We start from the raw sequence: 57,671 nt of genomic DNA, 5'->3' as shown, positions 1-57,671 counted from the left end.
GCGCACCACAACACCGACCGCTGGTTCCTGGCCACGCCCGTGCAGGGCGACCCGGCGTGGGCGAACTGGCCGATGTCGGGCGCGTGGCTGTGCCTGCACCTGTGGGAGCGCTACGAGTTCGGCGGGGACGCGGTGTGGCTGCGCGAGCGCGCCTGGCCGCTGCTGCTGGGCGCGGCCGAGTTCTGCCTGGCGTGGCTGGTGGAGGACCGGGGCGCGCTGACCACCGCGCCGTCCACCTCGCCGGAGAACCACTACCTGACGGCGGACGGGCGCGAGGTCGCCGTCGGGGTCGGGGCGACCATGGACCTGGCGCTGACCTGGGAGCTGTTCGACCGGGTCGTGCGTGCGGGCGCGGTGCTGGGCGAGGACGTCGGGCACGTCGCCGAGGTCCTGGCCCGCCTCCCCGAGCCGCCGGTCGGGGAGGACGGGCGGGTGCTGGAGTGGCGCGACGAGTGGGCCGAGCCCGAGCCCGAGCACCGGCACCTCTCGCACCTGGTCGGGCTGTACCCCGGTGTGCGGATCGAGCGCGGGAGCGCTCTCGCGCGGGCGGCGCGGCGGTCGCTGGAGGCGCGCGGTCCGGGTGGGCCGGGGTGGTCGCACGCGTGGAAGGCCGCGCTGTGGGCCAGGCTGGGGGAGGGGGAGCGGGCGGCGGGCTCGCTGGCCGGGATGCCGCTGTACCCGAACCTCACCTGCGCCAACCCGTTCCAGGTCGACGGCAGCCTCGGGTACACGGCTGCGGTCGCGGAGCTGCTGCTGCAGAGCCACCGGGGCGTGCTGGAGCTGCTGCCCGCGCTGCCGCCGTCCTGGCCGACCGGTCGGGTGACCGGGTTGCGGGCGCGCGGCGGGATCGCGGTCGACCTGGAGTGGCGGGACGGCGAGCTGCGGTCGGTGGCGCTGACCGCAGACCGGGCGTGCGAGGTCGAGCTGGTCAGCGGTTCGCGGCGGTTGGCGCAGCGGCTCGCGGCGGGCGGCAGGGTCGTCGTGCCGTGGCTACGCTCGGTCGGGTGAGCGAGGAACACGTGGTCGTGCTGACCACCACCGACAGCGAGGACGTGGCGGCGGAGCTGGCCTCGGGGCTGGTCGCGGCCGGGTTGGCGGCGTGCGTGCAGATCGGCGGGCCGGTGCGCAGCCTGTACCGGTGGGAGGGGGAGGTCAAGGACGAGCGGGAGTGGCAGCTCTGGATCAAGACCACCTACGAGCGGCTGCCCGAGGTGAACCGGCACATCGAGCGGGAGCACCCGTACGAGGTGCCGGAGGTGCTGGCACTGCCCGTGCTCGCCGGGAGCGAGGCCTATCTCGACTGGGTGAGCGAGCAGACCGCGAGGTGAGGTCCCGGTGAGCGCGTGGCGGAGTTCACCACCGGAGGAGTGGCCACCACGGGGTTAACCTGGTGGGAACACCCCCGTGGAGGTTCAGGTGCGCATCGGAGAGCTCGCGGACAAGGCGGGCGTCAGCGTCCGCGCGCTGCGCTACTACGAGGAACAGGGGCTGCTCGCGTCGGTGCGCAGCGCCAGCGGGCAGCGGCACTACCAGGAGCAGGCCGTGGAGCGGGTGCTGCTGATCCAGCAGTTCTACGCGGCGGGGCTGTCGAGCAAGGCCATCCAGAAGCTGCTGCCGTGCATCCTGACCGGGCACATCACGCCGCAGCTGATGACGTTCCTCGCGACGGAGCGGGACCGGATCACCGGGCAGATCGACTCGCTGGTGCAGACCAGGGACCGGCTGGACTCGATGATCGACTACACCAAGGGCGCGAAGATGTGCGAGCGGCCGGTGAGCCGGACGGCGGGCTAGGCCGGGGGCGGTGGGGGACCGGTGGCGCGACCGGTCACCGCCCCGCCAGCACCTCGCGCGTCGACGCCAGCACGCGCGCCGCGTCCGTGGTCGACCCGCACGTCAGCTCCACCTCGCGCCCGTCCGCGCCGCGCACGGTCAGCGACACCTGCCGCGCGGTCCGGCAGTGCTTGAGCCAGTCGAACAGCCAGCGCACCAGCGCGGGGGCCGTCGCGCTGGTCAGCACCACCAGCGCCGCGTCCTGCGCCGCGCCGCCCTGCGGACCGGCCGCGCCCGCCAGGCTCACCCGGCCGCGCAAGCCGTCCCCGTCGCGCAACCAGCGCGCCAGCGCCCGCACGTCCTCGGTCGCGCCGTCGGTTCTCAGTGTCGCTGTCGCGCTGGGCATCGGGCCGTCCCGTCGTCGTGGCCGGACCACTCGGTCCGGCGCTCTCACCGACCCGGATCGCTGCCGCGCCAACCGGTGTTAACACCTCCAGCGGCCACCGATGCACCACCGCCAAGGGCCGTTCGGAGCGCGGCCGTCCGGACCAGCGCGTTCGGCTCAACCGGGCAACCCGCCCGGCCGGGGTCCGCCCGGCCGCAGTCCGCTCGACGGCAGCCCGCCCGGCGACGATTCGCCCAGCCGCAGTCCGCTCGGTGACAGCCCGCTCAGTCGCAACCCTTCCGGCGGCAACCTGTCCGGCGGCAACCCCTCCGGTGGCAGCCCGCCCGGTGGCAGCCCGCCCGGTGGCGCCCGCCCGGTGGCAGCCCGCCCGGTGGCAGCCCGCCCGGCGGCGATCCGCTCGGCGGCGATCCCCTGGCGGCGACCGCGCCCCAGCCTCACCCCACCCCCAGCGCCCCCAGCGCCACCCGCGCCGCGTCGCCCAGCAGCGCCACGTCGCCGCGCGCGTCCCGCTCCGCCCTGGTCGACATCAGCACCACCACCAGCGGGTCGCGGTCAGGTGGCCAGGCGATCGCCGCGTCGCACAGCGTGCCGTGCTCGGCCGCGCCCGGCTTCCCGCCGACCGCCCAGCCGCGCGGCACGACCGAGCGCAGCACCGTCCCGCCGCCCTCCAGCCACCCGCGCAGCTCCGCCCGCTCGGTCGCGCCCTCCAGCGCCGTCCCCAGCACCAGGTTCCGGTACCCGGCGGCCAGCGCGCCCGGCGTCGAGGTGTCCCGCTCGTCCCCCGGCTCGGCCGCGTTCAGGTCCGGCTCCCAGCGGTCCAGCCTGGTCTGCTCGTCGCCCAGCGCGAACGCGAACGCCGTGATCGCCTCCGGCCCGCCCACCAGCGACAGCAGCTCGTTCAGCGCCGTGCTGTCGTCGTGCGCGATCGCCGCGTCGCACAGCTCGGCCACGGTCATGCCGCCGTCCACCCGCGCCCCGGTCACCGGCGAGTTCCCGATCAGCTCCGCCCGCTCGTAGGTGATCACCTGCCGGAAGAACCCGTCCCGCCAGTCGTTGGCCACCAGCAGCGCCCCCGCCGCGTACGGGCTGACCAGCGAGCACACCGGGAACCGCTCGTCCGCCCGGTGCCCCACCGCCACCCCGGAGCCGGTGTCGATCACCCGCACGCCCAGCCGCGCCCCGTACCGCTCCTCCAGCGCGGCCAGCTCCGGCAGGTCGGTGGTCGCGGCCTCGCCCCCGCCGCCCGGCCCCGAGGGCGTGGTCCCGGTCGGCGCGGCCCCCGACGACGCGGGCGGCGCGGCGGGACCGGGCGCGCCGCAGGCGCCCAGGACCGGGAAGCCCAGCAGCGCCGCGAGCAGCGTCCTGCGCCGCGCCACCCCTGGCGAAGTGTCAGCCATCGTCGTACCCCTCCGTGTTCAGTGCGTCACGCGGAGTACTCTAGGGGGCCGTTCGGGCTAGTCGCGCCCACCCCCGCGCAACCCCAGCCGCCTGGCCAGCAGCGTCGCCACGTGCACCGGCTCGGCCCCGGTGACCTCCCTGACCTGCGTGCGGCAGCTGAACCCGTCCGCCACCACCGCCGTCCCCGCGCCCGCCGCCCGCACCGCCGGGGCCAGGTTCTGCTCCGCCACCGCCACCGACACCCCGTGGTGCCCCTTCTCGAACCCGAAGTTCCCGGCCAGCCCGCAGCACCCCGGCACCAGCTCCGCCGACACCCCGGCCCGCGCCAGCAGCGCCTCGTCCGCGCCCGTCCCGCCCTCCGCGTACAGGTGGCAGTGCGGTTGCACCACCGCGCTCGCGGGCCCGGCGACCGGGGGCTCCAGCACCGGCCCGACCTGCTCGGCGAACGTGCGCACCGCCCCGGCCAGCGCCACCACGTCCGCGTCGTCCCCGGCCAGCTCCACCGCCTCCGACCGCAGGAACGCCGCGCAGCTCGGCTCCACCCCGACCACCGGCACCCCCTCCCGCACCCACGGCCGCAGCGCCCGCGCCGTCCGCCGCAGCACCCGCCGCGCCACCCCCAGCTGCCCGGTCGAGTACCAGGTCAACCCGCAGCACACCGCCCCGGACGGCACCTCCACCGAGTGCCCGGTCTCCGCGAGCACCGCCGCCGCGTCCAGCCCGACCTCCGGCTCGAACCGGTTGGTGAACGTGTCCGGGAACAGCAGCACCGGCTCCCCGGACCCCACCGGCTCGAACCGCTCCTGCAGCGACCGCCGTGCCGGGACCGGCAGCTCCCGCCCCGGATCGACCCCGCCGAACCGGGCCAGCCGCCGCGTCACCCGGTTCACCAGCCCGGCCCGCAACCACAGCGGCAACCACCCCATCGAGTAGTGCGCCAGGGGCCGCAGCCGCCCCCGGTAGTGCCGGTGCAGGAACTCGGCCTTGTACGCCGCCATGTCCACGTCCACCGGGCAGTCCCGCTTGCACCCCTTGCACCCCAGGCACAGGTCCAGCGCCTCGCGCACCTCGGTGGACCGCCAGCCGCCGCGCACCACGTCCCCGGCGAGCATCTCGAACAGCAGCCGCGCCCGCCCGCGCGTGGAGTGCTTCTCCTCGCGGGTGGCCCGGTAGCTCGGGCACATCACCCCGCCGGAGGTGTTCAGGCACTTCCCGACGCCCACGCACCGCCGCGTCGCCGCCGCCAGGTCCCCGCCGTCCGCGCGCAGCCCCAGCGCCGCCCTGGTCGGGATCACGGCGGGCGCCACCACCACCCGCAGGTCCGCGTCCAGCGGCAGCGGGTCGACGACCCGGCCGGGGTTGAGCAGCCCGCGCGGGTCGAACGCCGACTTGAACGCCCGGAACGCCGCGATCGCCTCCGGCGGGTACATCCTGGTCAGCAGCTCGGAGCGGGCCTGCCCGTCGCCGTGCTCCCCGGACACCGACCCGCCGTGCGCGACCACCAGGTCCGCCGCCGCCTCCAGGAACGCCCGGTACCCGCGCGCCCCGCGCCGCCCGCCCGCCAGGTCGAAGTCGATCCGCACGTGCACGCAGCCCTCGCCGAAGTGCCCGTAGGTCACCCCGCGCCGCCCGTGCCCGGCCAGCAGGTCGTCGAACTCGCGCAGGTACGCGCCCAGCCGCTCCGGCGGCACCGCCGCGTCCTCCCAGCCCGACCACGCCTCGCCGCCGTCGGCCATCCGGGTCGCCAGCCCGGCCCCGTCCTCCCGCACCCGCCACAGCGCCCGCTGCCGCGCCGGGTCCAGCACCACCGCCGAGTGCGGGGCCAGCGACGCCGCCTCGTGCGCCACGGCCTCCTCGGTGGTCTCCACGAACAGCCAGCTCGACCCGCGCGGCAGCAGCCTGCGCACGTCCCGCCCGGCCGCCGCGACCAGCGACTCCTCCAGCCCCTCCACCGCCAGCACGTCGCCGAGCGCGGCCACGTGCGGCGCGGTGTCGGCCGCGTCGTACCGGCCGTCGAACCCCAGCACCGCCAGCACCCGCCTCGGCGGCACGGGCACCAGCCGCACGGTCGCGCCCAGCAGCACCGCGCAGGTGCCCTCGGTGCCCACCAGCGCCCGCGTCAGGTCCGGCAGCGCGTCCAGCCGGTACCCGGACACCCGCCGCTCCAGCGCCGGGTACCACGCGGGGTCCGCGCGCGGCAGGTCCAGCGGCGGGGGAGCGGTGGTGTCGAACCGCCGCCCGTCCGGCAGCAGCACGTCCAGCGCGGCCACGTTGTCGCTGGTCTTGCCCCACGCCACCGACCGCGAACCGCACGCGTCGTTGCCGATCATCCCGCCGAGCGTGCACCGCGAGTGCGTGGACGGGTCCGGCCCGAACAGCAGCCCGTGCGGGCGCGCCGCGTCGTTGAGCCGGTCCAGCACCACCCCCGGCTGCACCACCGCGAGCCCGCGCGCCGGGTCGACGTCCAGCACCCGGTCCAGGTGCCGGGAGAAGTCCAGGACCAGCCCGTCACCGGCCGAGTTGCCCGCGATGCTGGTGCCCGCCCCGCGCGAGGTCACCGGCACGCCCAGCTCCGCCGCGACCCCCACGGCGGCCACGACCGCGTCCAGCGACCTCGGCCGCACCACCGCTGTCGGCACGTGCCGGTAGTTGGACGCGTCGGTGGAGTACAGGGCGCGGCTGGCGGCGTCGGCGAGCACGTCGCCGTCCACCTCGGCGCGGAGCCGGTTCAGGAGATCCACCCCGCCGATTGTGGTCCGCGCCTCGCCGATGCGGGACCTTCGGGGGCGAGCCGATAGCCTTCGGCGGCATCAACCAGCGCAGATGAACCGGCGCAGATGGGAGCTGAGGGCGTGGCGAGGTCCGTACTGGTGACCGGCGGCAACCGCGGGATCGGTCTGGCGATCGCTCGGGCGTTCGCCGAGCAGGGCGACAAGGTCGCGGTGACCCACCGGGGCTCGGGCGCGCCCGAGGGACTGCTGGGCGTCAAGTGCGACGTGACCTCCGCCGAGGAGGTCGACGCGGCGTTCGCCGAGGTCGAGGCGGCGCACGGGCCGGTGGAGGTGCTCATCGCGAACGCGGGCATCACCGACGACACCCTGCTGCTGCGGATGGGCGACGAGCAGTTCAGCCGGGTGGTCGAGGCCAACCTGACCGGGTCGTTCCGGGTGGCCCAGCGCGCCTCCAAGGGGATGCTGCGCAAGCGCTACGGCCGGATCGTGTTCATCTCCTCGGTCGTGGGCCTGATGGGCAGCCCCGGCCAGGTCAACTACGCGGCGAGCAAGGCCGGTCTGGTGGGCGTGGCCCGCTCGATCGCCCGCGAGCTGGGCAGCCGCAACATCACCGCGAACGTGGTGGCCCCCGGTTTCATCAGCACCGAGATGACCGAGGTGCTGTCCGAGGAGCGGCGCAAGCAGATCCTGGGCCAGGTGCCCTCGGGCCGGTACGGCAGCACCGACGAGGTCGCCGCCGCCGTCACCTTCCTGGCCTCGGACAGCGCGGCCTACATCAACGGCGCGGTGATCCCCGTCGACGGCGGCCTCGGCATGGGGCACTGACCCCGTCCCGGCCCGCCCGACCCCACCGAACGACCAGAACAACCCCGAACGACGGAGGAACATCTCGTGTCCGGACTGCTTGAGGGCAAGCGCCTGCTGATCACCGGTGTGATCACCGACGCCTCGATCGCCTTCCACGTGGCGAGGGTCGCCCAGGAGCAGGGCGCCCAGGTCGTGCTCACCGGCTTCGGCCGGATGAGCCTGGTCGAGCGCATCGCCAAGCGCCTGCCCACCCCCGCCCCCGTGGTCGAGCTGGACGTGCAGAACCAGGAGCACCTGGACACGCTGGCCGACCGGGTCCGCGAGCACGTCGACGGCCTCGACGGCGTCGTCCACGCCATCGGCTTCGCCCCCCAGTCCTGCCTCGGCGCGCCCTTCATGGACGCCCCGTGGGAGGACGTGTCGACCGCGATGCACGTGTCGGCGTACTCGTACAAGGCGCTGGCCGCCGCCACCCTGCCGCTGCTCGGGCCGGGCTCGTCGATCGTCGGCCTCGACTTCGACGCCCGCCAGGCGTGGCCCGCCTACAACTGGATGGGCGCGGCGAAGGCCGCCTTCGAGTCGATCAACCGCTACATGGCGCGCGACCTCGGCCCGAAGGGCATCCGGGTCAACCTGGTCTCCGCCGGTCCGGTCCGCACGATGGCCGCCAAGTCGATCCCCGGCTTCGGCGAGCTGGAGAGCATGTGGGCGGACCGGGCGCCGCTCGGCTGGGACGTGGACGACCCGACGCCGGTCGCCAAGTCGGTCTGCGGCCTGCTGTCCGACTGGTTCCCCGCGACCACCGGCTCGATGGTGTTCGTCGACGGCGGCGTGCACTTCCTCGGCCTGTGACGCTGTCCGCCGTGGCCGCGCACTCGCTGTAGCGCTCCTCACAACCGGGTCGGACACACCGACCCGGTTGTGCGGGCGATCAGGGGTGGCGCGAGGATGGGCCGGTGAGCTATGACGCGCTGCTGTGGCTGTCCTTCGGCGGCCCGGAGGGACCGGCCGACGTCCGCCCGTTCCTGGAGAACGTGACCCGAGGCCGGGGCGTGCCGCCCGAGCGGCTGGACGAGGTCGAGAAGCACTACCTGCACTTCGGCGGCGTGTCCCCGATCAACGAGCTGAACCGGTCCGCGATCGCCGCCGTCGAGCCGCTGCTGGAGATGCCGGTCTACTTCGGCAACCGCAACTGGCACCCCATGGTCGAGGACACCCTCGCGGAGATGAAGGCCGCAGGCGTCAAGCGCGCCCTGGTGTTCCCCACCAGCGCGTACGGCGGTTACTCCGCGTGCAGGCAGTACGACGAGGACATCCTGCGGGCCCGCACCGCCGTCGGCGAGGACGCCCCCGAGCTGGTGAAGCTCCGCCAGTTCTTCGACCACCCGCTGTTCGTCGACTGCTTCGCGGACGCGGTCCGCGCCGCCGCCGAGGGCCTGGCCGAGTACCGGCTGGTGTTCACCGCCCACTCGATCCCGATCTCCGCCGACAAGGCCGCCGGTCCGCCCGAGGAGGGCGGTGGCCGGTACTCGCGGCAGATCGCCGAGGCCGCCCGCCTGGTCGCGGCGCGGCTCGGCGTGGCCGACTACGACGTGGTGTGGCAGTCCCGCTCCGGGCCGCCGCAGATCCCGTGGCTCGAGCCGGACATCGTGGACCACGTCGAGGAGCTGTCGGGCAAGGGCGTTCCGGCCGTCGTGGTGTGCCCGATCGGGTTCGTCAGCGACCACCTGGAGGTGGTCTGGGACCTGGACACCGAGGCCCGCGAGAAGGCCGAGGAGCTGGGCATGGGCTTCGCCCGCGCCGCCACGCCCAACGGGGACCCGCGCTTCGCGCAGCTGGTGGCCGAGCTGGTCGCCGAGCACACGTCCGGGGCCGAGCCGCGCAAGCTGTCGGACTTCACCTCCGCCGGGTGCACGGTGAACGGCGAGCTGTGCGCGCCGATGTGCTGCGAGCCGGCCAGGCGCCCGCAGCGACCGCAGACGGCGTCGTGACGGGGGAGAGGGCCGAGGACGTGCCCGTCGGGGGCGGGGCCGCCGCTGAGCCGACCGGGGCCGGGACCGCCGAGGGCGTCGCGGCCGATGACCCGACCGCCATGCCCGCCGCCGCGGGCGCGACGGGGAGCGTCGACTTCGCCTGGACCCCGCACCCGTCGGACTGGCGGGCCGCGCTGCGCACCGCCGTGCCCCTGTACCGGTGGGTGCCGTGGTTCGCGGCGGCGTTCGCGGTGTTCGGGGTCGTGGTGCTGGTGATCGGCCCGACTGTGCCCGGCGTCGTGGCGCTCGTGCTGGCGGCGCTGATGGCCGCGATGGTGCCGGTGACCACGTGGGTGAGCTTCCACAACCACCCGATCGCGGCCAAGGCGGTCACCGGCAGCGCGGACGGCCACTCGCTGCGGATGGCCGTGAGCGGGGCCGCGCGCAGCGAGGTGGACTGGGCGCGGCTGCCCGGTTGGTCGGAGACCGGGCGCACGTTCGTGCTGCGCACGCCGGAGTCCGGGATGTACGCGGTCCCGCACCGGGCGTTCGGCTCCGGTGACGGCGTGGAGAAGTTCCGGGCACTGCTGGCCGAACACGTCGGCCCGGCTGCCTGAAACCGGGCGGGCACCCGCGTATCTTTGGCGGTCGTGTCCTGTGCGAGTGCGACGCTGGTGGTCTGGACGTCCGGGTGGCTGCACGGAGCGGCTGCGGCCGACGACGTCCTCGACGCCCTGGGCAGGTGGGGCGGGCTGCACGAGGTCGCGGCCCACGACGACGGCACCGCCACGGCCCTGGACCTGCCCGGTCCGGGTGAGCCGCCGGTGGGGCCCGCCCTGCTGCTCGCGGCGCTGAGGCGGGCGTCGGCGACGTCGGTCCGGCTGGTGCTGCCCGTCCCCGGTGACGCGCGCGGCCTCGGCGGGCGCGGCCCGCTCAGCCAGGCGGCGCTCGGGGTCGGCGAGGCGGCGGTGCTGCCCGAGCTGGGGGTCGGCCTGGTGCCCGAGCGGGTGGCGGACGGGGTGGTCCGGTGGACGGCGTACGACCTGCCGACCACCACCCCGCCCGAGCACGTGCCGCTCGGCGAGGCCGACCACGGCCTGGCCGACGCGCTGCGGCGCGCGACGACCTCCCTGGTGACCCTGGACGTGGCGCGGAACCGGCAGAACGTGCGCGAGGAGATCGCCGCGCTGGTCGCCGAGAGCAGCGCCCAGGAGTGGCCCACCGGGATGCCGCCGAGGTCGCTGCGGGTGCTCCAGCGGGCGGCTGAGGTGGCGGCGATCCTGGCGGTGGCGTCGGCGGACGCGCCGGGCGGTGCGGTGTCGGCGTCGGCGACGCGGGGGCGCGACGACGCGCTGCGGCCGGTGTCGGAGGCGGTGCGGCGGGCGCGGTTGGCGGCGGTGCAGGAGGCGGTGCGGGTGCTGACCGACCAGGAGGCCGGGCGGCACTGAGGTCGGCGTCCCCTCCCGTCGTCAGTCGGGAGGGGACGCCGGACCCCGGTCAGCTGGGGCGCACGATCAGCTCGGCGACGCCGACGGTCGCGGGCTGGTCGATCGCGTACGCGATCGCGTCGCCGATGGCCGACGCGGGCAGCGCGACCTGGCGGTAGCTGCGCATCATCTCGGCGGCCTCCGGCGAGGTGATGGTGTCGGCCAGCTCCGACTCGACCACGCCGGGCGAGACGGTCGTGACCCGGACGCCCTTCGGGGACAGCTCCTGGCGCAGGCCGTCGGACAGGGCGCGCACGGCGAACTTCGTCGCCGAGTACACGGCGGCGGTCGGGACGACCTCGTGGGCGGCGATCGAGGCGACGTTGACCAGGTGGCCGGAGTTCGCGGCGAGCATGGTCGGGAGCACGGCGCCCAGGCCGTTGAGCACGCCCTTGAGGTTGACGTCGACCATGCGGTCCCACTCGTCGGTGCGCAGCTCGGCCATCGGGGACAGCGGCATCACGCCCGCGTTGTTGACCAGCACGTCGATGCGGCCGTGCTCGGCGAGCGCGGCGTCGGCGAAGGCCTGGAAGCCTGCCTTCGAGGTGACGTCGAGCTGGTGGGCGGAGCCGGAGCCGAGCTCGGCGACGAGCGCGTCGAGCAGGTCGGTGCGGCGGGCGCCGAGCACGACGTGGTGGCCCGCGGCGGCGAGGGCCTTGGCGGTGGCGGCGCCGATGCCGGAGGAGGCGCCGGTGATCAGGACGACCTTCGGGGTGCTGTTCATGTGATCGAGCGTGGCGCGGGTGGTGGGGCGGAAGAAGGGTGCGCCGCACCCACCCTGCGCGCGTGTCCACTGTGGTCGACGCCCGTCCACTCCGGTCTGCCCGCTTTCTCCGGTGGCTCAAGGTGATCGCGGGGTGACCCGGCGAAGTGCCCGCTGACCTGATCATGGATTTCCCGGACGCCGGGCTCGGCGCTCTGACATCATCCGCTCCGGGCGCGGCCCGCCCCGCCGGTCCCCGCGACCGCCGGCCCGCTGGCCGCGCCCCGACCTTCCCCGCCCCGGTCGGACCGGACCTGGGCGCTGCGGCATCGGGTTGACCCCTCGTCGGGGCGCCTGTGACAGGAGTTGAACGTGAGAGTGGGTTTTTGGGCGATCGCAGCGGCTGCCGCGGTGGTCGCGGTGAGCGGCTGCTCGACCGCGTCGACGGGCAAGGCCCTGCCGGAGAGCGCGCCTGTCGAGGCACCCTCGGGCATTCCGGAGTTCGAGTCGAAGACCAGCGCGGCGCCGAGCTCCTCGGCGAAGGGAGGCGCGGGGCTGGACCTGTCGAAGTACGAGGCGAACCCGTGCGGGCTGCTGACCTCGGCGCAGGTGGCGGGGCTGGCCGCGCTGGACGACCCGGAGCCGGGGAACACGGGCGGGAGCCCTTCGTGCGTCTGGAACCCGGTGGACCTGACCAAGGGGGCCCGGTACACGGTGGTCCTGCCGGAGGAGACGTTCGCGAAGGCGGTGCGGTTCGCGGAGTCGTCCTCGGTGAAGGAGGAGGCGGTGGTGGGCGGCCTGGAGGCGTTCACCCACTCGCCGGTCGCGGGCGGGAAGGGGCGTTGCACGACGATCGTGGCGGCGTCGGCGGAGACGACGTTCCAGGTGATGGTGAGCGTGACGAACGGGTCGCTGCCGGAGGCGGCTGCGGCTTGTGAGGTGTCGCGGAAGGTGGCGGCGTTGGTGGTGGAGACGGTGAAGGGCTGATCCGCTCGGCGTTCGTGGGGCCGGGCACCTCGTTCTTCGAGGGCCCGGCCCTTCTGCGTGTCGTGCGTATCGGTCGCTGTTCGTGCTTCACCGCTCCGGTTCGTGACCCTGGGCATTCTTTCGGGTGCATTTCGTGCACAGAGCGGGTGAAGTTTCTCTTGGGTCGTGAAAAGCGCCTCGGTTCGCGCGGGCGTGCATTATCGTGTGCTTGCCGAACGGGGCCGAGCCCTGAGGCAAGATCATTGTTCTGCGGAGTCCGGGGGGACTTGGTGGCTGACGACAGCGCTGGCGGGATCGTCGCGGGGAAGATCAGTTTCTGGGCGGACACCGCCGGTGGGGCGGGCGGCGCCTCCTCGGCCGGGGGTCACCAGAGCGGTCAGACCGAGTTCACGGTCTCCTTGGAAGGGGCGAAGGCGCTGCGCGCGTCCCTGGAGAAGGTGGTCGAGACCTTCTACGGGTCCTACAGCGACCTGAACGCCCTCAAGGGTAAAAAATCTTTTGGCGTCGACCCTCACAGCGCTTCCCTGGGGGAGGCGAACGAAAGATCCCTGTCCGGTCAGGGCGTTGGCTACCTCTGGGCCAACAAAAAAGCCGGTGAAGTGGCCGTCCGCACCATCGCGAAACTTGATGAAGCGATCAAGCAGTACGAAGAAGTCGATGGTGCGGCTTCCGACGCTCTCAAAAACTCGGGTACCGGGCTGTGAATTCTCTCATGCGCTTCGCGGCGATCCTGCCTCTCATCGCTGCTCTTGCTGCTTGTTCCTCCACTGCGGAGCAGGGGAGGGCGGTAGCCGTCCAGGGTGCCGGGGCGCCCTCTGGTGAGACTGCGCCTTCCAGTTCTGATCCGGGGCGACCTGCCGAGTTGAGCCTCAGGTCCCGCGCCGACGACCCCTGTGCTCTCGTCGGCGTGGCCCAGTTGGCTGAATTCGGTTCCTTCAAGCCTTCTAGCGTCAAGGTCGACGAAAGCGGTCTGGGAAAGTCCGTCTCCTGCTCTTGGCAGCCCGCTAGCGTCGTTGTCGGGGCGCACTACAGCGTTGTCGTCTATGACTTCCATTTTCCTTACGAAGTTGCGGAGAGGAATCTGGGGAGCGAGTGGGACAACGTCGAGAAGACCGCTGTCGACGGTTATCCGGCCATAACCGGTTTTAATTCCTACGGGATTGTGGGCTGTTCCACGGCTGTCAGCGTGGCGGATGGCCAGATTTTCATGTCGGGCCTGCTGACCTCTGTGGAGTCGTCGCCTGAGCACGCTAATCCCTGTGACTACTCCAGGCGGTTCGCTTCTGTCATCGTCAAGAACTTGAAGGGGTGAGCTGTGGCTGGTGAAGCTGTGCTCATCGGCGGTCCTCTCGGGCAAGCGGTGTACGCCAAGAGCATCCCCAAGTGGTTCCAGGACGGCGGGGTCGTGCAGAACGCCCAGAGTGTCCGGGAGGGCTGGGCCGCGGTCTCTGACAGCCAGGAGGAAGCCGCCCGGTTGATCGATCAGGCGATCAAGGACTCCGGGGCCACCTGGCAGGGCGCTGCGGCGGACACCATGCGCGCGGCGACCACCCCGCTCTCCTCGTGGGCGCTCGCCGCCTCGGACGGCGCCCGGACCGCTGCCGGCGCGATGACGGATGCTGCGGACGCCTACAGCCGGGCCAAGAACTCCGTGCAGCCGTCGGTCGCGCTTCCTGATCAGCCCTGGTACCAGGACTTCGTCCCCTGGGACACCGACTACGACAAGGCCGTCGAGAAGAGCGCCGCCGTGGACGCGCAGAACATGCGGGTCTACGAGGAGTACGGAAATCGGATCAGCCAGATCACCGCCTCGATGCCGCAGTTCGACAGTCCCGAGGAGACCAACGGCAGCGTCGAGGACCCCGCGTCCTCCAAGATCGACTCCGCCCAGGAGCATAGCGGGTACGACGGGCGGGTTGGCAGCAGTGGGTTCGGGCAGGGGTCTTACACGCCCAGCGCTTACCAGCCGGGGGTGTCCACGGCCGGGTACGCGGTTCCGCCCGGTGGGGGTGGGGGGTCGACCACCCTGCCCTCGTGGTCCGCCAGCCCCGCCGTCGCCAACCCTGGGAGCACCTACCCCGGTGGGGTGGGGAGCACTTACCCCTCCGGTGGTGGCGGGCAGAGCGGGACCGGTGGGACCGGGAGCGGTGGGTACGCCGGCGGCGGGTACGTCGGAGGTGGTGGGTACACCGGTGGTGGTTACCCCGGTGGGAGCGGTGGTGTCGGGGGTGGTGGGTACAGGCCCGGTGGTGGCTCCGGTGGGAGTTCTTCCTACGCCGGTGGGCGTGGCGGCGCCGGTGGTGTCGGTGGGGCCTCCGGTGGAATCGGCAGGACCGGTGGATTCGGTGCTGGTGGCGCCGGGAGCGGTGGCGCCGGTGGGTTTGGCAAGAGCGGCGGGGTTGGTGGTGCTGGCGGGTTTGGTGGTTCCGGTGCTGGCTCGCTCGGGGGTGGAGGCTCCGCCGCCGCGCTCGGCGCTGGTGGCAGCTCCGGGATCGGCGGCAGTTCCGGGACCGGTGGTGGCGGCGTGACGGGTGCCGCCGGGGCGCGCGGCGCCGCCGGCGGGATGGGCGCCGGAGGTGGGCGTGGGCAGGGGAGTGAGGACGTGGAGCACTCGGCCAAGTACCTCGAAGCCACCGACGCCTACTACGAGGACGACCGGCTCGTCGCGCCCCCCGTCATCGGCGGGTAACGGGTAGCGGGTAACAGGTACGGGTGGCGAACAGCGACCAGCAGGACCACAAAAGCCAAGGAAGGCAACAGGAGCACGAGGGTCAGGCCGTCCACAACGGACGGTCCGGCCGCACGGGGGTTGGCAAGTGCTGCACGGCAGGGTTGTGCTGCCCGCCGCGGCGGTCTACGTCGCCTGGCAGGCCGTCGGGCTCGGCGAACTGCACCGCGCGCTGATCGTCGAGCTCGACTTCGACGACGCCGCCCTCGCCGAGGGCGACCTGGCGAGCGGGCTCGCCGCCTTCCGGGACGGGTGGGCCGCGCTGGAGGCGGCGGGGTTCGCGCGGGGGCGCGAGGTTCGCCAGGACCTGGCCCGCGCGCTCCAACTGGTCGCCGACCCCGGTCGGGACTACTACGCGTTCTTCAACGCCGCCGACGAGCGCACCCGCTCCGCCGTGGTCTCCGTGTCCGGGCAGGACGCGCTGCGCGTCGTCGTCCGCCCCGACAAGCACCTCGTCCTCGAACCCGTCCGCCCCGAGGACGCCGTCGCCTCCCTCGTCTCCGCGCTCCCCCAGGCCCGGCCCGGTCGGGGGCGCGCGCTGACCCTGCCGCTCGACGCCCTCGAACCGGCCGCGCCCGCTCAGGAGAACGGCTCGTTCCTCCAGCGGAACCTGCCCTCGGCGAACGCCCACGAGCAGCAGGTCCGCGAGTTGCGCAAGCTGCTCGCCGAACCCCGCGCCGGTGGCGGCCAGCTGTTCTCCACCACGCGCGACCGCACCGGCAGGCGCGTCCGCTCGCCCCGCCCGCTCACCTTCTTCGACACCCCCACCGGCCGCTACCTCCAGTTCGAGGTCGACCAGCGCGGCACGCCGTGGATGACCGTCCAGCCCGCCGACTTCGGCGCCGTGGTCACCCGGCTCGGCGCGCTCCCCACCGGCTGACCGGCCCCGCCCGCGCCCGCCCCGCGCGTGGGCCCGCGCCTACGCGCACGCCGTCTAGCACCGCCGCTCCACCGGTCACGAGCGGCTGAACAGGTGGACCGCCCACCCGCCGTCTGCCACGCACAGTGACCACGCATCGGCCGAACCTCCGAAACCGCACCGACAAAACCGCAGGTCAGAGCGATGGAAACGATTGCGGTAAGTCGAGAAGTCGACTTTTCTGCCAAATCGAGCCTGGTAAACGTCACGTGTCGTGCGTTACGGTCCTTTCTGGGAACGCTCCCAATCCCGACACCCCGGTCTTGCGTCGACGGCGGCATCGGCGAGAAGGGCTGGGAGCGCTCCCAGACGGCAAATTGCTCGCAAGGAGGCGATGCATGAGTCTGCGCACTTTTGCCCGGTCACGGCGTTTCGCCGGGACCGCGGCAGCGCTCTCGGTGACCGCTCTGGCCGCGACCGCGGTCGTGGTGGGCGGCCCGAGCGCCAACGCCGCACCGGGGTGCCGGGTGAACTACAGCGTCACGAACCAGTGGGCCGACGGCTTCGGCGCCACGGTCACGGTCACCAACCTCGGGGACGCCATCACCGGTGGCTGGACCCTGGAGTGGGACTTCGCCGCTGGTCAGCGTGTCGGGTCCGGCTGGAACGGCACCTTCGCCCAGTCGGGCGCCAAGGTGACCGTCACCAACCCGACCTGGAGCCCCGGCCTCGGCACCAACGCGTCGGTGTCCCCCGGCTTCAACGGCACCTGGACCGGCAGCAACCCCGTGCCGACCCAGTTCAAGCTGAACGGCACCGTCTGCACCGGCTCGGTCGGCCCGACGTCCACCACGACGACGACCACGACCACCGGTGGCAACACGACGACCACGACCTCCGGGAACAACCAGCCCGGCACCAGGGTCGACAACCCGTACGTCGGTGCGGGCGTCTACGTCAACCCGCAGTGGTCGGCCCGCGCCGCCGCCGAGCCGGGCGGGTCGCGCATCGCGAACCAGCCCACCGGCGTGTGGATGGACCGCATCAGCGCGATCGACGGCAACGGCTCGCCCACCACGGGCAGCATGGGCCTGGTCGACCACCTGGACGAGGCGGTCAAGCAGGCCCGCACCGCTCCCGGCGGCAACCTGGTCTTCCAGGTCGTCATCTACAACCTGCCCGGCCGCGACTGCGCCGCGCTCGCCTCCAACGGCGAGCTCGGGCCGAACGACCTGCCGCGCTACAAGACCGAGTACATCGACAAGATCGCGGGCATCCTCGCCCGACCGGCCTACGCGAACCTGCGCATCGTGGCCGTGATCGAGATCGACTCGCTGCCGAACCTGGTCACCAACGTGTCGCCGCGGCCGACCCAGACGCCGAACTGCGACACGATGAAGGCCAACCAGAACTACCAGAACGGCGTCGCGTACGCGGTGTCCAAGCTCGGCGACATCGGCAACGTCTACAACTACCTCGACTCCGGCCACCACGGCTGGATCGGGTGGGGCGACCCGATCCCCGAGTACGACAACTTCCACGCCTCGGCGAAGATGATGGCCTCGATCCTGGGCCGCGAGGGCGCCACCAAGGCCGACGTGCACGGCTTCATCACCAACACGGCGAACTACTCCGCGCTGGAGGAGCCGTTCTGGTCGGTGGACGACGTGGTCGGCGGTCAGGCGGTCAAGGAGAAGTCGAAGTGGGTCGACTGGAACGACTTCAACGGTGAGCTCGGCTTCGCCACCGCGTTCCGCCAGGAGCTGGTCGCCAACGGCTTCGACGCGGGCGTCGGCATGCTGATCGACACCTCGCGCAACGGCTGGGGCGGCGCAGGCAGGCCCACCGCCAAGTCGACCTCGTCCGACCCGTCGGTCTACGTCGACCAGTCGCGCATCGACAAGCGCATCCAGAAGGGCAACTGGTGCAACCAGTCCGGCGCCGGTCTCGGTGAGCGGCCCAAGGCCGCGCCCAAGCCGAACATCGACGCCTACGTCTGGATCAAGCCGCCGGGCGAGTCCGACGGCTCCAGCACCCAGATCCCGAACAACGAGGGCAAGGGCTTCGACCGGATGTGCGACCCGACCTACGGCGGCAACCCGCGCAACGGCAACAACCCCTCCGGCGCGCTGGCCAACGCCCCCATCTCGGGCCACTGGTTCTCCGCGCAGTTCCAGGAGCTCCTGCGCAATGCCTACCCGTCGCTCTGACGGACCGGCAGCGCTGAGCACCTGAGCACTGAGCACGACACCTGATCGGGAGCCGGGAACCGGGAGACCGGGGCCGGTCGGCCGGAACCGGGCCGGAGCGCGGAACCTGGCTCCCCATCGGGGAAACCACCCCACCGAGTGATCGGCGAGGCGGCAGCGAACACCCGCCGACGGCGGCGTCCACACCGGGACGCCGCCGTCGGTGCTTTTCCCGGCAGGCCCTCACTGCAGGCCCTCATGGCGGGCTTTCCCGGCGGCGCGAACCCGGAAGGGGATGCGGTCGACCCGCGCTCCCGGACAGCACATCGTTCCAGGGCCCCGTTTTATTCCCCGTTCTCCCCGACGCGAACGGGTGACCACACCACCAGGCGAAACCCACCGGAACCCCCGCCCCGCCACCGCTTCCGGCATCGACCGCGCACCCCGTCCTGCGTAACGTCGAGGGGTGACCTCTCGACTTCCCTCCACCGCCGGCGAACTGCGCGCCTCGGGATACCAGCCGCGCGGGGTCAAGGCCGAGATCAGGGAGAACCTGCTCGCCGCCCTGCGCTCCGGCCGCGACCCGTGGCCCGGCATCGTCGGCTTCGACCGCACCGTCCTGCCCCAGCTGGAGCGGGCCCTGCTCGCCGGGCACGACGTCGTCCTGCTCGGTGAGCGCGGGCAGGGCAAGACCCGCCTGCTGCGCACGATCGTCGGGCTGCTCGACGAGTGGACGCCCGTCATCGAGGGCGCCGAGCTGGGCGAGGACCCGCTCGACCCGATCACCCCCGAGTCCCGGCGCCGCGCCGCCGAGCTCGGTGACGACCTGCCCGTGGTGTGGCGGCACCGGGACGACCGGTTCGCCGAGAAGCTCGCCACCCCCGACACCTCCGTCGGCGACCTGGTCGGCGACGTCGACCCGGTCAAGGTCGCCCAGGGCCGCAGCCTCGGCGACCCCGAGACCATCCACTACGGACTCCTCCCGCGCTCGCACCGGGGTGTCATCGCGGTCAACGAGCTGCCCGACCTCGCCGAGCGCATCCAGGTGTCGCTGCTCAACGTGATGGAGGAGCGCGACATCCAGATCCGCGGCTACACCCTGCGGCTGCCGCTGGACGTGCTGCTCGTCGCCACCGCCAACCCCGAGGACTACACGAACCGGGGACGCATCATCACCCCGCTCAAGGACCGGTTCGGCGCCGAGATCCGCACCCACTACCCGCTCGAGGTCGCCGCCGAGGTCGACCTGGTCCGCCAGGAGGCCGAGCTCGTCGCCGAGGTGGGCGACCACCTGCTGGAGGTCGTCGCCCGGTTCGTGCGGCACCTGCGCGAGTCGTCCGCGATCGACCAGCGCTCCGGCGTCTCCGCCCGGTTCGCGGTCGCCGCCGCCGAGACCGTGGCCGCCGCCGCGCTGCGCCGCTCCGCCCTCACCGGCGAGGCCCCGGCCGTCGCCCGGCCCGTCGACCTGGAGTCGGTGCCCGAGGTGCTGCGCGGCAAGCTGGAGTTCGAGGCCGGTGAGGAGGGCCGCGAGCAGGAGGTGCTCACCCACCTGCTGCGCCGCTCCGTCGCCGACACCGCCCGCGCCGCGCTCGCGGGCATCGACCTGCGCCAGCTCGCCGACGCGGTCTCGGACGGGCACCCGGTGGCCACCGGCGAGCGGGTCACCGCCGCCGAGCTGCTCGGCGCCCTGCCGGAGCTGCCCGTGCTGCACGAGGTCGCCACCCGGCTCGGCGCCGACCCCAAGGGCCCGGCCGGGCACCTCGCGTCCGCCGTCGAGCTGGCGCTGGAGTCGCTGTACCTGACCAGGCGGCTGGCCAAGGACGAGGACGACGACCGAGCGGTGTACGGGTGAGCGGCTACCGGTACGGCCGGTACGCCGACGGCCCCGACCCGCTCGCCCCGCCCGCCGACCTGCGCGCCGCCGTGGACGAGCTGGGGCGCGAGGTCATGGAGGGCGCCTCGCCCGAGTCGGCGCTGCGCGAGCTGCTGCGGCGCGGCCTGCCCGGTGGGCGCGGGCTGGACGACCTGACCGCCCGGTTGTGGCAGAAGCGGGCCGCGCTCGCCCGCCGCAACCGGCTCGACGGCACCCTGCAGGAGGTCCGGCGGCTGCTCGACCGGGCGCTGGAGGCCGAGCGGGCGGCGCTGTTCCCCGACCCGGACGACGACGCCCGGTTCCGCGAGGCCCAGCTCGACGCGCTGCCCACCGGCACCGCCGCCGCCGTGCGCGAGCTGTCCTCGTACGAGTGGCGCTCGCCGCAGGCCCGCGAGTCCTACGAGCAGATCTCGCAGCTGCTCGGCCGGGAGCTGATGGACCAGCGGTTCCAGGGCATGAAGCAGGCCATGGGCGGGGTCGGGCAGGCGGACGTCGAGCGCATCCAGGAGATGCTCGGCGACCTCAACGCGCTGCTCGCCGCGCACGCCTCCGGGCAGGACGTGCGGGAGCGGTTCGCCGAGTTCATGCGGCGGCACGGCGAGTTCTTCCCGGAGAACCCGAAGGACGTGGACGAGCTGGTCGACGTGCTGGCCGCCCGGTCCGCCGCCGCGCAGCGCGTCATGAACTCGATGACCGAGGAGCAGCGGGCCGAGCTGTCGGCGCTGAGCCAGCAGGCCTTCGGCGGGTCGCAGGTCGGCTCGCAGCTGTCCGCGCTGGACTCGCTGCTGCGCGGGCTGCGGCCCGGCGAGGACTGGGACTCCTCGGCCAGGTTCCGGGGGAACAACCCGCTGGGGCTGGGCGAGGCCGCGCAGGCCATGGCGGACCTCGCCGAGCTGGACCAGCTCGCCGAGCAGCTCTCCCAGTCCTACCCGGGGGCCCGGCTGGAGGACATCGACCTGGACGCGCTCGTGCGCCAGCTCGGGCCGGAGGCCGGGGTCGACGCGCGGGCGCTCGCCGAGCTGGAGCGGCTGCTGCGGCAGCAGAACCTCGTGGAGCGCGCCCCCGACGGCTCGCTGCGGCTCACGCCGAAGGCGCTGCGGCAGCTCGGGGAGAGCGCGCTGCGCGGCGTGCTCGACGGGGTGCGGGCGCAGGGCCGGCGGGACAGCCGCCAGGCCGGGGCCGCCGGTGAGCTGACCGGGTCCACCCGGCCGTGGCAGTTCGGCGACACCGAACCGTGGAACGCGCCACGCACCGTGACCAACGCGGTGCTGCGGACGGCCGGGGCCTCGCCGGGCGGGGCGGTGGCGCTGGACGTGGTCGACGTGGAGGTCAGCGAGACCGAGCAGCGCACGCGGGCCGCCGTCGCGCTGTGCGTGGACACCTCGTGGTCGATGGTGCAGGACGGGCGGTGGGTGCCCATGAAGCGCACCGCGCTGGCGCTGCACCACCTGATCAGCACCCGGTTCCGGGGCGACGCGCTGCAGATCGTCACGTTCGGGCGGCACGCCGAGGCGGTCGACGTGGGCGAGCTGACCGCGCTGGAGGGCGTGTGGGAGCAGGGCACCAACCTGCACCACGCGCTGCTGCTCGCGGGCAGGCACCTGCGCAGGCACCCGGACGCCCAACCGGTGGTGCTCGTGGTCACCGACGGTGAGCCCACCGCGCACCTGGAGCAGGACGGCGAGGCGGTGTTCCACTACCCGCCGCTGGACCGGACGCTGGCCAGGACGGTGGCGGAGGTGGACGCGCTGAGCGCGCTCGGGGCGTCGCTGACGCTGTTCCGGCTGGGGGATGATCCCCGGTTGACCGCGTTCATCGACCGGGTGGCGCGGCGCAGCGGCGGCCGGGTGGTCGCGCCGGACGAGGACGGGCTGGGCGCGGCGGTGGTGGGGGACTACCTGAGGTCGCGCCGCAGGCGGTGAGGGGGAGCGGGGGCGGGCAGGGGGCGCAGCTCGGCAGCGGGGCGGGTACGGGGCCGCAGCTCGGGCGCGGGGGCGGGCGCGGGGCCGCAGTTCGGGAGCGGGTCCGATGTCGGGCCCGCTCCTCGTCTCGTGCGGTGCGGCGTGGGCCGGTGTCGGGCCCGCTTCCCGTTTTGCGCGGTGCGGTGCGTGCAGGTGGGCAGCGCGTCGGGCTGGGCCTCGCGGAACCGGGCGTCGTGCGCCGGTGCGCGGGGTGCGCGTGCGCTGGAGCGCGCGGTCGGGCCGTGCGCCGGGGGCGGGCTGGCGTCGGGCCGTGCGCCGGGGCGGTCGGGCCGCGCGGCGGCTCGGGCCCGTGCCGCGCCCGGCGCACCGGGGCCGGGCCCGAGGTCACTCGCCGGGTTCGCGCACCGCGACCTCGGCGCGGACCTCCTGCAGCAGCCGCCCGCCCCGCTCCAGGTGCACCCGGAACACCAGCGCGAGGACCCCGGCCTGCGTGGGCGTGACGGTGAAGGTGACCGGCGCGCCGTCGCGGTCCTCGGTCACCTGCGCGCGCCGGGTCAGCGGGTGCACCAGGGCGTCGTCCACGTGCAGCAGCACCCGGATCGGCTCGGGCGCGGGCAACCGGTCCAGGTCGGGCGGTTCGGCGACGAAGGTGAAGTCGACCTCGAACGCGGTCCCGACCAGCGCCCCGCCCTCGGGCCGCAGCACGATCCGGGAGGCGCGCCCGGCGCCTCGTTCCGCGCTCTCCCACCCGGCGCCCTGCGGCCCCGCGCCCTCCGGCCCCGCGCCCTGCCGCCCGGCGTTCCCCGGTCCTTCCCGTCCGGCGGTCTCCCATCCCGAGGTCTCCCACTCGGCGCTCTCCAGCCCGGTGTCCTCCGGTCCGCCGATGCCCAGCTCGGCGTTCTCCTCGGCGTCGAGCCCGTCCCGGAGCGCCTTCAGGCACCCGCCCCTGGTCGGCCCGCCGCGCGGTGAGGACAGCGCTTCCGCGAGCCCCCGGTACTCGGTCCGCCCGGCCAGCACGGTCAGCCGCAGCAGCTCCTGGCACTGCCTCGGCAGTCCCCGGAACGCCCGCCACAACCGCCGGTCGCGCCCTCGGGTGACGCCCGACAGCTCGACGTCGAGCAGGTGCGCCGCGTCCCGCCCCTCGACCCGCCTCGCCTCCCGCCGCGCGGCCACCACCAGCCAGCCCGCCAGCGCCCGCGCCTGGGGGACGCGCTCCAGGTTGTGCCGCAGCGCCAACCAGACGGCCTGCACCACGTCGGCGGCGGTCACCCGGTCGAGGCCGTGGCCGCGCGCCACGTGCCAGACCAGCGGCGTCAGCTCGGCGATGAGCACGTCCAGCCCCCGGTGGTCACCCCCGCGCGCGGCGACCAGGCAGGCCTCGTGCAGCTCGACGCCGCGCAGCCCCTCCCACGGCACCCCCCGACCCCGCTCCTCACCCACGTCGCCCCTCCCGCCCACGAGCACCGCTCGTTCGATGTTCACACACGCCGTGCCCGCCGCCCCGGCAACGGGTGACCGCCAGTCGGGTGGTCACCACCCGTACACGCTGAAGGACGTCGCGGCGCGGTGACCGTCCAGCCCGAGCCTGGAGTACTCGATCAGGTCGTCGGGCAGCGCGTCGAGCCCGAACCAGCGCAGCTCGGAGCACTTGTCCGGCTCCGCGTTGACCGGCTCGCCGCCCCAGGCCGCGACCGCGAAGAACAACCCGAGCCGGGGCTCGACGCCGGGCGCGGTGGCGTGGGCGGTGTGCACGAGCCGCAGGTCGGCCTCGGCGATCACCACGCCCAGCTCCTCGTGCGCCTCGCGGGCGGCGGCGGTGAGCGCGGACTCGCCCGCGTCGAGCTTGCCGGACGGCAGGTGCCAGCGGCCGTCGAACCTCGGGTGCGCGGGATCGCGGCGCAGGGACAGCAGCACCTGAGAAGCAGGGGCAGGAGCTGGGCCTGGGCGCAGCAGGAGCAGGTGCACGTCGATCAGGTGGCGGTCGGCCACGGTGGTCCCCCTCGTATCCCCGGAACGTCTCGTTGATCTTCTCGGGTGTGGCTGAGGAATGGGAGACCGACATCGAGGATTCCGCCGGGGCGGTGGCCCGGCTGGTCGAGCGCGCGGTCCGGGAGGTGCCGCTGCCCGCGTCCACCGCGACCCGCCTGCGCGCCCACCCGGCCAGGCGGGTGCTCGCCGTCGCGAGCGAGGAGTGGCAGGCCTACCACGCCGCCCTGCTGGACCTCAGGGCCCGGCGGACCGGCGTCAGGTCGTGGAGGACGCGAGCGGGGGACCTCGCGACCGGGGCGCTCGTCCTCCTGGCGCTCGCAGGCGTGGTGCTCTACGACCGCCTCGGGGAGCCGTGGTCGCAGTGGGAGCCCGCCGCCTTCATCGGGTTCCTCCTCCTGGTCTCCGCCTGCGGTCTCCGCTACCTCGCCCGCTCCGACCAGGCCGACGCCGTGAAGGCCGCGCACGCCGCCTGGCTCGACGCGCTCCACGATCGAGGCGTGCTGCCCGCCGCGGCGGAGGCCAGCAACCCCGCGCCGCACCACTCCACCCGCATGGCCGAGCCCGCCACCAGCTTCTTCGGCCCCGACACCGTCGTCGACATCGACACCCCCGCCGCGCACGAGCTGCGCCGCCTGCTCAAGCGCGGTCGGGGCGCGTACGCGCTCGCCGGACCGCGCGGCGTCGGCAAGACCACCATGCTCGGCCGCTGGTGCGCGGGCCACTACGCCGAGCAGGACGGCCCGCTGCTCGCGGTCCGGGTCGACGCGCCCGTCGACTACCAGCCGAGGGACTTCCTCGGCTACCTGTTCGGCGCGCTGTGCGACGCCGTCGAGCGGTGGGCCCCCGCCCCGGCCAGGGTCCGGTCACCGCGCCGCACCGGAGACCGCCTCACCCCGGCCCACCTGGGCACGCTCGCCCGCAGGCACCGCGACCGCCTGCGCCACCTGCGCTCCACCACCGCCGAGCGCGAGACCGGCGGCGACTTCACCCTCGGGATCAAGTGGGCGGTCAAGGGCAAGCGCTCGGTCAAGCACGACGACGTCCCGCTCAGCCACCCCGAGCTGGTGGACGAGTTCCGCCGCTTCCTGCGCCAGACCGCCGAGGTGCTGGCGGCGGACGGGGGACGGGTCGTCGTGGGCGTGGACGAGCTGGACCGCATCGGCGACGCCGAGCAGGCCCAGCGGTTCCTCAACGAGGTCAAGGCCGTCTTCACGGTCGACAACTGCTTCTTCCTGGTCGCCGTCTCCGACGACGCGCTCGCCGACTTCGAGCTGTCCGCGATGGGCGCGCGCAGCGCGTTCGACAGCGCCTTCGACGCGGTCGTCCGGCTCGACTACCTGGACTTCCCGCAGGCCAGGGCCCTGCTCAACCGGCGGGTGGTGAACCTGCCCGAGCAGTTCGCCGCGCTGGCCTACGTGCTCTCCGGCGGGCTCGCGCGCGAGCTGGTCCGCCACGTCGAGGTGATCGGGGCGCGTCCGGGCACGCTGGCCGAGGCGACCGCGCACGCCGCGTCCCGCCACCTCGACCGGTACCTGCACGCCGCCGCCGACCGCCTGGTCCGGCTGCCCGACCGCAAGGCCGGTGCGGCGCTGATCCCGCTCCTGGACGAGCGGCCCGCGCCGCACGAGCTGCGCGCGTACCGGGAGCGGGTGGAGGAGACCGAGGTGGGGGCGGCTGCCGAAGGGCTGCGCGACGACATCGTCGCCCTGCTGGAGCACCTCACCACCCTCGTGGCCGTCTTCGGCGCCGACCTCGACGCGTCACGCCTGGCCACCGGGCTGCGCGGCGGTCCCGGCGGGTTCGAGTCGCTCGCGCGCGTGCGCCGCTACCTGGGCGCCAACCCGTACGCGGCGGGCGAGCTGCTCACCGCGTTCCGCCGCGCCTGGAACTAGCGAAGGGCCCGGCGCCCCCCTGCGAAGGGAAGCGCCGGGCCCACGTGCCGAACCGCTGATCAGGACGTCCGGAAGCCCGACACCAGCGACTTCAGGTTCTCCGCCATGCCCGCCAGGTCACCTGCGGCGCGCTGCGCCTCGGCCACGCTGGTGGTGGTGCTGCTCGCCGCGCTCGCCACGCCGGTGATGTTCGCGGCGATCTTCGCGCTGGAGTCCGACGCGTGCGACACGTTCCGGTTCATCTCGCCGGTGGTCGCGGTCTGCTCCTCCACCGCCGAGGCGATGGTCATCTGGTGGTCGTTGATCTGCGCGATCACGTGGCTGATCTCGGCGATCGCCGCCACCGCGTTCGTGGTGTTCGACTGGATCACCTCGACCCGCCGCGCGATGTCCTCGGTGGCCCGCGCGGTCTCCTGCGCCAGGTCCTTGACCTCGCTCGCCACCACCGCGAAGCCCTTGCCCGCCTCACCGGCGCGCGCGGCCTCGATCGTGGCGTTCAGTGCCAGCAGGTTGGTCTGCTCGGCGATCGAGGTGATCACCTTGATGACGTCGCCGATCTCCGCGCTGGACTGCCCCAGCTCGCCGACCGTGGCGGTGGTGCTCTGGGCGGCGGCCACCGCGCGGGACGCCACGTCGGCGGCGTCGGAGGCGCTGGTGGAGATCGAGCGGATGGCCTCGCTCATCTGGTCCGAGCCGGTGGCGACGGTCGAGATGTTGTCCGACACGTCCTGCGCCGAGGTCGCGACCTGGTTGGCCTGCGAGTCGACCTCCTGCGCGCTGCGGGCGATCTCCGCGTTGGTGGTGTGCAGCTCCTCGGCGGCGTTCGCGAGCGCCGACGCCGACTGGTCGATGGTGCGCACGGCCTGCTCCATGCTGGACGCCGCCCGGTTCAGGGCCTCGCCCATCTGGGCGACCTCGTCCTTGCCCTGCACGTCGACGCGGCCGGTCAGGTCGCCGTCGGCGACCTTGTTCAGCACGGTCACGACCTCGCCGACGGGGCGCGAGATGCGGCGGCCGATCCACAGCGCCACGGCCACGCCCGCGAGCGTGCCCAGCACCAGGATCAGCGTCATCTGCAGCTGCGCCGACTCGACGGTCTCGTTGAAGTCGGTGCTGGACGCCAGGTCGTCGACAGCGGCCTGCACCTCGACGGCCAGCACGTCCTCGTAGGCCTTGCGCAGGTCGCGGTTCACGGTGGTGGACGCGGTGATCGCGCCCGCCCGGTCGGTGGTGAACAGGTCCAGCTCGGTGATCACCGAGCTGTGCCACGTCTCCAGCTCGGCGCGGACCTTCGCGACCGCCTCCTTGCGCTCGGGGCGCTGGGTGGAGGTCTCGGAGCTGCGCAGCGCGTCCGCGACGGCGGTGAAGCGCTTCTCGAAGCTGTCCCGGTAGGACGACTCGCCGGTCAGCAGGTAACCGCGCTCGTCGTTCGCGGCGGCCTTCGCCTGGAGCGCGGCCTCCTGCAGGCCGTTGAGGTAGGGGACGGTCCGGCTCAGCTGCATCTCGTTCGTGTCCTGCAAGGACTCGATCTTCACCAGGCCGGTGACGCCGGTCAGCACCGAGGCGAGGGCCACCACGCCCACCGCGAGCAGCACCTTGGTGCCGATGCGGACATCCGACAGTTTCATGACAAGCCTCTCGCGGAACCTACGGTGCTGGCTGCACCTGATCCGCTACGGCATTGGTGGACCGGTTCTGAGCCCGCCACCGGTGAGGTGACCCACTCGGGCGCGCGCGGGCCGCGCCCCACCGGGCGGCAGCCCTCACCACCAGGTGGAAGTTCACTCGTCCGAGGGGTTCTTCCGGTTGCGGTCGGTCGGCGCGAGCGCCTGCTCGGTCGTCGGGTCCGGCGGGGTCGACTCGCCGCCCCTGCGCAGCGAGAAGTGCGCCTCCGCCCGCATCCGGTCGACCATGTGCGGGTGGTGCAGCTCGAACGCCGGGCGCTCGCTGCGGATGCGCGGCAGCTCGGTGAAGTTGTGCCTGGGCGGCGGGGACGAGGTGGCCCACTCCAGCGAGTTGCCGAAGCCCCACGGGTCGTCGATCGTCGCCACCTCGCCGTAGCGGTAGCTGCGCACCACGTTCCACACGAACGGCAGCACGGACGCGCCCAGCACGAACGACCCGACCGTGGACAGGGTGTTCAGGAGGGTGAACCCGTCCGACGGCAGGTAGTCGGCGTACCGGCGCGGCATCCCCTCGTTGCCCAGCCAGTGGTGCACCAGGAACGTGGCGTGGAAGCCCAGGAACGTGGTCCAGAAGTGCAGCTTGCCCAGGCCCTCGTCCAGCATCCGGCCGGTCATCTTGGGGAACCAGAAGTAGATCCCGGCGAACGTCGCGAACACGATCGTGCCGAACAGGACGTAGTGGAAGTGGGCGACGACGAAGTACGTGTCGTGCACGTGGAAGTCGATCGGCGGCGACGCGAGCAGGATGCCCGACAGCCCGCCGAACAGGAACGTCACCAGGAACCCGATCGAGAACAGCATCGGCGACTCGAAGGTGAGCTGCCCCTTCCACATGGTGCCGATCCAGTTGAAGAACTTGATCCCGGTCGGCACCGCGATCAGGAACGTCATCAGCGAGAAGAACGGCAGCAGCACCGCGCCGGTCGCGAACATGTGGTGCGCCCACACCGCCACGGACAGCGCGGCGATCGCGAGCGTGGCGAACACCAGGCCCTTGTACCCGAACAGGGGTTTGCGGCTGAACACCGGGAACACCTCGGTCACGATGCCGAAGAACGGCAGCGCGATGATGTACACCTCCGGGTGACCGAAGAACCAGAACAGGTGCTGCCACAGGATCACGCCGCCGTTCGCCGGGTCGAACACGTGCGCGCCGAGGTGCCGGTCGGCGGCCAGCGCGAGCAGCGCGGCGGTCAGGATCGGGAACGCCAGCAGGATCAGCACGCTGGTGACCAGGATGTTCCAGGTGAAGATCGGCAGCCGCCACATGGTCATGCCCGGTGCGCGCAGGCACACCACGGTGGTGATCATGTTGACCGCGCCGAGGATCGTGCCGACCCCGCCGAGCGCCAGCCCGAGGATCCACAGGTCCGCGCCGACACCGGGGGAGTGCGCCGCCGTCGACAGCGGGGTGTAGGCGGTCCACCCGAAGTCGGGAGCCCCGGCCGGGGTGAGCATCGAGCTGACCGTCACCGTCGCGCCGAACAGGTAGAGCCAGTACGAGAGCGCGTTGAGCCGGGGGAACGCCACGTCCGGCGAGCCGATCTGGAGCGGCAGGACGTAGTTGGCGAAGCCGAACACGATCGGGGTGGCGTAGAGCAGCAGCATCACCGTGCCGTGCATGGTGAACAGCTGGTTGTACTGCTCGTTGGACAGGAACTGCATCCCCGGACGGGCCAGCTCGCCCCGCATGAGCAGGGCCATCAGGCCGCCGACGAGGAAGAAGAAGAACGACGTCACCAGGTACATCAACCCGATCCGCTTGGGATCGGTGGTGCGCAGCAACCCCAGCAGCACCGACCCCTTGGCCCCGCGCGCGCCCCCGCCGGGGCGGACGACCACGGGTTCCGGCTTGAGCGCGGTCATGCCGCCTCCTCGGGCTGCGGTGCCAGGGCACCTCATGCTCTACCCGCGTCGACGAGGGGTAATCACCCGAACGCCCGCGTTCCGGGGTGGAATATCCACATCGGAGTTGAGTCGGGACTGGTCCGTTCGGCCGTCCTCGGGCGGTGGACCCGCGTCCCCGCGCCGGTGGCGGCGGGTCACGGGGCGGGGGAGCGGCCCCCGGTCGACGGCGGTGCGCGGACCCGGCGGGCGGCCCGTCCGGGGGCCGCGCGGAACTGCGGTTTCCCGCGCGGGCGGAGTGATCAGCGTCCCACCGCTCGGACCCCGGTCAACGGGCCCGTTCGCGGGTTATCGTCGAGCCATGCAGACCTGGTCCTCCCCGTCCGTTCCCAAGCTCCGCGGTGCGCCCCGCCCCCTCCGGCTCCACGACACCGCGACCGGCGAGGTCCGTCCGACCGCGCCGGGGGACACCGCCCGGCTGTACGTCTGCGGCATCACCCCCTACGACGCCACGCACCTCGGCCACGCGGCCACCTACCTGGCGTTCGACCTGGTGCAGCGGATCTGGTTGGACAACGGGCACGACGTGCACTACGTGCAGAACGTCACCGACGTGGACGACCCGCTGCTGGAGCGCGCCGCCCGCGACCAGGACGACTGGGTCGTGCTCGCCATGCGCGAGACCGCCCTGTTCCGCGAGGACATGGAGGCGCTGCGCGTCCTGGCCCCGCGCGAGTTCGTCGGCGCCGTCGAGTCCATCCCCGGCATCGTCGACATGATCGAGAAGCTGCTGGCGTCCGGCGCGGCCTACCGGCTCGACGACGACGAGTACCCGGACGTCTACTTCCCGCACGACGCCACGCCGAACTTCGGCTACGAGTCGAACTACGACCGCGAGACCATGCTGCGGCTGTTCGCCGAGCGCGGCGGCGACCCGGACCGGCCCGGCAAGCGGGACCCGCTCGACGCGCTGCTCTGGCGCATGGCGCGACCCGGCGAGCCGTCCTGGGAGACCTCGATCGGCACCGGGCGGCCCGGCTGGCACATCGAGTGCAGCCACATCGCGCTCACCAACCTGGACACCCCGTTCGACCTGCAGGGCGGCGGCTCCGACCTGGTCTTCCCGCACCACGAGTACAGCGCCGCGCACGCCGAGGCGCTCACCGGCCAGCACCCGTTCGCCCGGCACTACGCGCACGCCGGGATGATCGGCCTCGACGGCGAGAAGATGTCCAAGTCCAGGGGCAACCTGGTGTTCGTGTCCAAGCTGCGCTCCACCGGCGTCGACCCCGGCGTGATCAGGCTGGCGCTGTTCGCGGGCCACTACCGCGAGGACCGGCCGTGGACCGACGAGCTGTTCGTCGAGGCCGGGACCAGGCTGGCGCTGTGGCGCTCGGCCGCCGACCTGGAGTCCGGGCCGTCCGTGGACGACGTCGTGGCGCGGGTGCGCGACCACCTCGGCAACGACCTCGACACCCCGAAGGCACTCGCCGCGCTGGACGCGTGGGCGCGCGAGGCGTGGGACCGGGGCGGCCCCGACGCCGAGGCGCCCGGCGTGTTCCGCACCGCCGTGGACGCCCTGCTCGGCATCGCGCTCTGACCGGCTGAGCGGCGGCGACCGCGAGAAGAGCGGAGGGCCTGGCTCCGGGGGTGCGACTCCCCCGGAACCAGGCCCCGCTCAGCCGCCGGTCACCCGGCCGCCAGTCCTTTCAGCCGCCGGTCACCCGGCGGGCCGTCACACGTCCAGCGACCACGAGTTCAGCCGACCGGTGTCCAGCGACGCCGCGTCCTGCACCCGCAGCGTCCAGGTGCCGACCACGACCTCGCTCGACGCGTCCACGGTGAAGCTGCGCTTGATGTCGTCCGCGCTGCCCCCGGTCCGGTTGTGCAGGTTGTAGACCGACCCGTCCGGCGCGACCAGGTCCACGACCAGGTCACCGATGTAGCTGTGCGTGATGTCCACGGTCACCGTGGTCGTCGCCGAGGCGAGCGCCCCGCACGCCAGGGTGATCGGGCTGCTCACCGTCGAGTTGTCGGCGATCGGGTAGGCGGTGCTGTTGGTCGTGGTCGGGCACTCCGCGCCCGGCTCCACCACCAGCCAGCTGAACGAGGTCGATCCGGACACTCCCAGCGAGTCCGTGGCCGTCACGGTCACCGAGTAGCTGCCCGCCGTCGTCGGCGACCCGGAGACCAGGCCGCCGTCGCTGATGCTCACGCCGTCCGGCAGCCCGGTCGCGGTGAACACGTGCGGCGCGGTGCCGCCGAACACCGACAGCTGGAAGCTGACCGAGTCACCGGCCAGGTTCGCCTTGGAGCCGGGGTTCGCGATCGACGGGGTCGTCGTGCTGCCGGTGAACAGCAGCTTGTTCGGCGACCCGGCGCCCGCGTTGCCGATCTTGTCCGCGCTGGCGGCCGACAGCAGCGCGGCCTCCACGGTCGCGGGCGCGGCGGTCGGGTTCTCCGCCAGGTACAGCGCCGCGCCGCCCGCCACGTGCGGGGACGCCATCGACGTGCCGCTGATGGTGTTGGTGGCGGTGTCGTTGGTGTTCCACGACGAGGTGATGCCCTCACCCGGCGCGAAGACGTCGGTGCACGTCCCGAAGTTGGAGAACGAGGCGCGCGAGTCCGTCCTGGTCGAGGCGTTCACGCTGATCGCCTCGGCCACGCGGGCGGGGGAGTAGTTGCAGGCGTTCGCGCTGCTGTTGCCCGAGGCCACCACGTGCGTGACGCCCGAGGCGACCGAGGCGCGCACCGCCGCGTCCAGGGTGGCGTCCGCGCCGCCGCCCAGGCTCATGTTCGCGACGGCGGGCTTCACCGCGTTGGCGGTCACCCAGTCGATGCCGCCGACGACGCTGGCCGTGGTGCCGCTGCCCGCGCAGTTGAGCACCTTGACCGCGACCAGCTTCACCTCCTTGGCCACGCCGTACTCCGCGCCGCCGACGGTGCCCGCGACGTGCGTGCCGTGGCCCTGGCAGTCGGTGTTGTTGGTGTCGATCGTGTTCGCGCCCCAGCTCGCCCGGCCGCCGAACGTGCTGTGCGTGGTGCGGATGCCGGTGTCGATGATGTAGGCGGTCACGTTCGACGCGCCCGTCTCGTACGAGTACGAGCTGTCCAGCGGCAGGTCGCGCTGGTCGATCCGGTCCAGGCCCCACGACGGCGGGTTCGGCTGGACCGCGTCCACGGTGATCCGCAGGTCCGCCTGCACCATCGCGACCTTCGGGTCGGCGGCGAGCTTCGCGGCCTGCTCGGCGGACATGGTGGCGTGGAAGCCGTTCAGGGCGTGCGAGTAGGTGCGCTCGACCTCGCCGCCGTAGCGCGAGGTCAGCGAGGCGGCCGCGCTGGTGGCCGCCGCGCGCGGCGAGGCGTCGTCGCGCAGGGTCACGACGTACGAGCCGGGCACGGCGTCGGCGCTGTTCGCGCCCACGACCTCGCCGACCGCCCACGCGCTGCCCGCCGACGCGACGGTCAGCGCGGTGGCTGTGACGGCGGTCAGGCCGAGCGCGGCCAGTCTCCGGTAAGCGTCTCCCATGACAGGGTTCTCCCTCGATACAGGGTCGCCCGCACCGCAACGGCCGGTGCGCCGCCGCGGTACGGGCTCGAAGGTGGGGAGTTCGCGCGAACTGGTGGTTCAGACCGGGTCTTTATCGATCTTGGCTGACTTCCGGCACCCGCTAGTAGCGCCGTTCAGTCGCATTCGCGGATCGTGACGCTGCGTCGAACAGGCCATCACTGGGTGAAGTGCTCTTTTCGGTGCAAGCGCCAGCGCTCCAGCACCCCCGTCAGCTCCCGCTCCAGGAACTCGGTGAACGCGAGCGTCCGCTCCAGCCGCGTCCCGGCCGGGGTGCCCGCGAGCGCCTCGGCGCCCTCGCGCAGCGCGCTCTCCCAGTTGATGAGGGCCTGCTCGCGGCGGAACAGCGACTCGTACCAGGCGTCGTCGTAGATCCGGTACACCTCGCGGCGGGTCCCGGCCTCGCGCTCGCGGCTGACCAGGTTGACCTGGTTGAGGTAGCGGACCGCCCCGGACACGGCGGCGGGGGAGATCCGGAGCCGGTCCGACAGCTCCGCCGAGGTCAGCGCGCCGCTGTCGGTCGCGAGCAGCGCCGCGAACACCCGCGCGGGCATCCTGGCCATCCCGGCGTCGCTGAGCATCCCCGCGAACCGCTCGACGAACCGCGACACCCCGGCGTCCGAGCCCTCCTCGCCATCCGCTCGCACCACGCTCCACCAGCCCTTTCACCGAGGTGACCGGTGGGTAGCCTACCGAGTTCCCGCACTTCACCACTTTCTGAAGGTCAACCGGCCGTTCCGGGCCGCCGAACCTCCGCTCCGGGCTTGAGGATCGCCTCCCGGTGACCGCTCGCAAGCCTCGCGCGGGGCGGAACCCGCGCCACCGCGCCGTCCGGAGAACCGCCCCTGAGCTGCGGGAACGCCTGCCGTCGAGCTCATCGCTCCAAGATCGTCATTTTCTTGAGGTGAGCTTGAGGAACGCCTGAGGACCGGTGGAGGTCGGCGGCGCATCGTTTGTCCTACGCAAGGGACAACGACCGCAGCCGCACCGAGCACCAGGGAGTTCCCGTGAAGCACCGCACCACCGCCACCGAGACCACCGCCGAGACCACCCGCACCCGTCGCTCGGTCTGGCGCCCGGTCGCCTTCGCCGCCATCGGCGGCTCCGTGCTCGTCGCCATGGGCGTCGGCGTCTACGCGACGCTGCTGGCCACCGCCGCGAACGTCACCCCCGAGTCGGTCACCGACGGCACCCTCAAGCTCACCATGGCCTCCCAGGGCGCGGGCTTCGACCAGGCCGTCACCAACGTGGCCCCCGGCGACGTCATCAACCGCTACGTCGACCTCACCAACAGCGGCACCCTGGACGGCCAGGCCATGACGCTGCAGGTCGCCGCCACCGGCGCCAGCACCCTCATCACCGACGGCACCACCACCAAGGCCCTGCGGGTGAGCATCACCTCCTGCAACGGCGGCACCTGGAACCCGACCACGGGCGTGTGCTCCGGCACCACCGCGTCGCTGCTCGCCGCCACCCCGCTGAGCAGCCTCACCACCAACGCCTCGCTCATCGCGGGCTCCATCTCCGCCGGTTCGGTGCAGCGCCTGCGCGTCAGCCTGAACCTGCCGGACCAGAACGAGACCACCGTCAACGGCACGCTGCCCGGCAACACCGTGCAGGGCCAGACCGTGAACCTCACCTACACCTTCGGCCAGACCCAGCGGACCGCCACCACCAGCAACGCCTGATCCGGCCGGCCAGGCAGTCCCCTTGCGAACCAGGAGCCCGGATGAGGACGCTCGCCCGCTGCGCGGTGCTCGGCGCGGCCGTCCTCACCGGGTTCCTCGGGACCGGGACCGCCCAGGCCGCGATCACCGCGACCGCCGGCCGGACCCTGCCCACCCCGCCCGCGGGGACCAGCACCACGATCACCGCGTCGGCGGTCATGCAGAACTCCGCGGGAACCCCCTACGTCGGGCAGCCCTACTCGATCAGCTACACCAGCCTCTCCCGCACCTACGCCTACCCGTCCGTGCGCAACAACGGCACCATCGACATGGTCAGGGCCACCTTCACCATCACCTCGGGCGGCATCCCGCTCGCGGGCGCCGCGCTCGACGTGTGCAGCACCGCGTGGAACACCTCCACCGCCACCTGCCCCGGCACCTCGTACACCGCCGTCTCCGGGACGCCCGTCGGCCTCCCGCTGAGCATCGGCGCCGTCGTGCCGCTCCGCCTCACCCTCCCGGCGGGCCTGTTCACGACCGTCTCCGTGTCCGTCTCCGTGGATCGCAACAGCTACCGAACGGCAATCCAGGTGAACTCATGACCACGAGCGCAGCGGGCAAGCCGACCGCAGACCAGGGCGACACCGCGACCACGACCGCGACCGCCCCCACGACCCCGAGCGCGACCGCCCCGGCCCCCAGGTCCGCCGAGGCGCCGACCGCGCCCGCCGCGAGGACCCCGGCCGAGGTCCCGACCGCCCCCGGCGCGCCCGCCCCCAGGACCGCCGAGACGCCGGGAGCGGACGTGGACACCACCGCCGAGCGCGCCGTGCCCGCCGCCAGGACCGGGACCGCGCCCACCGCGCCCGTCGCCACCGCGCCCACCGCGCCCACCGCGAGCGACGAGGCCACCAGGAGCGACGCCGACACCGCCCCCACCACGGGCAGCCGACCCGGTCGTGGCCGCAAGGCCCTGCGCGTCCTCGGCGGCGTGCTGCTGTTCCTGGTCGCGGGCGCCGCCGTCGCCGCCGCCGTCGCCGTCATCGTCCTCAAGATCGGCTTCGCCCCGATCCTCACCCCGTCGATGAAGCCCGCCTACAACCCCGGCGACCTGCTCATCACCAGGGCCACCCCCGTCTCCCAGCTCGCGGTCGGCGACGTCGTCGTCCTGCCCCGCCCGGACATGGAGGGCGAGCGGTACGCCCACCGGGTGATTTCGCTGAACACCTCGGAGGGCAAGACCGTCGTGCGCACCAAGGGCGACAACAACACCGACCCCGACCCGCAGGCGCTGCGCATCGAGTCCGCCGCCGTGCCGGTCGGCATCGGCGACCTGCCCGGCGTCGGCCGCGCCGCCCTCGCGGTCGGCCAGGCCGGGTGGCTGCGGGTCGCGGTGATCGTCCTGGTCGGCCTCGCGCTCCTGCTCGCGCTCAAGCGCGCCCTCATCCAGCCCGCCCCTCCCGGCAGGCACGCCAAGGGCCGCAGGTGAACGGGCAGGCGCTCCTCGCCCCGGCCACACTGTGCGGCGTGAGCACCTCGAAGGTCCTGGTTGTCGAGGACACCCAGGAGATCCGGACCGTGATCGAGATGGCCCTGACCGACGCGAGGTTCGACGTCCGCAGCGCGGGCGACGGCGACACCGCGCTGGAGCTGGTCCGCCGCTGGGACCCGGAGGTCGTGCTGCTCGACCTCAACATCCCCGGCCCCGACGGCCTGGAGGTCTGCCGCAGGCTGCGCCAGTTCTCCACCGCCTACGTGCTGATGCTGACCGCCCGCGCGGACGAGGTCGACAAGCTCGTCGGCCTGTCCGCCGGAGCGGACGACTACCTCACCAAGCCCTTCTCCCCCAGGGAGCTGGTGGCGCGCGTGCACACCGTGCTGCGCCGCCCCCGCATCCCCGCCGCCCGCGACAGCAGGCGCGTCGTCGGCCCCGTCGAGGTCGACCTGGACGCCAGGTCGGTCGAGGTCAACGGCAACCCCGTGGCCACCACGAAGATCGAGTTCGAGCTGCTGGCGGCCATCACCGAGAACACCCGGCAGGTCCGCACCCGCGACCAGCTGCGCAGGCGCGCCTGGGGCGAGGAGTGGCTGGCCGACGACCACGCGGTGGACGTCCACGTGTCGAACCTGCGCCGCAAGCTCGCGGCGGCGGGCGCGCCGCGCGACTTCATCGCCACCGTCCGCGGTGTCGGCTACCGCGTCAACCAGGAGGTCCGATGAACACCAAGCGGCTGCTCGTCGTCGACGACGACCCGGACGTGCGCGAACTGCTCCTGCTGTCCCTGCTGGACAGCGGCTGGCAGGTCGACGGCACCGGCACCGGCGCGGACGCGCTGGAGCGGTGCCGGGCCGGGCAGGTCGACGGGCTGCTGCTCGACCTGGAGATGCCCGGCGTGAGCGGGCGGGACGTCCTCGCCCAGGTCGCGCTCGACGGGCCGCCGGTCGTGTTCGTCACCGCCTCGCACGAGCCCGCGCTGGACGCGGAGCTGGTCGCGGCGGGCGCGCTCGCCGTGCTGCCCAAGCCGTTCGACCCGCTCCGCATCGGTCACCAGGTCGGCTCCGCGCTCGGCTGGGTCACCACCACGGACGGTCCACCAGAGGACCACCGACTGGCAGGATGACGGTGAACGTGCTGCCGATCCCGGCCTCGGACCGCACCGCGATCGTCCCGCCGTGCGCCTCCACGATGCCGCGCGTGATCGCCAGCCCCAGGCCCGCGCCGCCGCTCTTGGCGCCCAGCTGCACGAACGGCTCGAAGATCCGCTTCACCTCGTCGTCCGCGATGCCCATGCCGTGGTCGCGCACGTAGACCCGCGCCATCGAGCCGTCCACCGAGCACCCGACCTCCACCGGCTGCCCCGGCGGCGACACCTTCACCGCGTTCGCCAGCAGGTTGGTCACCACCTGCACCAGCCGGTCCGCGTCCCCGCGCACCGTCACCGGGTCCTTGCGCGTCACCAGCGGCACGTGGCACAGCTGCGCCGTGCCCTCCACGGCGATCACCGCGTTCTCCACGACGTCCGCCAGCTCGACGGAGGCGGGCCGCAGCCGCAGCTGCCCGGACTGCACCCGCGACAGGTCCAGCACGTCGTTGGCCAGCCGCACCAGCCGGTCGGTGTTCTTCACCGCGATCTCCACCAGCCGCGAGGCCTGCGCCTGCATCTCGCCGAACCGGCCGGACGCCAGCAGCTCCAGCGACCCGTGCACCGAGGTCAGCGGGGTGCGCAGCTCGTGGCTGACCAGCGCGGTGAAGTCCCGCTTCACCCGCTCGGCGTCCTGCGCGGCCAGCGTGGACTGCACCACCGCGCACTCCAGCTCCACCCACGCCGCCAGGTCCTTGAGCCGCTGCCGCTCCTGGTCGGACAGCGTGCGCGGCTCCCGGTCCAGCACGCACAGCGTGCCCACCCGGTGCCCGGACGGGGCACTGATCGGCTGGCCCGCGTAGAAGCGCAGGTGGTCCTTCGTCACCACCGGCCACCCGGCGAACCTGCGGTCCTCGGCGAGGTCGGGCACCTCGAACACGTCGTCCTGCTCGATCGCGTGCGAGCACACCGAGATGCCCCGGCTCGTCTCGGTAGCGTCGAACCCCGCGCACGACTTGAACCACTGCCGGTCGGTGTCCACCAGCGTCACCACGGCCACCGGCGTGTGCAGCACGTCGCGCGCCAACCGCGTGATCCGGTCGAACCGCTCCTCGCGCGGTGTGTCCAGCAGGCGCAGCGCCTTCAGCGCGGCGACCCGGTTGACCTCGGCGTTCCAGGACTCGTCGCTCACATGACGGAGTATTCGTCATCATTCGCGAGGAATGCTCGCCACGGACGGGTGAGTTCCGCTCGGGCGGGGCAACCGCAGGCGCGTGACCACCGCCGGTAGCGCCCCGCGCGGCCCGCTCGCCGGGAAAACGCCCCGACCGGGTGGCGCCACGTGCGGGAACGCGCAGCGACGAGGGCTCCCGGCGCGGGATCAGGGGGGTGCAGGGGGGCGCAGGGGGCGGCGACCCGCCAGGACCGGACTCCGGGGACGTGGGTCCCCGCAGCTCACAGCCCCGAAGGACCGCGCCCCGGACCGCGCCCGCGCCGCCGCAGGTACCGCTCGAACTCCGCCGCGATCGCGTCCCCGCTGGCCTCGGTGATCTCGATCTCCGCGTCGCCGCGCTCCTCCAGCGCCCGCACGTAGTTGCGCACGTCCTCGTCCTCGTCGGCCATCTCGCTGACCGTGCGCTCCCACTCCTCGGCCTGCTCCGGCAGCGCCCCGAGCGGAACCTCCACGTCCAGGACCTCCTCCACCCGGTGCAGCAGGGCGAGCGTGGCCTTGGGCGACGGCGGCTGCGACACGTAGTGCGGGACCGCCGCCCAGAACGAGATCGCCGGGATGCCCGCCTGCACGCACATGTCCTGGAACACGCCGACGATCCCGGTCGGCCCCTCGTACTTGGTCTGCTCCAGCCCGTACTTCGCGGCGGCGGCCGGGTCGTACGCGGTGCCCGACACCGGGACCGGCCTGGTGTGCGGGGTGTCCATCAGCAGCGCGCCCAGCGTGACCACGGTCGTCACGCCCAGCCGCTCGATGTGCCCGAGCAGCTCGCCCGCGAACTTCCGCCACCGCATGTTGGGCTCTATCCCGTGCACCAGCACGACGTCCGTCGCCGAACCGGGTGGTCTGCACACGGTCAACCGGGTCGTCGGGAACTCGACCCGGCGGGTGATGCCGTCCACCATGCGGACTGTGGGTCTCGTCACCTGGAAGTCGTAGTACTCGTCCGGGTCGATCTCCGCCAGCGGCTTCGCCTCCCAGGTCAGCTGCAGGTGCTCGATCGCAGTGCTGGCTGCGTCTCCAGCGTCGTTCCACCCCTCGAACGCCGCCACCATGATCGGGTTGGTGAGGGGTTCGTCGGGGTCGAAGGGGGTCTGGGCGGCCTGGTCCGGATCGGTCACCGGGCCAGCCTACGACCCTCCGGGCACCCCTGACGTCGTAGGCTGGCACCATGTCGGATCGTGTCTCGTCCCCCCTGCTGGACGCACTCACCGAACGCGTGGTCGTGGCCGACGGGGCCATGGGCACCATGCTCCAGTCGTTCGACCTCTCCCTCGACGACTTCGCAGGCCACGAGGGCTGCAACGAGATCCTGAACACCACCAGGCCCGACGTGGTGCGCGCCGTGCACCGCGGTTACCTGGAGGCGGGCGCGGACGCGGTCGAGACGAACACCTTCGGCGCGAACCTGTCCAACTTCTCGGACTACGGCATCCAGGACCGCATCTTCGAGCTGTCCCGCCTCGGTGCCCAGCTCGCCCGCGAGGCCGCCGACGAGCACGCCGAGCCCGGCCGCCCGCGCTTCGTGCTCGGCTCGGTCGGCCCCGGCTCCAAGCTGCCCACCCTCGGCCACGTCGCCTACTCCGTGCTGCGCGACTCCTACGTGGAGCAGATCCGGGGCCTGCTGGTCGGCGGCTCCGACGCCATCATCGTCGAGACCTCGCAGGACCTGCTCCAGACCAAGGCCGCGATCGTCGCCGCCAAGCGCGCCATGGACGCCGAGGGCCTGCGCGTGCCGATCATCGCCCAGGTCACCGTCGAGACCACCGGCACCATGCTGCTGGGCTCCGAGATCGGGGCCGCCCTCACCGCGCTCGAACCGCTCGGCATCGACCTGGTCGGCCTGAACTGCGCCACCGGCCCGGCCGAGATGAGCGAGCACCTGCGGCACATCGCCAAGCACGCCCGCATCCCGCTGTCGGTCATGCCCAACGCGGGCCTGCCGCAGCTCGGCCCCAACGGCGCGGTCTACCCGCTCGGCCCCGAGGAGCTGGCCCAGGCGCTGCGCGGGTTCGCCACCGAGTTCGGCGCCCGCCTGGTCGGCGGCTGCTGCGGCACCACCGCCGAGCACGTCCGCCAGGTCGCCGAGGCCGTGCGCGACCTCGGCCCCACCGCCCGCCGCCCGCGCCCCGAGCCGGGCGTGTCCTCGCTCTACCAGTCCGTGCCGTTCCAGCAGGACGCGTCCGTGCTGATGATCGGCGAGCGCACCAACGCCAACGGCTCCAAGGCCTTCCGCGAGGCCATGCTCGCCGACCGCTGGGACGACTGCGTCGGCATCGCCCGCGACCAGACCCGCGACGGCGCGCACCTGATCGACCTGAACGTCGACTACGTGGGCCGCGACGGCGTCGCCGACATGTCCGCGCTCGCCTCCCGCCTGGCCACCGCGTCCACCCTGCCGATCATGCTCGACTCGACCGAGCCCGAGGTGCTCCAGGCCGGTCTGGAGCACCTGGGCGGGCGGTGCGCGGTCAACTCGGTCAACTACGAGGACGGCGACGGCCCGGACTCGCGGTTCCAGCGCATCATGCGGCTGGTCGCCGAGCACGGCGCGGCCGTCGTCGGCCTGTGCATCGACGAGGAGGGCCAGGCCCGCACCGCCGAGTGGAAGGTCCGGGTGGCCGTCCGGATCATCGAGGACCTGGTCGGCAACTGGGGCCTGCGGCACAGCGACATCATCATCGACTGCCTGACCTTCCCCATCTCCACCGGTCAGGAGGAGGTGCGGCGCGACGGCGTCGAGACCATCGAGGCCATCCGCGAGCTCAAGCGCCGCTACCCCGAGGTGCGCACCACGCTCGGGCTGTCCAACGTCTCCTTCGGTCTCAACCCGGCCGCCCGCCAGGTGCTGAACTCGGTGTTCCTGCACGAGTGCGTGCAGGCCGGGCTGGACACCGCGATCGTGCACGCCTCCAAGATCGTGCCGATGGCGCGCATCCCCGACGAGCAGCGCGCGGTCGCACTGGACCTGGTCTACGACCGCCGCCGCGAGGGCTACGACCCGCTGCAGCGGCTCATGGAGCTGTTCGAGGGCGTCACCACCTCCGCGTCCAAGGCCACCCGCGCCCAGGAGCTGGCCGCGCTCCCGCTGTTCGAGCGGTTGCAGCGGCGCATCGTGGACGGCGAGCGCAACGGCCTCGAGGCCGACCTGGACGAGGCGCTGACCGAGCGGCCCGCGCTCCAGATCATCAACGACACCCTGCTCGCGGGCATGAAGACGGTCGGTGAGCTGTTCGGCTCCGGCCAGATGCAGCTGCCGTTCGTGCTCCAGTCCGCCGAGGTCATGAAGACCGCCGTCGCGCACCTGGAGCCGCACATGGAGCGCTCCGACGACGGCGGCAAGGGCCGCATCGTGCTCGCCACCGTCAAGGGCGACGTGCACGACATCGGCAAGAACCTGGTGGACATCATCCTGTCCAACAACGGCTACGAGGTCATCAACCTCGGCATCAAGCAGCCCATCAGCGCCATCCTCGACGCCGCCGAGAACCACCGCGCCGACGCCATCGGCATGTCCGGCCTGCTCGTCAAGTCCACGGTGATCATGAAGGAGAACCTGGAGGAGATGAACTCGCGCGGGGTCGCCGCGCGCTGGCCGGTGCTGCTCGGCGGGGCCGCGCTCACCCGCGCGTACGTGGAGAACGACCTCACCGACACCTACCTCGGCGAGGTCCGCTACGCCCGCGACGCGTTCGAGGGCCTGCGGCTGATGGACGCGGTCATGGCGGCCAAGCGCGGCGAGTCCCCGCTGATCGACCCGGAGGCCGAGCGCAAGGCCGCCGAGCGCAAGGCCCGCCGCGAGCGGTCGCTGCGCATCGCCGCCGAGCGCAAGGCCGCCCAGCCCGAGCCGGAGCCGGTGACCCGCTCGGACGTGGCCGCCGACCTGCCCGTCCCCACCCCGCCGTTCTGGGGCACCCGCGTGGTCAAGGGCGTGCCGCTGGGCGACTACTCGGCGCTGCTCGACGAGCGGGCCACGTTCATGGGCCAGTGGGGGCTGCGCGGCTCGCGCGGCAGCGGACCGTCCTACGAGGAGCTGGTCGAGACCGAGGGCCGCCCCCGGCTGCGCTACTGGCTGGAGCGGCTGGCCACCGAGGGCGTCCTCGCGCACGCCGCCGTGGTGTACGGGTACTTCCCGTGCGTGTCCGAGGGCGACTCGCTGGTGATCCTCAGTGAGCCGTCGGTCGACGCGCCCGAGGTGACCCGGTTCGCGTTCCCCCGGCAGAAGCGGGACCGGCGGCTGTGCCTGGCCGACTTCTGGCGACCGCGCGAGTCCGGCGAGGTCGACGTGGTGCCGTTCCAGCTGGTCACCATGGGGCAGCCGATCGCCGACTACGCCAACGAGCTGTTCGCCAAGGACGCGTACCGCGAGTACCTGGAGGTGCACGGCCTCGGCGTGCAGCTCACCGAGGCGCTCGCCGAGTACTGGCACAAGCGGGTGCGCGAGGAGCTGACCTGGCCGACCGGCGGGGTCGTCGCGGCCGAGGACCCGGCCGACGTGGAGGAGTACTTCAAGCTCGGCTACCGGGGCGCCCGGTACTCCCTCGGCTACGGGGCCTGCCCCGACATGGAGGACCGGACCAAGGTCGTCGCGCTGCTCGAACCGGGCCGCATCGGCGTGAAGCTGTCCGAGGAGCTCCAGCTGCACCCCGAGCAGTCCACCGACGCCTTCATCGCCCACCACCCCGAGGCGAAGTACTTCAACGCCTGACCGGTTCCCCAGGACCGGACGCTCAACGGCTGAGCGGCACGTCGGAACGACCCGGCGGCGCGTCCCCCGAACGGGGGCGCGCCGCTTTCGCGCGAGCTAGAGGAGAGCCAAGAGTGAACACCCCCGCCGCCGTCCTGTGGGACATGGACGGAACGCTGCTGGACTCGGAGAAGCTCTGGGACATCCCGCTCTACGAGTTCGCCGAGAAGCTCGGCGGGGAGCTGTCGCTGGCCACCCGGCAGCGGATCATCGGCTCGAACCTGCCCACCACGATGGGGCTGCTGTTCGACGAGGTCGGCGTCCCGGCCACGCCGGAGGAGATCGAGGAGGGCGGGCGCTGGCTGCTCGCCCGCACCGAGGAGGTGTTCCGCGAGGGGCTGCCGTGGCGGCCGGGCGCGCGGGAGGCGCTGCGGGCGGTGCGCGACGCCGGGGTGCCGATGGCGCTGGTGACCTCCACGGACCGCAGGCTCACCGAGGTCGCGCTCGACACGATCGGGCGGGACCTGTTCGACGCCACGGTGTGCGGCGACGAGGTGGAGGGGCGCAACAAGCCGCTGCCCGACCCGTACCTGAAGGCCGCGCGGCTGCTCGGGGTGGAGCCGGAGCGGTGCGTGGCGGTGGAGGACTCGCCGACCGGGACCAGGTCCGCGGTGGCCGCCGGGTGCACCGTGCTGGTGGTGCCGTGCGAGATCCCGGTGCCCGAGGGGGAGCGGCGGGTGTTCCGGGAGTCGCTGATCGGGGTCGACGTCGCGGTGCTCGGCGAGCTGCTGGGCTGACGGCTCAGCGGGGTGGCAGGGGGCAGTCGCCGCAGGTGCCGCCGCCCGCCACCCGGTAGTACAGGCAGCAGGAGCGGCGGCGGAACGCGACCTCGCCGGGGAAGTCGATGAAGTCGCCGGTGTCCGCGAGCTTCCCCGCGGCCAGCAGTTCGCGGCCCTTCGCGACGCAGGACTCGGCGTCGGTCGGGTGGCCGGGGCGGGGTGGCGGGGGAGTGCGGGCGAGGGTGCGCAGGGCGCCCGCGAGGTTCGAGGCGGCGTTGCCCCACAGCAGGCCCTCGGCCACCCCGGACGCCGCGCGCACCGCCGCGACCACCGGCGCCAGCGCGGCGGTGAGGTCCCCGCCTGCCGCGACGGGCTCGGCCAGGCGCACCCGCAGGCCGTCCGGGTCGTAGCGCCACCACAGGTTCTCCGGGCGCACGTCCGGGACCGGCAGGCCCAGCGCGCTCGCGGCGGCGACCGGGCTGAGCAGACGCGCGGTGTGCGCGAGGAAGAACAGCGACCCGGCGACGCGGCGCTCCGAGGTGCGGTAGCGGGCGGCGATGGCGTCCAGCGCGGCGGGCAGCTCGGGGCCGTCCAGCAGCGCCGCGCCGGGGTGCCAGGTCTCGTCCGGGCGGCCGACGTCGAGCGCGAAGAACGGGCTGATCACCCGGATCTCGCGCAGCGCGGACAGCACGGGCGCGTAGTCAGGCACCCGCCACCCCCGGCAGCGGGCCGACGGTGGCCCGCACGACCCGCGCCACCAGCGCGTCCACGTCCTCGCCCGGCGCAGGGCGCACCGCGCCGTCCCTGAGCAGCGCGTACAGGCCGTGCACCAGCGCCCACACGCCGGTGGCGAGCGCGCCGGTCTCGTCCGTGCAAGTCGTCGTCACGCCCAGCGAGGCCGCGACCTCGGCCAGCGCCCGCGCCGACGCCTCCTGCACCTCGGGGCGGGTGCTGCACGTGCTGTCCACCATCAGCTGGTGCAGGCCGGGGTTCGCGAGCCCGTGCCGCACGCCCTCGGTCACCACGACCACCACGAGGTCCTCGGGCGCGGCGGTGGCGAGCGCCGCGGTCACCCGCTCGGCCATCTCGCCGAACCCGTGCACGGCCAGCGCCGCGAGCAGGGTCTCCTTGTCGGCGTAGTGCCGGTACGGGGCGTTGGGGGACACGCCCGCCGCGCGGGCCACGGCGCGCAGCGACAGGCCGTCGCTCCCGGAGGACTCCAGCAGCTCCAGCGCCGAGCGCAGCAGCGCGGCCCGCAGGTCGCCGTGGTGGTACGTCGCCCGAGTCATGTTGACATCGTACACTTCAGGTGCGAATGTGGGCGGCGTCAACAATGTGGACGCTGTACACACACGAGGGGTGCGCATGGGCGGGACGGGCAGGCCGGGGGAGGTGGTGGCGGCGCTGGGCGATCCGCTGCGACTGGCGAGCGGGTCGGTGCTGCCGAACCGCGTCGCCAAGGCCGCGCTGGAGGAGTTCCTGGCGGTGGACGGCCAGCTGCCGGGGGAGGAGCTGATCGCCCTCTACCGCCGGTGGGCGGCGGGCGGCGCGGGACTGCTGATCACCGGGCACGTGATGGTCGACGGCCGGGCCGTGGCCGACCCGCGCGACGTGGTGCTCGAAGCCGGGACCGACCTGGAGCCGTTCCGGCGCTGGGCGACGGCGGCGCGCTCGGGCGGCGGGCGGGTGTGGATGCAGATCAACCACCCCGGCCGGGTGGTGTTCGCCGACCAGGGCGGGAACGCCTGGTCCGCCTCGGCCAAGCGGGTCGAGATGGGCGCGTTCACCCGGCTGTACGCGACGCCGGTCGCCATGACCGGCGAGCAGGTCGCCGAGGTGGTGGCCCGGTTCGCCGACACCGCCGCGCAGGCCGAGCGGGCCGGGTTCGACGGCGTCGAGGTGCACGCCGCGCACGGGTACCTGATCGGCCAGTTCCTGTCGCCGCTGGTCAACCGCAGGACCGACGGGTACGGCGGTGACCTGGCCGCGCGGGCGAGGCTGCTGCTGGAGGTCGTCGCGGCGGTCAGGGCGGCGGTCTCGCCCGGCTTCGCGGTCGGCGTGAAGCTCAACACCGCCGACTTCCAGCGCGGCGGCTTCCGGCCGCAGGACGCGGCCGAGGTGATCGGGATGCTGTCCGGGGCGGGCGTGGACCTGGTCGAGCTGTCCGGCGGGTCGCTGGAGAGCCTGGCGATCATGGGCCACGCGGCCGACGAGAGCACCCTGGCCCGCGAGGCCTACTTCCTGGACGCCGCCGCGTCGATCCTCGCCGACGCCCCGCTGCCCGTGATGATCACCGGCGGGGTGCGGCGGCTGCCGGTGGCCAGGCGGGTGCTGGAGAGCGGCGCGTCCGTGGTCGGCGTGGGCACCGCGCTGGCCGTGGACCCCGACCTGCCGCACGCCTGGATCGCGGGCGAGCACGCCGAGGCCGCGCCCGTCCGGGTGAACTGGCCCGACAAGAAGCTCTCCTCCGCCGCCGTGCAGGCCCTGGTCCACGCCAGGATGGAAGACCTCGCCGCGGACCGCGACCGCTCCACCGGCCCGCTCAGGGCGCTGCTGACCGAACGACTGCGCCGCCGCCCCGCGCTGCGCCGCTACCGGAAGTGGGGGAAGGCATGACCTACCGGGGGACGACCGCGCTGGTGACCGGCGCGTCGAAGGGCCTTGGCCGGGCCTTGGCCGAGGAGCTGGCCGCGCGCGGCGCGAACCTGGTCCTGGTGGCCCGCACCGACCTGTCCGAGTTCGCCGACCACCTGCGCGCCACCGCGCGGGTGGACGTGCGGGTGATCGCGGCCGACCTGACCGACCGCGCGTCCCGCCGCGCCGCGCTGGCCGAGCTGGGCGAGCAGCCGATCGACCTGCTGGTCAACAACGCGGGCGCGGGCTCGGTCGGCCCGTTCCTGGACACGGCGCTGCCCGAGCAGGTCGACTCGATCGCGCTCAACGTCGAGGCCCTGACCGAGCTGACCCACCACGTCGCGCGGTCGATGCGCGCGGCGGGCGCGGGCACGATCGTGAACATCGGCTCCGTGGCCGGCTACCGGCCGGTCCCGTACCAGGCGACCTACGCGGCGACGAAGGCGTACGTGCGCTCGTTCACCGAGGCGCTGCGCGTGGAGCTGCGGGGGAGCGGCGTGCGCGTGGTGGCGGTGAACCCCGGCGCGATCAGCACGGCCTTCTTCGAGGGCAAGGAGGTCACCATCGACGCCAGGGCGGCCGACACCCCGACCAAGGTGGCCCGCGACGTCCTCGACCACCTGCGCGCGGGCCGGGCGGTGTCGGTGCCCGGCAAGGCGGTGAACCGGGTGATGGTGGGGCTGCTGACCCTGCTGCCCGTGCGGGCGGCGGCCCGGCTGATGGCGGTCGTGAACCGGGCGCTCGGCTTCGACCGGGTGGGCGGGGTGGAGAAGGCGGGCTGACCGGGAGCGCTGACCGGGAGCGCTGCCGGGGGGCGCGGGCGGGAAACCCGCTCGCGCCCACCCGCCCCCGCCGGGCACGATCACCGGCATGGCCTGGCTCCCCGACGACTTCGCCCACCCCCTCCGCGCCGAGATCGGCACGGGTCACCACCTGCGGCCCATCCGCGAGTCCGACACCGAACTCGACTACCCGGCCGTCATGGACTCCCGCGACCGCCTCTGGTCCCTCTACGGGCAGGCCTGGGGCTGGCCCCCGGCGACGATGACCGTGGAGCAGGACCGGGAGGACCTCGCCCGCCACGAGCGGGAGATCGAGGCGCACGAGTCGTTCAACTACGCGCTGTTCGACGCCGACGAGACCGAGCTGCTCGGCTGCGTCTACCTCGACCCCGCCGACGCCCCCGCCGACGCGCGGATCTCCTGGTGGGTGGTCGACCGGCTCGTCGGCACCGACGTCGAGCGCGCGCTCGACGCGTTCGTCCCCCGCTGGGTCGCGGAGGCCTGGCCGTTCACCGGTCCGGAGTACCGGATCTGAGGCCGCCCGCCGGAGCCCGCTGCTCGGGCCCGGCCGGGGGATGCGAGGATCAGGCACCGTGAAGACCTTCGACGAGCTGTTCGCCGAGCTGAGCGAACGCGCCCGAACCCGCCCCGAGGGGTCCGCGACCACGCAGGCGCTGGCCGACGGCGTGCACGCCCAGGGCAAGAAGGTGCTGGAGGAGGCGGGCGAGGTGTGGATCGCCGCCGAGCACGAGTCCGACGACCGCCTCGCCGAGGAGGTCTCCCAGCTCCTCTACCGCGTCCAGGTGCTCATGCTGGGTCGCGGCCTGAGCCTCGAAGACGTCTACCGGCACCTGTGACAGCCCGGTCCGCCGCGGTCGTGAGCTGACCGTGGGCGGAGTGCTCGGCGGGTTCCTGCCCATCTGGGTGCTGACCGGGATCGGCTTCGCCTCGGCGCGCGGCGGCGTGCTGGGGCGGGGCGCCGAGCAGGCCCTCGGCCGGTTCGCGTTCCACCTGGCCATGCCCGCGGTGCTGTTCACCACCCTGATCGACACCGATCCCTCCCGGCTCGCCAACGCCGGGGTGCTGGCCTTCGTCGCGTCCACCGCCGTGGTGTGCGTCGCGGGCTACCTGCTGCACTGGAAGCTGTTCCGCACCCCGCACGACCAGCGCGTGCTCGGCGGCATGGCGTCCGGGTACGTCAACGCGGGCAACCTCGGCATCCCCATCGCCATCGGCGTCCTCGGGGACTCGTCGTTCATCGCCGCCGTGCTGCTGTTCCAGCCGCTGGTGATGATGCCGATCGTGCTCGGCGCGCTGGAGGCGGGCGCGGGCGGGCGGGTGCTGCGCACCCTGGCGCTGCTGCCGGTGCGCAACCCGGTGATCGGCGCGTCCGTGCTGGCCGTCGCGGTGGCCGCGACCGGCTGGGACCCGCCGGAGATGCTGCTCTCGCCGATCGCCGCGCTCGGCGCGGCCGGTGTGCCGACCGCGCTGGTCGGGCTCGGCATGTCGCTGGCCGGGCGCGGGCGCGACGACGAGGTCGCGACCGGCGGCGCGGCGCCGCGCCCGGCCGAGCCGAGGGCCGCGCTGTGGACTGCGGTGGCGCTCAAGCTGCTCGCGCACCCGCTGCTGGCGCTGGCGTTCTGCGTGCTGCTCGACGTCGAGGGCGACCTGCGGCGGGCGGCGATCGTGTGCGCGGCGCTGCCGACGGCGCAGAACGTGCACGTCGTGGCGACCCGCTACCTGCCGGGCACGTCGACCACCCGCAACACGGTGCTGGTGACGACGGCCCTGTCGATGCTGACCCTGACCGCCGCCGCGCTGCTCTAGCCGAGCCGCTCCAGCCGGGCTGCGGCCACGGCCCGCGCTGGTCCGGTCGGGTGGTCCGCGCCCGCCCGGTGTTATCGGCCGCTCCACCCCGGTGTCTGTGTCGTGGGGGCGACGCGCCCCCACGACACCCATCTCACCGTGGAGATGCCCTCATGTCCCCTCTCACGCACCGCCGGGCCTCGGCCTGCGCGGGCGCGGCGGTCGTCCTCGCCGCTGCCGTGCTCGTCGCGGCGGGCAGCGCCCAGGCCGCCACCGGGTGCCGCGTCGCGTACGCGGTCAGCAGCCAGTGGCAGGGCGGGTTCAACGCCGACGTCACCATCACCAACCTGGGGGACGCCCGGTCCGGGTGGGCGCTCACCTGGGCGTTCCCCGACGGGCAGAGCGTCGGCCAGGCGTGGAACGCCACCGTCGCCCAGTCGGGGGCCAACGTCACCGCCACGAACGTCGCGCACAACGCCGACCTCCCCTCGGGCGGCAGCGCGTCGTTCGGGTTCACCGGCTCCTGGGGCGCCGCGAACACCGCGCCCTCGGCCTTCTCGCTCAACGGGACCACCTGCACCGGCTCGCCGGGCGGCCCCACCACCACGAGCGGCCCGACCACGACCACCGGCCCCACCACGACCACCGGCCAACCGCCCGGCCCCGTCCTCGCCTTCCCCGGCGCGGTCGGGTTCGGGGCCTCGGCCACCGGTGGGCGCGGCCGGGCCGTCCACCACGTCACCAACCTGAACGACAGCGGCGCGGGCTCCTTCCGGGACGCCGTCAGCCAGCCCGGTCGCATCGTCGTCTTCGACGTCGGCGGCCACATCCGGCTCAACTCCACCGTCCTGGTCCGCAGCGACATCACCATCGCCGGCCAGAGCGCCCCCGGCGGCGGCATCGGGGTCATGGGCGGCGAGGTGTCGTTCAACAGCGCGCGCAACGTCGTCGTGCGCAACTTCCGCTTCCGCCAGGGCGACCTCGACCCCGACGAGAAGAACAACGGGATCAACTGGCTCGACGCAGACCGGATGATCTTCGACCGGATCTCGGTCGAGTTCGGCCAGTGGAACAACATCGGCGGCGTCCGGGCCTCCAACGTCACCGTGCAGAACTCGATCAACGCCAACCCGATCAACCAGCAGTTCGGCGCGCACACCGAGACCGGCCCGTTCACCTGGCACCGGAACCTGTTCGCGAACTCCCACGGGCGCAACCCCATGGCCAAGGGCAACACCCAGTTCGTGAACAACGTCGTCTACAACTACCAGGCCGCTTACACGGCGGGGAACTCCAGCGGCCACTTCCTGCACGACGTCATCGGCAACTACTTCATCACCGGCCCGCGCACCACCCGCGCCGCCAACGCCTACTACCAGCTCGGCAACCAGTCGCTGCACGGCAGCGGCAACCTGCTCGACGGCAACCGGGACGGCGCGCTCAACGGGTCCGCGCTCGCCCTCGGCGGCGGCGCCACCGCGCTCGCCTCGCCCTGGTCGCCGACCACGGCGGGCATCCCCACCACCTCGGCCGCCGACGCCTACCGGAGCGTCGTGGCCACGGCGGGCGCCACCCCGCGCGACCAGGTCGACGCGCTCGTCGTCGCCGACGTCACCTCGCTCGGGACCAAGGGCGACCTGTGTGCGAGCCAGACCAGGACCGGCCTGGCCAACGGCGGGTACGGCGTCCTCGCGGGCGGGACCGCGCCGGTCGACACCGACCGGGACGGGATGCCCGACGCCTGGGAGCGCGCGCACGGCCTCGACCCGAGCAGCGCCGCCGACGCCACCGGCGACTTCGACCGCACCGGCTACACCAACGTCGAGAAGTACCTGAACGGCCTGCTCGACGGCACCTACCGCTGACCCCGCGACCCCTGCGTCACCCTCCCTGCGCCCAACCCCCTGCGTCACCCCTCCCTGCGTCGACCACGAGGAAGGCACTCGCGTGACACCCGAATCCCCCGCACCCCGCCCGCGCGCGGCAGCGGCGGCGGCAGCCGCTCTCCTGCTGGGCGCGGCCCTGCTGCTCGTCACCCGCACCGCCCCCACCGCCGAGGCCGCCGCCTGCGACGACCGGCTCACCGGCTGGGCCACCGTCGCCGGTTCCGGCGCGAACGGCACCACCGGCGGTGGCGGTGCCGCCCCGCAGACCGTCACCACACTCGCCGACCTGCAGAAGTACGGCGGCGACTCCACCCCGCGCGTGCTCGTGGTGTCCGGCACCATCACCACCGGCTCGTACGCGGTCGACATCGCCTCCAACAAGACCCTGATCGGCGCCGACCGCAACGCCACCATCCGGGGCGGGATCAACATCCGCTCCGGCAGCTCCAACATCATCGTCCGGAACCTGAACTTCCACGGCTTCTGGCCCAACCCCGGCCCGGACGACACGATCGCCGCGCGCGGCGCGCACCACCTGTGGTTCGACCACCTGAACGTCTGGAACGCGGGCGACGGCCTGATGGACCTCACCCAGGGCTCGGACTTCATCACGGTGTCCTGGGTCAAGTTCTGGTACACCGACGCCTCGCACGGCCACCGGCTGGCCAGCCTGGTCAGCTCGGGCGCGGACAACGACGCCACCGACGTCGGCAAGCTCAACGCGACCTTCCACCACAACTGGTTCGCCGAGCTGGTCGACCAGCGGATGCCCCGCGTGCTCTACGGCAAGGGGCACGTCTACAACAACTACTACACGGCCACGGGCAACGGGTACGCCGTGGGCGTGGGCGCGCTGGCCTCGGTGCTGGTGGAGAACAACTACTTCAAGAAGACCAACAACCCGCACCAGTTCATGTACGTGCGGCCCTCGCACATCACGGCCCGTGGCAACACCTACGACGGGACCACCGGGAAGAGGGACACCGGGGCGGGTGGCGAGGGCGGTGGCGTCACGCCGTTCACCAGCCCGCCGTACGCCTACGCCCCGGACGCGGCGTCGGCGGTCCCCGACCTGGTGAGCCGGTGCGCCGGGCCGGTGCTGTCCGGCGGGACCACGCCGACCAGCACGACCACGACCACCCGCACGACCACCACCGGGGTCACCACGACCACCAAGCCGCCGACGGGCGCCTGCTCCGCCGCGCACCGCACCACCAACACCTGGCAGGGCGGCTTCCAGGGCGAGGTCACCGTCACGGCGGGCAGCGCAGGCACCGCCGGGTGGACCGCCAGGTGGAGCCTGGGCTCAGGTCAGGCCATCACCCAGCTGTGGAACGGCCTGCACAGCACGAGTGGCACCACGGTCACGGTTCGCAACGCGGACTACAACGGGACCCTCGCACCGGGCGCGTCCACCACGTTCGGGTACACCGCGACGGGGAGCGCGAGCGCGCCGAGCGTCACCTGCGCGAGCCCGTGACGGCCACCGGTCGCCGGAAGCCGGGCCGGTGACCGGGGGAGGGGCGGGGCCCGCTCGGGGCCCCGCTACCTCTCCCGCACGAACAGCGCCTGCGCGGTCCGCCCCACGGCCCCCGCGAGGTCGTGCACGGTGCTGCCCGCCACCCCGACGCCGGTCGGCCCGACCACGGTCTCGGCGTCCAGCGCGAACCACTCGCCCACCGGCTCCCGGTGCAGGTGCACGGTCAGCTCGGTGTTGATCGCGTACCACCGCCGGATGTCCAGCCGGGTCGACACCCCGCTCGCCGAGTCGGCCACGGTGAACAGCCGCTGCGCCGCGCTGGGCTCCTCGCCCGCCACCACCGGGACGCGCGGGCGGCCCCACACGGCCGCGCCGCCGGGCGTCGCCAGCCCGCCGCTGACCGACCGCCACTCCACCGCCTCCAGGTACCCGCAGGCCCAGTCGCCGGGCACGGAGAACTCCGCGCACGCGGACGGCGGGGGCAGCGGCTCGGGCTGCCCCGAGGCCACCGACGCGGTGTCACCGGGGGCGATCCGCCAGGCCGACGCCCGCAGCACCGGCCGCCCCTCGTGCGAGAGCACCGCCGCCAGCAGCTCCACCGACCGTCCCGGCCGCACCACCGAGGCCGACACCACCAGCTCCGCCACCGGCACCGGCCCGAGCACGTCGAACGCCACCCTGGCCAGCAGCCCCGGTCCTGGTTGTCCAGATCCGGGCAGCCCAGATCCAGCAGGCCCGGATCCGGGCAGCCGCTCCAGCTCCCGCACCAGCAGCGCGGACGGCGGCCCCAGGTGCTGGCTGTCGGCCGACCACGGGCCCACCGTGTGCCGGGTCGCCGCGTACCGGTCCCCGCCCAGCGGCGCGTAGAACGCCTCCACCCCGAGCCCCCGGCCCTAGTCGACCCGGTCGGCGGGGTTCTCGGCCACCGCCCCCGGCTCCGGCCAGCCGGGGTACGGCGGCGGCGTCCCGTCGAACGCGGGGCACAGCGCCTTGTGGTCGCAGTAGTCGCACAACCGGCTCGGGTTCGGCCGGAAGTCGCCGGTGCGCCCGGCCCGCAGGATCGCGGCCCAGATCGCCTCCAGGGTCCGCTCGAACCTGGCCAGCTCGCCCTCGTCCGGCGAGTACGCCAGCGCCTGCCGGTCCGCCAGGTACATCAGCCGCAGCTGCCTGGGCACCACGCCGCGCTGCCGCCACAGCACCAGCGCGTAGAACTTCATCTGGAACAGCGCCTTGCCCTCCACGTGCTCGCGCGGGGCCGCGCCGGTCTTGTAGTCGACCACCCGGATCTCGCCGGTGGGCGCCACGTCGACCCGGTCCACGTAGCCGCGCAGCAGCACCCCGGACGGCAGCTCCCACTCGACCAGCAGCTCCCGCGACTCCGGGTCGAACCGCCGGGGGTCCTCCAGCCCGAAGTACCCCTCCAGCAGCTCGCGGGCCGACGACAGCCAGTCGGCCTGCTCCTCGTCCTGGTCCGCGCCGAACAGCTCCGCGAACTCGGGCCGCTCCCGCCGCACCCGCGCCCAGGCGGGTTCGACCAGGTCGCGGGCGCGCTCGGGCACCCGCTCGGCGGCGGGCAGCGCGAACAGGTCCTCCAGGACGGCGTGCACTACGGTGCCCCTGACCTGGGCCTTCGTCGGCTTCTCGGGGAGCCGGTCGACCGCGCGGAAGCGGTAGAGCAGCGGGCACTGCTTGAAGTCGCCCGCGCGGGAGGGCGACAGGGCCGGCCTGCGCACGGGGCGATCGGATGTGGTGGGCGCTGCCATGCGGAGCACAGTAGGCCACCCCACCGACAGCCCCGGTCGGCCCGGCACACCCCGACGTGACACGAACGCGCCTACGCTCCCCCCGATGGCGACTGCGGAGGGCTGGCGGGCGAGGGCGGGCCGGGAGGGCGGTCTGCCGCTGTTCCGCGCGGCCGGGATCCCGGTGCTGCTGGCCCCGTCGTGGTGGCTGGGCTCGGCGGTCATCGTCGTGCTGTACGCGCCGCTCGCGAGCCGGATCAGCCCGGACGCGGGCGGCTTCACCGGCTTGGCGCTCGCGGCGGCGTTCGCGCTGTTCCTGGGGTTGTCCGTGCTGGCCCACGAGCTGGGCCACAGCCTGGTCGCGCTGCGCCTGGGCATCCCGGTGCGCAGGCTGCGGCTGTTCCTGCTGGGCGGGGTCTCCGAGGTGGCCAGGGCTCCCGGCACCCCGCGCCACGAGGGGCTGGTCGCGGCGGCGGGACCGCTGGTGTCCGTGCTGCTCGCGGGCGTGTTCGCGCTCGGCGCCCACGCCATCCCGACCACCGACGCGGTGTGGCTGCTGGTCGCGCAGACCGCGTTCGCCAACGCCGCCGTCGCCGTGTTCAACCTCCTGCCCGGCCTGCCGCTGGACGGCGGGCGCATCCTGCGCGCGGGCGTCTGGGCCATCACCGGCAAGCGCGCCACCGGCACCAGGGCCGCCGTCGTCGGCGGCGGGCTGGTCGCCGCGCTCCTGGTGGTCTGGGCGGTGCTGGGGCTGCTCGACGGCGCGCCGGACCGCTGGCTGCGCTTCGGCGTGTGCCTGCTCACCGCCTGGTTCGTGGTCGCGGGCGCGCGGGGCGAGTCGGCCGCCGAGCGGGCCGGGACCTGGCCGGAGGGGCTGACCCTGCAGCAGCTCGTGCGACCGGTGCTCCAGCTGCCCGCCGAGAGCCCGGTGGCGGGCGCGCTGTCGGCCGCGGCCGGGCGCGGGGTGGTGCTGGTGCGCGCGGACGGGGTCGCCGCCGGGCTGCTGGACCGGACCCTCGCCGAGCGCCTGGCGGGCACGTCCCCGCACGCGCCCGCCGAGCAGGCGGCCGTGCCGATCCGGCCGGAGACCGTGCTGCTCGCCGACGAGTCCGGGGACGACGTGGTGGAGCGGGTGCGGGGGACGGCGGCGCGCGAGTACCTGGTGGTCGACCTGGAGGGCAGGCCCGCCGGGGTGCTGCGCCGGGAGGACCTCAAGGCCGCGCTGGAGCGCCGCTAGCCGGTGATCGGTGTCCGGTGCGCTGGTGATCGGGCTTCCGGTGGTTCCGGCGCGTGCCGGGCGTGGCGGACCCGCCTGCGGACGGCTGCGGTCGTGGATCGCGGACGGCGACGCATCCCCGACCTGACGTCGGGAGCCACGTCGCGGGCGACGAACGCGGCCACCCTCGCGCGCGTCCCGACGCGGTCGTCGCCGACGAGGCGCACTCGCGCGCGTCGACCGGACCGTCGCCGCGCGGTCCCCGCGCCGCCTAGTCGGCGGGCGTCGGGGGTTCGGGCGCGCGCTCGATCCGGGAGATCAGCAGCCTGAGCACCTCGTCGCCGGTGGCCTGCCACTTCTCGGCGGTGAGGTGCCCGCTGTTCTCCATCGCGACGACGCCCTGCACGCTCGCCATCAGCAGCGCCCCCACCGGCCCGACCTGGTCCGGGTCGCCGACGACGTCCGCGACGATGCCGAGGAACCGGTCGTGCGTGCGGGACACGGCGGCGACCGCGCCGGGGTGCTCCTCGGTCGGCACGGCGAACATCAGCGCGTAGGCGTGCGGGTGGCGCCTGCCGACGTCGAGGAGGCCGGTGAGCGCGCGCTCCAGGCGCTCGTCGGCGGCGAGCGACCCGTCCGCGACGAGGGCGTCGAGGTCGTCGCCGATCCGGTGCCAGCTCCGCTCGGCGACGGCGGCCAGGAGGTGCTCCTTGTCGGGGAAGTGCCCGTACGGCGCGCCCCTGGACACCCCGGCGAGCGCGCCGACCGCGCGCAGCGTCACGGCATCGGGCCCGCCCTCGTCCAGCAGCCTGGCGGCGGCGTCGACCAGCGCGCGCCGGGTCGTGGCCGCGCTCTCCGCTCTGCTGACCATGCGCCACAGCTTATCTGACACTGTCAGCCGACTCGCTTGACAATGTCACATGAAATGCCGACCATGATTCATATGACAACGTCACACGAAGAGCTGGTCCTGATCAGCGGCGCCTCCACCGGGATGGGCGCCGCCACCGCCCGCGAGCTGGCCCGACGCGGCTACCACGTGCTCGCGGGCGTCCGGCGCGAGGCGGACGCCGACGCGCTGCGCGCGCCGGGGCTGGAGCCGGTGCTGCTCGACGTCACCGACCCGGCGCTGATCGCGGCCGCCGCCCACCGGGTCGCCGAGGACCGCAGGCCGCTGCGCGCGCTGGTCAACAACGCGGGCATCGCCATCAACGCCCCGGTCGAGCTGCTGCCCATGGACGAGTGGCGACGCCAGTTCGAGGTGAACTTCTTCGGGCACGTCGCCGTCACCAAGGCCCTGCTGCCCGCGCTGCACGCCAGCTCCGGTCGGGTGGTCAACATCAGCTCCGTCGGCGGCAAGGTCGCCATGCCCACGTACGGCGCGTACGCGGGCGCGAAGTTCGCCATGGAGGGCATGAGCGACGCGCTGCGCCGCGAGCTGGCCCCGCACGGCGTCACGGTCGTGGTGGTCGAGCCTGGCGGGGTGCGCACCGAGATGACCGGCCACGGCATCGAGCGCGCCACCGGAACCCTCGCCGCCATGACGCCCACCGAGCGCCGCCGGTACGGCGGACTGCTCCAGGCGATCATCAACCAGGCCACGGCGTTCACGGAGGCCGGACTGCCCGCAGAGGCGGCGGGCCGGGTCATCGCCGACGCCGCGACCACCCGCAAGCCCCGCGCCCGCTACACCATCGGGCGCGACGCGGCCCTGCTCACCCGCCTCCCGCGCCTGCTCGGCGACCGGGCGCTCGACCGGCTCATGGCCGCGAACCTGCGCCCCCACTTCCCGAAGGCGGGCTAGTCCCGAGGGCAGGCAGGCACCCCCAGCCCCGGCGGCCGGGGGCGACGGCTCAGAGGTCGGCGTCCTGCGCGAGCAGGGCGGCCTGGACGCGCGAGCGCAGGTCCAGCTTCATCAGCACCCGCGACACGTGCGTCTTCACCGTCGTCTCGCCGATGTGCAGCCGGGCGCCGATCTGCGCGTTCGACAGGCCGTCGCCCAGGCAGCGCAGCACGTCGACCTCGCGGTCGGTCAGCGCGCCCAGGTCGGGCTTGGCGCGGGCGGCGGGCCCGGCCGCGAACTCCCGCATCACCCGCCTGGTGACCGATGGCGCCAGCACGCCGTCACCGGCCGCGACCCGCCGCACCGCGTCCACCAGCGCCGGGGCCTCCACCGACTTCAGCAGGAACCCGGCCGCGCCCGCGCGCAGCGCCCCGCGCACGTACTCGTCCAGGTCGAACGTGGTCAGCACCAGCACCTCGCACACCCCGGCCAGCCGCCGGGTCGCCTCGATGCCGTCCACCCCCGGCATCCGCACGTCCATCAGCACCACGTCCGGCCGCAGCTCGCGGGCCAGCCGCAC

At 73.6% G+C, this 57,671-nt stretch carries 52 protein-coding genes and 1 pseudogene (2 of these 53 cut by a window edge); 34 read left to right on the top strand and 19 right to left on the bottom strand.

What is annotated here, in order from left to right; translation table 11 throughout:
* From LV78_RS25710 to LV78_RS25700, 3 genes are all read left to right on the top strand, one after another.
* Window positions 1-1,008, top strand: the 3' portion of a protein-coding gene (locus tag LV78_RS25710) for a glycosyl hydrolase family 95 catalytic domain-containing protein (protein ID WP_253848190.1). Its footprint begins 918 nt before the window's first position; the window shows 1,008 of its 1,926 coding nt (coding positions 919-1,926); the start codon falls outside the window, past its left edge; it ends in the stop codon at window positions 1,006-1,008.
* Entirely contained in the window at window positions 1,005-1,328 is a 324-nt protein-coding gene (cutA, locus tag LV78_RS25705; protein ID WP_041836694.1) for a divalent-cation tolerance protein CutA, read from the top strand. Before LV78_RS25710 ends, cutA begins: the two co-directional genes overlap by 4 nt.
* Before the next feature lie 88 nt (window positions 1,329-1,416).
* On the top strand, window positions 1,417-1,794 hold the full coding sequence (locus LV78_RS25700) for a MerR family transcriptional regulator (RefSeq protein ID WP_253848189.1): 378 nt from the start codon (window positions 1,417-1,419) through the stop codon (window positions 1,792-1,794).
* A gap of 34 nt (window positions 1,795-1,828) precedes the next feature.
* Here LV78_RS25700 and LV78_RS25695 read toward each other — a convergent pair whose 3' ends face one another.
* The 4 genes from LV78_RS25695 to LV78_RS25680 form a co-directional block, all read right to left on the bottom strand.
* A complete protein-coding gene (locus LV78_RS25695) occupies window positions 1,829-2,179 on the bottom strand; it encodes an effector-associated constant component EACC1 (RefSeq protein WP_253848188.1) in 351 nt (116 codons plus the stop codon).
* A 156-nt stretch (window positions 2,180-2,335) separates the two neighbouring features.
* Window positions 2,336-2,617: a hypothetical protein gene (locus tag LV78_RS25690; protein ID WP_253848359.1), complete on the bottom strand. Its 282-nt coding sequence runs from the start codon at window positions 2,615-2,617 to the stop codon at window positions 2,336-2,338.
* Complete coding sequence (bla, locus tag LV78_RS25685) at window positions 2,614-3,576, bottom strand: class A beta-lactamase (protein WP_253848187.1); 963 nt, start codon at window positions 3,574-3,576, stop codon at window positions 2,614-2,616. Before bla ends, LV78_RS25690 begins: the two co-directional genes overlap by 4 nt.
* A gap of 57 nt (window positions 3,577-3,633) precedes the next feature.
* Window positions 3,634-6,318: an FAD-binding and (Fe-S)-binding domain-containing protein gene (locus tag LV78_RS25680; protein WP_253848186.1), complete on the bottom strand. Its 2,685-nt coding sequence runs from the start codon at window positions 6,316-6,318 to the stop codon at window positions 3,634-3,636.
* A gap of 111 nt (window positions 6,319-6,429) precedes the next feature.
* Between LV78_RS25680 and fabG the strand changes: the two genes are divergently transcribed.
* From fabG to LV78_RS25655, 5 genes are all read left to right on the top strand, one after another.
* On the top strand, window positions 6,430-7,134 hold the full coding sequence (fabG, locus tag LV78_RS25675; protein WP_308208752.1) for a 3-oxoacyl-ACP reductase FabG: 705 nt from the start codon (window positions 6,430-6,432) through the stop codon (window positions 7,132-7,134).
* 66 nt (window positions 7,135-7,200) lie between these two features.
* On the top strand, window positions 7,201-7,968 hold the full coding sequence (fabI, locus tag LV78_RS25670) for an enoyl-ACP reductase FabI (protein ID WP_253848184.1): 768 nt from the start codon (window positions 7,201-7,203) through the stop codon (window positions 7,966-7,968).
* 104 nt (window positions 7,969-8,072) lie between these two features.
* The gene (locus LV78_RS25665) at window positions 8,073-9,107 is read left to right on the top strand and encodes a ferrochelatase (RefSeq protein WP_253848183.1); all 1,035 of its coding nucleotides are present in this window, start codon (window positions 8,073-8,075) and stop codon (window positions 9,105-9,107) included.
* A complete protein-coding gene (locus LV78_RS41750) occupies window positions 9,104-9,706 on the top strand; it encodes a YcxB family protein (protein WP_253848182.1) in 603 nt (200 codons plus the stop codon). Before LV78_RS25665 ends, LV78_RS41750 begins: the two co-directional genes overlap by 4 nt.
* Before the next feature lie 33 nt (window positions 9,707-9,739).
* Entirely contained in the window at window positions 9,740-10,537 is a 798-nt protein-coding gene (locus LV78_RS25655) for an Rv1486c family protein (protein ID WP_253848181.1), read from the top strand.
* Window positions 10,538-10,586: 49 nt separating this feature from the next.
* Here LV78_RS25655 and LV78_RS25650 read toward each other — a convergent pair whose 3' ends face one another.
* On the bottom strand, window positions 10,587-11,300 hold the full coding sequence (locus tag LV78_RS25650; RefSeq protein WP_253848180.1) for an SDR family oxidoreductase: 714 nt from the start codon (window positions 11,298-11,300) through the stop codon (window positions 10,587-10,589).
* Window positions 11,301-11,651: 351 nt separating this feature from the next.
* Between LV78_RS25650 and LV78_RS25645 the strand changes: the two genes are divergently transcribed.
* The 8 genes from LV78_RS25645 (at window position 11,652) to LV78_RS25610 (ending at window position 21,837) form a co-directional block, all read left to right on the top strand.
* Window positions 11,652-12,266 carry a DUF3558 domain-containing protein gene (locus LV78_RS25645; RefSeq protein ID WP_253848179.1) on the top strand — a complete coding sequence of 205 codons (615 nt, stop codon included), beginning with the start codon at window positions 11,652-11,654 and terminating at the stop codon, window positions 12,264-12,266.
* 269 nt (window positions 12,267-12,535) lie between these two features.
* On the top strand, window positions 12,536-12,970 hold the full coding sequence (locus LV78_RS25640) for a hypothetical protein (protein WP_253848178.1): 435 nt from the start codon (window positions 12,536-12,538) through the stop codon (window positions 12,968-12,970).
* 8 nt (window positions 12,971-12,978) lie between these two features.
* Window positions 12,979-13,578, top strand: a complete 600-nt coding sequence (locus tag LV78_RS25635; RefSeq protein WP_253848177.1) for a DUF3558 domain-containing protein — start codon at window positions 12,979-12,981, stop codon at window positions 13,576-13,578.
* Window positions 13,579-13,581: 3 nt separating this feature from the next.
* Complete coding sequence (locus LV78_RS41015) at window positions 13,582-14,955, top strand: PPE domain-containing protein (RefSeq protein ID WP_308208751.1); 1,374 nt, start codon at window positions 13,582-13,584, stop codon at window positions 14,953-14,955.
* Window positions 14,956-15,082: 127 nt separating this feature from the next.
* Window positions 15,083-15,874, top strand: coding sequence for an ESX secretion-associated protein EspG (locus LV78_RS25625; RefSeq protein WP_253848176.1), 792 nt, complete (start codon window positions 15,083-15,085; stop codon window positions 15,872-15,874).
* A 437-nt stretch (window positions 15,875-16,311) separates the two neighbouring features.
* Window positions 16,312-18,063 (top strand): glycoside hydrolase family 6 protein, encoded by a 1,752-nt coding sequence (locus tag LV78_RS25620; RefSeq protein ID WP_308208750.1) that lies wholly within the window; start codon window positions 16,312-16,314, stop codon window positions 18,061-18,063.
* 445 nt (window positions 18,064-18,508) lie between these two features.
* Window positions 18,509-19,894, top strand: a complete 1,386-nt coding sequence (locus LV78_RS25615) for a sigma 54-interacting transcriptional regulator (protein ID WP_253848174.1) — start codon at window positions 18,509-18,511, stop codon at window positions 19,892-19,894.
* The gene (locus LV78_RS25610) at window positions 19,891-21,837 is read left to right on the top strand and encodes a vWA domain-containing protein (RefSeq protein ID WP_253848173.1); all 1,947 of its coding nucleotides are present in this window, start codon (window positions 19,891-19,893) and stop codon (window positions 21,835-21,837) included. The genes LV78_RS25615 and LV78_RS25610 overlap by 4 nt, the downstream gene beginning before the upstream one ends.
* Window positions 21,838-22,728: 891 nt before the next feature.
* On the opposite strand, the pseudogene LV78_RS25605 reads toward LV78_RS25610, so the two are convergent.
* Both LV78_RS25605 and LV78_RS25600 read right to left on the bottom strand, forming a co-directional pair.
* Window positions 22,729-23,277, bottom strand: a pseudogene (locus LV78_RS25605) (RNA polymerase sigma factor); the annotation flags it as partial.
* Between the two features lie 90 nt (window positions 23,278-23,367).
* Window positions 23,368-23,826, bottom strand: a complete 459-nt coding sequence (locus tag LV78_RS25600; protein ID WP_253848172.1) for an NUDIX hydrolase — start codon at window positions 23,824-23,826, stop codon at window positions 23,368-23,370.
* Between the two features lie 47 nt (window positions 23,827-23,873).
* Between LV78_RS25600 and LV78_RS25595 the strand changes: the two genes are divergently transcribed.
* Entirely contained in the window at window positions 23,874-25,718 is a 1,845-nt protein-coding gene (locus LV78_RS25595) for a P-loop NTPase fold protein (RefSeq protein WP_253848171.1), read from the top strand.
* A 59-nt stretch (window positions 25,719-25,777) separates the two neighbouring features.
* Here LV78_RS25595 and LV78_RS25590 read toward each other — a convergent pair whose 3' ends face one another.
* Complete coding sequence (locus LV78_RS25590; RefSeq protein WP_253848170.1) at window positions 25,778-27,346, bottom strand: methyl-accepting chemotaxis protein; 1,569 nt, start codon at window positions 27,344-27,346, stop codon at window positions 25,778-25,780.
* Between the two features lie 153 nt (window positions 27,347-27,499).
* Entirely contained in the window at window positions 27,500-29,269 is a 1,770-nt protein-coding gene (gene ctaD, locus LV78_RS25585) for an aa3-type cytochrome oxidase subunit I (protein ID WP_253848169.1), read from the bottom strand.
* Between the two features lie 340 nt (window positions 29,270-29,609).
* On the opposite strand from ctaD, the gene mshC reads away from it, so the two are divergent.
* The gene (gene mshC / locus LV78_RS25580; RefSeq protein ID WP_253848168.1) at window positions 29,610-30,848 is read left to right on the top strand and encodes a cysteine--1-D-myo-inosityl 2-amino-2-deoxy-alpha-D-glucopyranoside ligase; all 1,239 of its coding nucleotides are present in this window, start codon (window positions 29,610-29,612) and stop codon (window positions 30,846-30,848) included.
* Window positions 30,849-30,983: 135 nt separating this feature from the next.
* Here mshC and LV78_RS25575 read toward each other — a convergent pair whose 3' ends face one another.
* Window positions 30,984-32,777, bottom strand: a complete 1,794-nt coding sequence (locus LV78_RS25575) for a S8 family peptidase (RefSeq protein ID WP_253848167.1) — start codon at window positions 32,775-32,777, stop codon at window positions 30,984-30,986.
* A gap of 197 nt (window positions 32,778-32,974) precedes the next feature.
* A complete protein-coding gene (locus LV78_RS25570; RefSeq protein WP_308208749.1) occupies window positions 32,975-33,463 on the bottom strand; it encodes a GbsR/MarR family transcriptional regulator in 489 nt (162 codons plus the stop codon).
* A gap of 360 nt (window positions 33,464-33,823) precedes the next feature.
* Here LV78_RS25570 and LV78_RS25565 point away from each other — a divergent pair, with 360 nt between their 5' ends.
* From LV78_RS25565 to LV78_RS25545, 5 genes are read left to right on the top strand one after another with little or no spacing between them, the layout of a single operon-like run.
* A complete protein-coding gene (locus LV78_RS25565) occupies window positions 33,824-34,504 on the top strand; it encodes a TasA family protein (protein ID WP_253848166.1) in 681 nt (226 codons plus the stop codon).
* Between the two features lie 41 nt (window positions 34,505-34,545).
* Window positions 34,546-35,085 carry a hypothetical protein gene (locus LV78_RS25560; protein WP_253848165.1) on the top strand — a complete coding sequence of 180 codons (540 nt, stop codon included), beginning with the start codon at window positions 34,546-34,548 and terminating at the stop codon, window positions 35,083-35,085.
* Window positions 35,082-35,972 carry a signal peptidase I gene (locus LV78_RS25555; RefSeq protein WP_253848164.1) on the top strand — a complete coding sequence of 297 codons (891 nt, stop codon included), beginning with the start codon at window positions 35,082-35,084 and terminating at the stop codon, window positions 35,970-35,972. The genes LV78_RS25560 and LV78_RS25555 overlap by 4 nt, the downstream gene beginning before the upstream one ends.
* A gap of 38 nt (window positions 35,973-36,010) precedes the next feature.
* On the top strand, window positions 36,011-36,703 hold the full coding sequence (locus tag LV78_RS25550) for a response regulator transcription factor (protein WP_253848163.1): 693 nt from the start codon (window positions 36,011-36,013) through the stop codon (window positions 36,701-36,703).
* A complete protein-coding gene (locus tag LV78_RS25545; RefSeq protein WP_253848162.1) occupies window positions 36,700-37,104 on the top strand; it encodes a response regulator in 405 nt (134 codons plus the stop codon). Before LV78_RS25550 ends, LV78_RS25545 begins: the two co-directional genes overlap by 4 nt.
* Here LV78_RS25545 and LV78_RS25540 read toward each other — a convergent pair.
* Together LV78_RS25540 and LV78_RS25535 are read right to left on the bottom strand one after the other, a co-directional pair.
* Entirely contained in the window at window positions 37,058-38,257 is a 1,200-nt protein-coding gene (locus LV78_RS25540; RefSeq protein WP_253848161.1) for a GAF domain-containing sensor histidine kinase, read from the bottom strand. The genes LV78_RS25545 and LV78_RS25540 overlap by 47 nt on opposite strands.
* Before the next feature lie 263 nt (window positions 38,258-38,520).
* Window positions 38,521-39,417 (bottom strand): PAC2 family protein, encoded by an 897-nt coding sequence (locus LV78_RS25535; RefSeq protein WP_308208748.1) that lies wholly within the window; start codon window positions 39,415-39,417, stop codon window positions 38,521-38,523.
* A 50-nt stretch (window positions 39,418-39,467) separates the two neighbouring features.
* Here LV78_RS25535 and metH point away from each other — a divergent pair, with 50 nt between their 5' ends.
* Entirely contained in the window at window positions 39,468-43,004 is a 3,537-nt protein-coding gene (gene metH, locus LV78_RS25530; protein ID WP_253848160.1) for a methionine synthase, read from the top strand.
* A 143-nt stretch (window positions 43,005-43,147) separates the two neighbouring features.
* Window positions 43,148-43,780 carry an HAD family hydrolase gene (locus LV78_RS25525; RefSeq protein ID WP_372494998.1) on the top strand — a complete coding sequence of 211 codons (633 nt, stop codon included), beginning with the start codon at window positions 43,148-43,150 and terminating at the stop codon, window positions 43,778-43,780.
* Between the two features lie 4 nt (window positions 43,781-43,784).
* Here LV78_RS25525 and LV78_RS25520 read toward each other — a convergent pair whose 3' ends face one another.
* Together LV78_RS25520 and LV78_RS25515 are read right to left on the bottom strand one after the other, a co-directional pair.
* A complete protein-coding gene (locus tag LV78_RS25520; protein ID WP_253848158.1) occupies window positions 43,785-44,471 on the bottom strand; it encodes a (2Fe-2S)-binding protein in 687 nt (228 codons plus the stop codon).
* Entirely contained in the window at window positions 44,464-45,051 is a 588-nt protein-coding gene (locus LV78_RS25515) for a TetR/AcrR family transcriptional regulator (RefSeq protein ID WP_253848157.1), read from the bottom strand. The genes LV78_RS25520 and LV78_RS25515 overlap by 8 nt, the downstream gene beginning before the upstream one ends.
* Window positions 45,052-45,127: 76 nt before the next feature.
* On the opposite strand from LV78_RS25515, the gene LV78_RS25510 reads away from it, so the two are divergent.
* The 7 genes from LV78_RS25510 (at window position 45,128) to LV78_RS25475 (ending at window position 52,350) form a co-directional block, all read left to right on the top strand.
* The gene (locus LV78_RS25510; RefSeq protein ID WP_253848156.1) at window positions 45,128-46,378 is read left to right on the top strand and encodes an oxidoreductase; all 1,251 of its coding nucleotides are present in this window, start codon (window positions 45,128-45,130) and stop codon (window positions 46,376-46,378) included.
* Window positions 46,375-47,178, top strand: coding sequence for an SDR family NAD(P)-dependent oxidoreductase (locus LV78_RS25505; RefSeq protein WP_253848155.1), 804 nt, complete (start codon window positions 46,375-46,377; stop codon window positions 47,176-47,178). The genes LV78_RS25510 and LV78_RS25505 overlap by 4 nt, the downstream gene beginning before the upstream one ends.
* Window positions 47,179-47,266: 88 nt before the next feature.
* The gene (locus LV78_RS25500) at window positions 47,267-47,713 is read left to right on the top strand and encodes a GNAT family N-acetyltransferase (protein ID WP_253848154.1); all 447 of its coding nucleotides are present in this window, start codon (window positions 47,267-47,269) and stop codon (window positions 47,711-47,713) included.
* 58 nt (window positions 47,714-47,771) lie between these two features.
* Window positions 47,772-48,035 (top strand): phosphoribosyl-ATP diphosphatase, encoded by a 264-nt coding sequence (locus tag LV78_RS25495; RefSeq protein ID WP_041836702.1) that lies wholly within the window; start codon window positions 47,772-47,774, stop codon window positions 48,033-48,035.
* Between the two features lie 31 nt (window positions 48,036-48,066).
* Entirely contained in the window at window positions 48,067-49,005 is a 939-nt protein-coding gene (locus LV78_RS25490) for an AEC family transporter (protein WP_253848153.1), read from the top strand.
* A 152-nt stretch (window positions 49,006-49,157) separates the two neighbouring features.
* Window positions 49,158-50,849, top strand: coding sequence for a cellulose-binding domain-containing protein (locus LV78_RS25485; RefSeq protein WP_253848152.1), 1,692 nt, complete (start codon window positions 49,158-49,160; stop codon window positions 50,847-50,849).
* An 82-nt stretch (window positions 50,850-50,931) separates the two neighbouring features.
* Window positions 50,932-52,350 carry a pectate lyase family protein gene (locus LV78_RS25475; protein WP_308208747.1) on the top strand — a complete coding sequence of 473 codons (1,419 nt, stop codon included), beginning with the start codon at window positions 50,932-50,934 and terminating at the stop codon, window positions 52,348-52,350.
* A gap of 65 nt (window positions 52,351-52,415) precedes the next feature.
* On the opposite strand, the gene LV78_RS25470 is transcribed toward LV78_RS25475, so the two are convergent.
* Both LV78_RS25470 and LV78_RS25465 read right to left on the bottom strand, forming a co-directional pair.
* Complete coding sequence (locus tag LV78_RS25470; protein WP_253848151.1) at window positions 52,416-53,228, bottom strand: thioesterase family protein; 813 nt, start codon at window positions 53,226-53,228, stop codon at window positions 52,416-52,418.
* 15 nt (window positions 53,229-53,243) lie between these two features.
* On the bottom strand, window positions 53,244-54,113 hold the full coding sequence (locus LV78_RS25465) for a RecB family exonuclease (RefSeq protein ID WP_253848150.1): 870 nt from the start codon (window positions 54,111-54,113) through the stop codon (window positions 53,244-53,246).
* A gap of 85 nt (window positions 54,114-54,198) precedes the next feature.
* Here LV78_RS25465 and LV78_RS25460 point away from each other — a divergent pair, with 85 nt between their 5' ends.
* Window positions 54,199-55,329, top strand: a complete 1,131-nt coding sequence (locus tag LV78_RS25460; protein WP_253848149.1) for a site-2 protease family protein — start codon at window positions 54,199-54,201, stop codon at window positions 55,327-55,329.
* 250 nt (window positions 55,330-55,579) lie between these two features.
* Here the strand turns inward: LV78_RS25460 and LV78_RS25455 are convergent, their stop codons facing one another.
* Complete coding sequence (locus LV78_RS25455) at window positions 55,580-56,179, bottom strand: TetR/AcrR family transcriptional regulator (RefSeq protein ID WP_253848148.1); 600 nt, start codon at window positions 56,177-56,179, stop codon at window positions 55,580-55,582.
* Between the two features lie 72 nt (window positions 56,180-56,251).
* Between LV78_RS25455 and LV78_RS25450 the strand changes: the two genes are divergently transcribed.
* The gene (locus LV78_RS25450) at window positions 56,252-57,112 is read left to right on the top strand and encodes an SDR family oxidoreductase (protein ID WP_253848147.1); all 861 of its coding nucleotides are present in this window, start codon (window positions 56,252-56,254) and stop codon (window positions 57,110-57,112) included.
* A 49-nt stretch (window positions 57,113-57,161) separates the two neighbouring features.
* Here the strand turns inward: LV78_RS25450 and LV78_RS25445 are convergent, their stop codons facing one another.
* Window positions 57,162-57,671, bottom strand: the 3' portion of a protein-coding gene (locus LV78_RS25445) for a response regulator (protein WP_308208746.1). It continues 147 nt past the right edge of the window; the window shows 510 of its 657 coding nt (coding positions 148-657); the start codon falls outside the window, past its right edge — the gene reads right to left on this strand; the stop codon is at window positions 57,162-57,164.

Source organism: Actinosynnema pretiosum (assembly GCF_024171695.1).
GTDB classification, from domain to species: domain Bacteria; phylum Actinomycetota; class Actinomycetes; order Mycobacteriales; family Pseudonocardiaceae; genus Actinosynnema; species Actinosynnema pretiosum.
This window is presented reverse-complemented; position numbering and strand designations above follow the sequence as displayed.

What these genes read in the sequence shown, in the direction of transcription:
- LV78_RS25695 (WP_253848188.1), bottom strand. Translation starts at nt 2,179, where the DNA reads ATGCCCAGCGCGACAGCGACACTGAGAACCGACGGCGCGACCGAGGAC.
- bla (WP_253848187.1), bottom strand. Translation starts at nt 3,576, where the DNA reads ATGGCTGACACTTCGCCAGGGGTGGCGCGGCGCAGGACGCTGCTCGCG.
- LV78_RS25650 (WP_253848180.1), bottom strand. Translation starts at nt 11,300, where the DNA reads ATGAACAGCACCCCGAAGGTCGTCCTGATCACCGGCGCCTCCTCCGGC.
- LV78_RS25635 (WP_253848177.1), top strand. Translation starts at nt 12,979, where the DNA reads ATGCGCTTCGCGGCGATCCTGCCTCTCATCGCTGCTCTTGCTGCTTGT.
- LV78_RS25590 (WP_253848170.1), bottom strand. Translation starts at nt 27,346, where the DNA reads ATGAAACTGTCGGATGTCCGCATCGGCACCAAGGTGCTGCTCGCGGTG.
- ctaD (WP_253848169.1), bottom strand. Translation starts at nt 29,269, where the DNA reads ATGACCGCGCTCAAGCCGGAACCCGTGGTCGTCCGCCCCGGCGGGGGC.
- mshC (WP_253848168.1), top strand. Translation starts at nt 29,610, where the DNA reads ATGCAGACCTGGTCCTCCCCGTCCGTTCCCAAGCTCCGCGGTGCGCCC.
- LV78_RS25575 (WP_253848167.1), bottom strand. Translation starts at nt 32,777, where the DNA reads ATGGGAGACGCTTACCGGAGACTGGCCGCGCTCGGCCTGACCGCCGTC.
- LV78_RS25560 (WP_253848165.1), top strand. Translation starts at nt 34,546, where the DNA reads ATGAGGACGCTCGCCCGCTGCGCGGTGCTCGGCGCGGCCGTCCTCACC.
- LV78_RS25555 (WP_253848164.1), top strand. Translation starts at nt 35,082, where the DNA reads ATGACCACGAGCGCAGCGGGCAAGCCGACCGCAGACCAGGGCGACACC.
- LV78_RS25545 (WP_253848162.1), top strand. Translation starts at nt 36,700, where the DNA reads ATGAACACCAAGCGGCTGCTCGTCGTCGACGACGACCCGGACGTGCGC.
- metH (WP_253848160.1), top strand. Translation starts at nt 39,468, where the DNA reads ATGTCGGATCGTGTCTCGTCCCCCCTGCTGGACGCACTCACCGAACGC.
- LV78_RS25525 (WP_372494998.1), top strand. Translation starts at nt 43,148, where the DNA reads ATGGACGGAACGCTGCTGGACTCGGAGAAGCTCTGGGACATCCCGCTC.
- LV78_RS25515 (WP_253848157.1), bottom strand. Translation starts at nt 45,051, where the DNA reads ATGACTCGGGCGACGTACCACCACGGCGACCTGCGGGCCGCGCTGCTG.
- LV78_RS25510 (WP_253848156.1), top strand. Translation starts at nt 45,128, where the DNA reads ATGGGCGGGACGGGCAGGCCGGGGGAGGTGGTGGCGGCGCTGGGCGAT.
- LV78_RS25505 (WP_253848155.1), top strand. Translation starts at nt 46,375, where the DNA reads ATGACCTACCGGGGGACGACCGCGCTGGTGACCGGCGCGTCGAAGGGC.
- LV78_RS25500 (WP_253848154.1), top strand. Translation starts at nt 47,267, where the DNA reads ATGGCCTGGCTCCCCGACGACTTCGCCCACCCCCTCCGCGCCGAGATC.
- LV78_RS25485 (WP_253848152.1), top strand. Translation starts at nt 49,158, where the DNA reads ATGTCCCCTCTCACGCACCGCCGGGCCTCGGCCTGCGCGGGCGCGGCG.
- LV78_RS25465 (WP_253848150.1), bottom strand. Translation starts at nt 54,113, where the DNA reads ATGGCAGCGCCCACCACATCCGATCGCCCCGTGCGCAGGCCGGCCCTG.
- LV78_RS25460 (WP_253848149.1), top strand. Translation starts at nt 54,199, where the DNA reads ATGGCGACTGCGGAGGGCTGGCGGGCGAGGGCGGGCCGGGAGGGCGGT.
- LV78_RS25455 (WP_253848148.1), bottom strand. Translation starts at nt 56,179, where the DNA reads ATGGTCAGCAGAGCGGAGAGCGCGGCCACGACCCGGCGCGCGCTGGTC.
- LV78_RS25450 (WP_253848147.1), top strand. Translation starts at nt 56,252, where the DNA reads ATGACAACGTCACACGAAGAGCTGGTCCTGATCAGCGGCGCCTCCACC.